Here is a 57,671-nt window from a genome sequence, read left to right as displayed (position 1 = left end):
AACCTTTTATCAGTTTCGACTTTATACCCGTTTTTATCCCAAATACCGAATTGGCCTTGTCTCACTTCAATCAAGGCCAAATCGGCAATTGCTCCTTCTGATAGGTGACCGAGTTCTTCTCTTTTGATGGTTTGGGCAGGATTCCAAGTACTTGCCTTGATGATGTGGGGGATTTCCATTCCAATAGCCATAAATGTACTCATGACATTGAGCATGTCTTTCATGGCAGCATTCATGCTGCCTTTATGAAGGTCCGTACTGATCGTATTGGGAAAAAATCCTGCTTCCAACGATGGTATCGCCTGCCTGAAGTCAAAACTGGCACCACCATATCCCACATCGAAAATAATTCCTCTTTCCTGTGCTTCCCTGACAAATGGTTTGAATTTCCTGGTTTCATAGTCAACAACAGGCTCTCTGGCTCCGCCCAATTCAGCAAAAACGTGCGTATAGATATCTCCGGGACGCAGGTGGTCAAAAAACAATTCCCTCAATCTCAAAGGGGCAAAGGCCATAGATCCGCCAAAATCAATAATGACAGGCATATTGGCAATATTCCCCGCTTCTACTGCCCTATCCACCGGAATCCAATCCCTTTTGGCATAGTGGGCCACCTTAAATCCGACAACGTGTTCTTTGTATTTCAGAGCAGCCTGCCCGGTGAGTTGGGCATTCATATCAGAAGTATCCTGTTCGTAAGCCCCACCGCGCATGCCTTCTCCAACAATGTTCAGGAATGCCAAAACCCTTGTTTTTGAATGGTCGATGATGTTTTCTTTGAATACATGGAAGTTTTTCCAGCCCGGTCCACCACAATCCACAATAGTAGTTACTCCAACCCTAAAGGTAAAACTGTCCGGGTCGACTGCCACGAGTCCATCACTGAGGTAACTGTTGGGTCGAGTACCATAAAAAACATGGCCATGCATATCAATCAAACCCGGAACAACCAATAAACCCTTCGCATCCACTATTTGGCTGGCACCTGTTGTGTCTATATTTTTTGCGATTTTGGCTATCCTTCCATCCTGAATAGCGACATCCATCAATTCATCAATGCTGTTTTTTGGATCAATGACATGACCCCCTTTGATCACCATATGGTAATTTTGAGCAGAAAGACTTATTGGACTTATGAATAAAAAACAGAGTAATATGAATCCTATTTTCTTCATTTCTTTGGAATGATTAGGTTAAACTTTGGCGTTACTCAATTCTTCCTGAATTCTTTTGGCTACAATCTTTTCTTCGTTCGGCCTTAGCATCCAAACAGTACAACTGATTTCATGATCTCCAAATCCAATAACCTCAATGGATGGATTTCCCTTCCTGAGTTTTTCCTGCATTTGGGTGCGGTTGAGATTTATAACAGCAGGGTCCCAAGCAATTTTTAGAAAAGGTGTATGGTTTGCAATTGGCGGAACCGAAACAGAAGTAGTCACACCATTGACTTTCTTAGCCATGCCTTCAATGTAGCCTATTTTTTCTTCCCAAGATTTCCACTCTTTTTCATGGTCTTTTTTTACATACAGTTCCAAAGCCACATACATCCCAAGGATTTCTTCTTTATTGACCTTCATCCCTCTGCCGATTGTATTGCCACGGGGTGGTGCACTCAGTCTTGCTGCTTCAATGATGTGTTTTCTACCCATCAGGATACCAGCACTCTGCGGCCCTTTCATGGCTTTTCCCCCTGATATACATACCAGATCAAATCCCATATCATTAAATTTCCATAGGTTTTCAACGGGCGGCACATCAGCTGCTATGTCAATCATGGTAGGTATGTTGTGTTTTTTTCCCAATGCAACCCACTCTTCATGTTGGATTTTACCATCAGGAGCCTGATAATTCAAAAACCATAACATGGCAGTTTGGTCGTTGATCGCTTTTTCCAGATCAGCAACTGTTTCCACTTCTACCAATTTCACCCCTGTATTGGTCAGCGAATGGACATAAGCCACGTTGTGGCTTTTTTGGACAATCACCTCAGATTTCATTCCTTTGAGATTTGGAATCTGTGCAATCTTTTCCTTGTCTGTTCCAGTCAGTACTCCGGCAAGCCCTAGCACCATAGCTGACCAGCAACCTGCGGTAACCGTTGCTGCTTCTGCATGGCAGATTTCAGCAATTTTTTCTCCCACTTTGTCCTGAACTTCATCCAACATGATAAATTCCTTGGAAGAAGCTTCAATTGTTTCCATCACTTCTTCAGGCATCAGGGAGGCTGTCATGGCTGTATAGGTTCCGGCCGCATTGATAAATGTTCTCAAGCCCAATTCCTTGATCAGGTCCCTTTTTGGAACTGATGGGGAATCGGCAAATACTGATTGGACAGGAATGATGCTTCCCACAATTGTTCCCACCAACGGAAGTGCAGAAAGTCTTTTCAGTAATGTTCTTCTGTTGATCATATCTTTTGTTGTTCGATTTTCAAAATCAATTAAAGAGGTAATTGGGAGCTGAATTATATTATCTAAATCTAAATTTTTAAAAAACATACCGCAAACCTTTGCTATTATTATCCATCCACCTGTACAATAATTGATAATTCCACCCATCATTTTACATAAAAACCAAAGTCCCAAAAAACTGCGGAAGGTGAAAGTCCGGAATTGAATTATGCACTTTTGACCAAGTCAGATAATGTGGATTACTCGTAGTACTAGCTGTCTTATAAAAATTTGCAGTCCATTTTACCCCTGATTTGGGCTTTGTGATGGCGGTATATTTTTCAAGAATTTTTAGAGGCAATTTGAATTCAATGGTCCAAACAGTATCCTTTTCTATTTCAGGAAATACCTTTTTTGGCAAAGAATGGGCAATTTCAACTTTGCTTATTTCTCTTTCCTTGAGGAAAAGGTATTCCTTCCTCGGAACAGTGACAAATTGAAGTAGAGGCACTCCACCGCAATTGATCTCTAGGTTGAAGTAAAAAAGTGGGTTGGAATTGTCGGGAGAAAAAAAGAATTCGACACAGGAATCACCGGAAACATGTCCATTGGTCTCCTGAACCAAACACTTTACATACCGATCTTGTACCTGAAAAATCCCATAGATATTTTCGTCATCATACAAAAGCTTAGCAAATGTGGTTGGAAGAAATTGGGGCTTGTCTCCCATATAATTTGTGATTTCTAGCGCAGGTAAGTTTTTCCAAACTGGCTTGTCCCATATTCCGTCAATCTCAATTTCGTCTTCAAGTCGGTTGACATGATAAACCGATTCTCCCATATTTCGATTCATGTTATTTGTTTCCTTTAAATGTTGGGCGTTCGTCCTGATGGCAATTAAGCTCACGCAAATCACAAAAATCAGATCAATCCTTGTTTTACCCGTCATTTCATTGGTTTTCTAGCTGTTTCCTCACATTGCCAACTTCAATGGCGGAAATACTCGGTGAATCATTTCCGAAGTTTCTCCTGATATAGGTCAATACCGAGGAAATTTCGGCATCAGAAAGAAATGAATGCGAAGGCATGACGCCATAGTAGGCCACACCATTGACAGTGATGGCACCTTTAAGACCCTTTAAAATCAATTCAATCAAAGGCCGGTTTTTACCATTTACCACTCGGGAATTATTTATTGGTGGAAACCTGCTACCGTCACCTTTTCCGTCTCTTTGGTGGCAGGTTCCGCAATGCAGGTTATAGACCTGTGATCCGGTTTCTATCATTTCCGTTTCCAGATTGTCCAATTCCCTATCAGGATCTTTGATATTGGTTCTTTGGTTTTTCCGCTGTTCAAGCTTGGCTAAAGAACCTTCACCAAAGTCAGATTTTTTCCCTTTGTACATAATCCGCCAGATTTTGCCTTTTACGCTTTCCGAAATATAAAGTGACCCATCCGGCCCCATGGCGATTCCCATTGGACGGGCCAAAGCATCACCGGTATTCACGATGGTGTCCAATCCGGAAAATCCATCTGCGAAAACTTCCCAAGGACCTGCCGGAATTCCTTTTTCAAATGGGACAAATGCCACAAAATAACCTCCCTGAGGATAAGGTCCCCGGATAGTAGATCCATGAAATGCGACAAAAGCGCCATTTTTATACCTTTCAGGAAATTGATTGCCTTTATAAAAGTGAAGGTCATTTGGTGCAAAATGCCCCGGAAAGCCCATCAAAGGTTGGGAGACCAAATGGGAATCACCCTGTAATTTTCCGTCTCCTCCATATTCAGGATTCAGTTTCTTTTTTCCTTCGATATGATCAAAGTAATAATATGGCCAACCTCCATCTGCCCCTTCTTCAACCCTAAAAAATTCTTCGGAAGGTAAAACAGCACTTTCCCAGGGACTGAAAAGATCAGGCCATGATTTTGTAAAATCATCCCTTCCATGTTGGACTACGTACAATTCATTCTCCTCCTGATTCCAATCCATGGCTACGACAGACCGGATACCTGTGGCATACCTTTTTCCATCTTTTTGGGTTTGGTTTAATTTGTTAGCATCAAATTGCCAGATGCCGCCATGCCATTCAAGCTGCGGACATGGATACATTCCGGGACTGCCCGGTTTCCTGTTGAACTCTTGACAAACGTCCCCCGGCGAACCAAATGCCACGTACATGTGTCCGTCATTGTCAAAAGCAATCGGTTTGGCGATATGTTCATAGCCATATTTTGCATTTTTGTAATCATCAACCAAAATCAGTTCAGGTTCACCTATAGGCAATAAACCATCCGGATCCATTTTGTATCTATACACCTCACCTGCCGTGCTGAAATACAAGTAACCGTTATGGATGCGCATTCCCGTACCATAGTTTCCCTTATCAGGATAGTCTCCAAAGTATTCCACAATATCAGCTTTGCCATCCTGATTGGTATCCCTTATTCCTACTATGCCTCTTCCGGCTTTATCAGGTGAGCGAAGTTTGATATAAATATCCCCCGATTCACTGACGGCCAAATGTCTGGCCCGTCCAATACTGTCAACCACCACCACAGCTTCAAAACCATCTGGCAAAAAAAGCCCTCCATTATCATCGTCTCCTGCCGGAAGTATAATTTTTGGTTCACATGAGATAAACATCCATAACCCTACACAAAAAAAGAATGTCTTGACGGCAGAAGTCATTGGGTGCATCTCAATTCTCATAAAATCGCTCCAGTGTTTGGAATTATTTAAATTTTGGTAAACAAAACTATCTTTTGCTAAAGGGTGCTTTCCTGAAATATAATATATTTATAAAAATACATTGTGCCATTTATCAAAAACTAAGAACCAGCAACAGATTTTCAATATTGACTTCTCCTAACCCTCCGAAAAGTATGAAGGATGATAGCCTTTGATCTTGAGGAAGGGATTAAGAAATCAAACAGTTCAAAGGCAAATTGAAATGGGAAGGTAATTTGGATAGCGTGAGGCAGGATCAGTAAATGACAAAAAAAATCCGGAAACCATTTATTGATTCCCGGATTTTCTGATTTCAATAGTTTACTTTTTTGAAAGTTCGCTTTCTAATTGCTAACCAAAAATAACTCGGAATGAAGTTCAAATGCAGCGGTAATGGACTGTGGACTGTTGTCTGATTATCCGCAACTTTAATCCTTAATTTGAGCTAAAGGCAAAATAGCGGATAATCACTACTTTTTCTCCTCCCAAACCAACTTTGGCGACTTGTAATAATTCAATCCCATGGCATCCCAACGGGCTGTATGTTTTTTCAATCTTTCTGAAAATGAATCCCAGTTTCTCAAGTCTTTTTTGGTCCAGGCAACTTCAGCGATTGCGGCCAATCTTGGAAACAACATGAATTCAATCTCTTCTCTGTTGGTGATGGTTTCCGACCACAGTGGGGCTTCCACACCTAGAATGTTCTCCTTCTTAACAGCTGCATCCAATTCTGTCGGATCCCAATTATAAGCATCATCCAACTCAATATAAGCCGCCCAATGCAAGCCCAAATAGGTGGTAGAATCATATTGCATATCAAGATAGGTTTTGGTCGCAGGTGAAATCAAAACCTGATTTCCTTGATTGATGGCCAAAACAGCATTTTCAGCTTTGGCCCAATATTGAGCTACAGTTCCGGGTTCAAGTTTGGCATGGGCTATTTCATCCCAACCCAATGATTTTTTGCCGTATTTGGTTACGCTGGCCTGGGCTTTTTCCATAAACGGAATATAATCCTCCAATTCCGTGACATGCGATTCATCGCCGCCGATATGGATGTATGGGCCGGGGGTCATTTCAACCAATTCACGGATGACATCGTCCACAAACTGATATGTGATGTCTTTGTCCGTATCCAAAGTACTGAAGCCAACTTCGATCCCGGTATAGAGTGGTGTAGCCATTCCATCTACTCCCAACTCGGTACGGTCAAAAGGAACCGCTCCTTTTTCAGGTACTGTAATTCCTGGATTCAATTGTCCATAAGCAGCCAAAGCTGAATTGGTGTGGCCCGGCATGTCTATTTCAGGTACAACGGTGATGAATTTTGATTGGGCATAAGCGACGATGTCTTTGTATTGCTCTTGGGTGTAAAAACCTCCTTCTCCCCCACCGACTTCGGTTTTGCCGCCGATCTCGGTCAGCAATGGCCAGGATTTGATTTCGATTCTCCAACCTTGATCATCCGAAAGATGGAGGTGTAAATAGTTGATCTTATACTTTGCGATCAGGTCAATGACGTGCTTTACATCTTCAACAGGAAAAAAATGTCTCGCTACATCCAACATAAATCCTCTGTAGGCATACTCCGGTTTGTCTTCGATTTTGCCTGCGCCGATTTTTATCTTGCCACCTAACTTGGAAGACGATTCTATTCCGGCAGGCATGAGTTGTCTCAAAGTCTGAACACCATTGAAAAGCCCTTCTCCATTGGAAGCGGTGATTTTGATACTATTTTCATCGATAGAGATGGCATATTCTCCGGTTGATTTTTGGGAAGCTGATTCAATCTCAAAAACAATCACGTTAGACTCCCCTGATTCGGCAGTTTGGAGATCAAAACCTGTGGAAGGTTTGATTAAGCTTTGGAAAATTGAAATTACAGGATTGATTTCTGAAGCATTTCCTAAGGTAACCAATTTGGTTTCATTTGTTAATGTAAATGAACCTTCTGCTTCAGTTACTGAAAGTGGCTTTGGAATAATGTTGTTTTCACTCAGCGGAGTGGCTTTGTCTGCACAGGAGATGATTCCCAATCCAAAAATGGTGAGGAGGATCAGGTTAGAGATGATTTTAGTGATTTTCATAGAATAAGGTAGCTTTTTGGGTTTTCAACCAAACAAACTTAATTAAAATTTTTATTTAAGATTTTACCATTTAGCAAATTCTTTCTTATCTCCATTTATCAACTCATTTATCCTTTTTTCCAAAATCAAAAAAATATTCGCCTATCAAACCTCATTTTTAATAAATTGAAGAAGTAAAACTTGTATCTGACCATTTTAACCATAAACCGAATGAAAAAGGAAGAATTACCAAAAGAGAACAATTCCAGAAGAAATTTTGTCAAAGCCTCGGCCACAGCTTTGGCAGGTTTTTATTTTGTACCAAGACATGTATTGGGTGGTTCCGGGTTTGTTGCGCCTTCTGATAGGTTAAGGGTGGCAGGTATCGGTGTTGGCGGAATGGGAACCGGCGATGTAAGGGGAGTTTTCAACAGCGGCAAGGCTGATTTTATCTCCTTATGTGATGTGGATGATACTAGAGCAAAAGGCAGCGTTCAAGCACATCCCAAAGCAAAATACTATAAGGACTATAGGGTTATGCTTGACAAAGAGCATAAAAATATTGATGCCGTTACCGTTTCAACTCCTGACCATATGCATGCGGTACAGGCGATGGCGGCTATGCAATTGGGAAAGCATGTTTATGTCCAGAAGCCACTATCCCATGATATCTATGAAGCAAGGATGCTGACTGAAGCAGCGGAAAAATATAAGGTCGTAACCCAAATGGGCAATCAGGGTTCCTCGGGAGAAGGCGTTCGAAAAATGGTAGAATGGTATAATGCAGGGCTTATCGGTGAGGCTACAAGGGTGTATTGCTGGACTGACAGACCTGTATGGCCTCAGGGAATTCCTTGGTCAGCTAATCCTGCAACCCCACCTGCTGACCTTGATTGGGATTTATGGTTAGGTACAGCTCCTAAAAAAGATTACGTGGCCAACCTGATTCCGTTTAATTGGCGTGGATGGTGGGATTATGGAACAGGTGCCTTGGGTGATATGGCATGCCATATCATGGAGCCACCATTCCGGGTATTGGGATTGGGATATCCTGAGTCCGCAGAATGCAGCGTAGGTTCTGTATACGTCGGTGAATTTAGCAGAGGATATTTCCCGGAGAGCTGTCCTCCTTCCTCACACATTACACTTAGGTTCAAAAGAGAAGGGAAAAGTGACCTTCAGTTCCATTGGATGGATGGAGGAATCCAACCAGCCAGACCTGAAGAGCTTGGTCCAAATGAGGTCATGGGAGATGGCGGAAATGGGGTCATCATTGAAGGTACCAAAGGGAAAATGATGTGTGGAACATATGGCGTCAACCCCCAACTTTTGCCGACATCCAAGACCGCAGAAATCAATGTTCCCCAAACAATATACAGAGTTCCTCTTGGTGACAGGGGGCATTACAACAATTGGGTGGAAGCCTGCATCGGTGGCCATGGGAGTAAAGAATTTAATCAATTGAGTTCACCGTTTTCTGTGGCAGGTCCATTGACAGAATCTGTATTAATGGGAAATCTTGCCATCCGAAGCTATGATTACAGGGTTCCGAGGGAAAGCGGAAATGGATTCAATTATCCGGGAAGAGGTATCAAGCTTGTTTGGGATGGCCCGAATATGAAAGTCACAAATTTTGAACCAGCTAATCAATTTGTGAAAAGAGAATACAGAGAAGGCTGGAAGCTGGGGTGAAAACAGTAAACAGTCTCAGTTGGCAGCAAACAGTTGCAGTAGGCAGTAAACAGTTGCAGTAGGCAGTTTTCAGTCTCAGTATTCAAGGATCAAAGAAAATCCAGCAAATCTTCCGATTTGCTGGATTTTCTTTCTTCTAACAAAATTTATTTCTCCAGATTCTTGTGGATAATTGATTGAAGTTCAAAATAACGAGCTGTGGATAGCAACATGTTGACTATCAAACAATATAAATCAATTATCAAATCCCAAACCGGCAGCATTGAGCATTTTGGCGTATGCTGATTTTCTTTTGGCAGCTAGGTCATTTAGTGTGGTCTGTGCACTGATAAGGCTTACTTCCCGTGCATTGACAAGGAACAGAGAACTTTCTCCTATTTCAAATCTTGTCATTTCACCTTTCAGAAGTTTTTGAAGTCCGTTCACATTGTTGGTATAGACGCCCAATTGTTGTTCGACAGTCTCAAAATTATAGATTTCACTTTCCAGTTTTGTCGTCAATTTGAGAAGTTTCAAATCCCTTTCGTAGGTTTTGAAGTTTATTTTGGCCTTGGCAAGACCCAGATCTCCTCTTTCACCTCTCAAGAACAAAGGCATAGAAAAAGTCGCTCCAAGTTTGTAGTTGTTTTCAAGGAAAGGTGACACCTGAAAATCGTTGATGTTTTCAACCAAGAAATTATAATTGACCTTGAGGACTGGCAACAACATATTTGCCTTATACCTCCTGTCAATCTGAAGGGATTCGATGGCAAAATCAGTCATTTGCAATTCAGGATGCTGGAAAATATACTCCCGCATAGACTCTTTGTTATAATCAAATACTGTCAGGTCGAGGACATTTTCAGGAAAAACTGACTCTAATAGATCAACAGGCTCATTGTTTTCATCCCAAAGGAAAGTGTTCAAAAACTGTGTGGATTTAAAGAATTGGATTTTGGCAGTCTGGAGCCTATATGTCCTATCCATCAACTGTGTATAAGCTTCTACTGTGTCAATGGCAGGAAAATCTCCTTGGATGTAGCTTTCCTTGACCATTTGAAAACGCTCTTCCGCAAGCTTAACCCCACCTTCTAAAACTTTCACATTTTGATAATCCGCTGCCCAAGCCCAATACGTTTCTGTGGATTCCAAAAAAAGGTCATTGAGGATTTGAACCCTTTCTGCCTTGGTAGATTCCACATACACTTGGGCCTGCCTTAAAGCAGCCCTCCTCTTATCAATTAGAAGTCCTTGTCCGAGATTGAAAGAAGCGCCAAAAGCCGCCAATCCATCCTCAGGAACTTCCAGTTCGGGATTCAATAAAGTACCGGTATTATATTCCACCAAGCCTTTTAACTCTACGCCAGCCATTGTTGGAATTACAATTCCACCTTCCCTTTTGTCAAAATAGTTTGTGTTTTTAAACCTCTTAGCTTCATAATCACCATACAACCTAGGATCAAAGCCTCCCCGCGAGGCGCGGAGTTCCAATTCCCCAAATTCTACAGTAATATCAGCTTGTTTGGCAACAGGATGGAAAGCCCTCACCCATGTCAAATAATTGTCATAGGAGAGCATTTCCTGACCATGGGCCAAATGTGAAAGTCCAAATGCCAACAAAAGAATAATTCTGCGCATGTTTATTTCTTATTTTGGTTTTCGGCCTTTTCTCTTGCTGTATAATAATCAGCAGGGAAACCATTTAGCTGTCGCCATATTTCATACCAAAGAGGAACATCGTTAAGTAATGCGATTCCATCAGCTCCTGATCCAATTCTCAATTGGGTTGGCCAACGTTTTTCTTCCAAATCCTCCACTACCAAAACCCTGTATTTACCATCTGGACCTGCAAAGTTATCGATAGCTGTGACTACACCGCCAAAAGTACCGTTGGTAATCTGAGGCCATCCGGAGAATACAATTGCCGGCCATCCATCGAAAATAAACCTCACCTTATTTCCGATTCGGATGAGAGGAAAATCTACTGGTTCTATAAACATCTCTACGGCAAGCTGTGCATTACCCGGAAGAATACTCATGATTTCTGCTCCCTCTTTGATAGTCTCACCGATACCTACCTGAATGGCTTCAGTAATGTAGCCTTCCTGTGGTGCCAAAATAAACCTATAACCAGTCCTGACTTCATAATTGGTATATTGATTTTCAAGTTTGGTGGCTGTACCTTCTGCGTCAAATTGGGCAGACAGGGCTTCAAATTTGTCCGCTGAAGCTTTGGCCATTTTGTCCCTAAAATCGTTGTCTATCGCATTCAATTCTATCTGAGCGGCTATAAGGGCATTTTTACTTTTCAAAAGATTGTTCTCTGCTGCCACAATACCTGCCTGTACTTCTTGAAAACGTAGCTCTCTTTGTTCAAAATCCGTCAGAGACCTCAACCCTTCTTGGTACAATTTGTCGGTACGCTTTAGCTGTTCAGTCCCTACTTTAAAATTCACCTTGGACTGTTCAAAGCGGATACTGTCAGAAATAACATTGAGTTCTGCCATCCTAAGCCTGTTTTCAGCCTGTTCCTTTCTAAGCACATTATTTTCCTTCAAGGCTTGGATCTGGATCTCAAGTGACTTTACTTTTTCAGAATAGGATTTTGCCGAAAGTGTCTTGGCTTCGACCTGGAGTTGGGTTCTTTCCAAAAGTTGTGGATCAAAATAGTCATCTTTTATCTCAGAAATCCTTAAGATAGTATCGCCCTTCTGTACGTAATCACCTTCTGCCACATACCACTTTTCTATTCTTCCCGCGATGATGGAATGAACTGTCTGCGGTCTTTGATCGGGTCTTAGTGCGGTTACAAATCCTTTAGACCTGATATTCTGGGTCCATGGCAAAAACAGGAAAAGAAACATACCGATCATCGTCCAAAGAAGAATCTGGATTCTTTTCTTACTTTCATCTTTTGGAATGGTCATTGAAATGCTCTTGAAACCATCAAAAGACACACTATCTGAAATTTTATTTTTAGAAATCCCTAACATCGCTCTTTAAATTAAATTCCATTTGCTTTTGCATAAACTTCACTGCTTCCATCAAATACCAGCTTACCATGATCCAATTGGATCACCCTTGGAAACTTTTTAATGGTATCTGCATTTTCAGATATCATCATGACTGTCCATGGGCCGTTCAGGATGTAATCGACAATCCTTTGTTTTTCCTCAGGTTCAAAAAACGCAATCATATCCTCCAATAGCAAAGCTTTTGGATTGTTTACGAGACACCTTGCCAACACAATCCTACTGATGATTGATTTGCTCAAACCCTGACCTTCAGGCATCAATTGGGTATCCCAATCCTCCGGCAGTTTATAGATGTATTCCTTCAACCCCACCATCTTCATGATTTCCCTGACATGGCTTTCTGCTACGTCCTTTTTAAGTGTTATATTTTCAAAAATTGTCCCATGGAAAATAGACTGATGGGAAAGACTATCTCCAATATAACTCCTTAAACGGTCTAGGTTCATCGTATCGATCGGCAATCCGTTGATGATAATCCGCCCCCTATAATCAGTAAACAATCCTGAAATCAGGTACATCAAGGTACTCTTTCCACTTCCACTCTTTCCTGTAAGAATTACTTTCTCGCCGGCATTCAAATCAAATGTCAGGTCGTCAATAATCTCAAAAGAAGAATCCTTTGACTTATAGCTAAGATTTCTGACTTGGAACTGAAGGCTTTCGCTATTTGTGGTCAAAGATTTCTCTGTGCCTTCTTGCCTTTCGATAGGCATGTCCATGATCTGTCCGATTTTTTCAGTAGCTGTCAAAGTATCATATACCACATCAAGTGAAAGGATAAGCTTTTCTACTGAGCTTACAATCAAGATAATAATCACTTCTGCCGCAACGAATTGCCCGATACTGATCTGATTGTCAATCAGCAACAAACTCCCCACAATTAACAGGGTAGTAACTATCAAGGCTTTGAAAGCAATCATGACTTTATATTGAAATACCAAAACCGCAAAATGCTTGTTCCGGAATTCAACATAAGTAGTCAGCAGTTTATCAATAGTATAGAAGGGTAAATTAGAATTTCCTGCCAATTTGAACGTCCCCAAAGTCCTACCTATTTCTTCCAGCCAATAAGCTGTTTTATATTTTAAGGTAGATACTTTCAGGTTGGTTTCCATTCCTTTTGGGCTGGTGAAATAGAAAATCAAAACGACCAAGCCAATCAAAATCAAACTGAAAATGAGGAAGAACACATTGTACAATGCAAGAAGAATCATCCCAAAGAAGATCTGAACCATCGAAAATGAAAAGTCAATCAAAATCTTTGACATTCCCTTTTGGAGATTTACCGCGTCAAAAAATCTATTGACGAGCTCAGGCGGATATTGACCGTGCAACTCATCCAATTTGAGCCTTGGCAACCTGTAAGCAAATCCAAAACCTGTTTTGGTAAAGATCCTCTGCTCCAGTTTTTCTGTCAGATATAATTGGGAAATCTGAAGAAACCCTCCAAAAGCGATTCCCAGTGCTACCACCAAAACCATAATTAGCCATGCTGTACTGACCCTTCCACCCAAAACAAAATTGACGATCGCCTGTATCCCCAAGGGATAAATCAAAGAAACAGCACCGTTCAATATTGAATAAAAGTAGATGGAATAAACCTCTTTCTTCTCTTCGTTAAGAAGTTTAAAGAACCTTTTTAAAGGAGTTATTGCGTAATCAATTTTCATTTTGGATGGTTTTGAAAACTAGGTTATTGAAAAAATCAATCCTCCTTTCGTCTCCCGGAACCTGTTCGGTGAATCCCGGCAGGTGCTTGGCATAATAAGACTGAATCAGGCTTGATTCCATTACGGTAGACACTAAAGTTTTTGGAAATTCAAATTCAGGATTGATTTCCAAAATAATATCGGCAATTCTTTCACTCAATTTGTTGAAATGGTTGAAAAAACCTTTTTGGTATTCTTCATCCACTTCTTTTGTCATGATCGCCTTGTTTGCTTCATCTGTAATCAATTTTCTCAAAGAAACAGGATCAATGAAATCATTTTGGGTAAAAATCGGACCATTCACCAATATTTTGATGGCTATTTCAAGTTTTTGAAATGGGTCTGTAAGGTTTGCTGTACCAAAAACAAAGTTTTGCTCTAAGTACCCCCAATACCAGGAATTCAAAAACAAAAGCAGTTTATGCTTGTTTTCAAAATACCGGTATATCGCCGATTCTGTACAATCTATTTTTGAAGACAGTTTCTTAAACGTGAATTGCTCAAATCCCAATTCCTGCATCATAGAAACACTTTTCAAAATGATGTCTTTTCCAAGTTCCGAACTGAAAGGATCCTTCAAATAAATATCAGGATTGATTTCAACTCGTATTTTTTTGAGAATGTTTTCCATTTTTCATTTCACAACAATCAGGAAACGTGCAGTTCTCACAAATAGTTTAAAATACTCAATAAAAGTTTGTATTACTAACAAAATGTGAACCCATCAAATTAATAAACAGGTTTTTGAATTATCTCTTCATGTAGGAATCCCTGACTGCTTTGAATTCTGAACCTTCTTTCCAGCCGGGCCAAGCGGTACTGTTTGACAACTTTTTACCGACTTCATAAAGGAGCTGCACGTCTCCCAACATGGCTTCATAGTCCCAATTGGCAGGATCATAATTGTCACCGGGTTTGTGGTAAACTTCAGAATTGTACTTTGATTCCAATTCCTTCCCATATGCCTTCCCTTTTTCCACATGATCGACACCTATTCCGATGTAGAGTGCAGGAATTCCTATTTTTGCAAAATTGAAATGATCAGACCGGTAATACCATCCTGCTGAAGGAATAGATTCAGGAGTACTGTACCTTCCTTTTTTTTCCAATTCTACATTAAGTATGTCTTCAAGTTCTGACTGACCCATTCCAATGAGTGCCACATCTTTCATTTTACCATAAGGATTCATTCCATCTAGATTAATATTGGCCACTGTTTTTTCTTTTGGAAAAACAGGATTTTGGGAATAATAGGCAGACCCAAGCAAGCCTTGTTCTTCGGCTGTCACTGTCAAAAACACAACCGACCTTTCCGGCTTGGCATCTTCTATAAAGGCTTTGGCCATTCCCAATAGTGCCGCGGTTCCACTTGCATTGTCCCAAGCGCCATTGTAAATACTGTCTCCCGAAGCATCGGGAGCACCTATTCCCAAATGATCCCAATGGGCTGTATAGATGATATATTCGTCAGGATACTTACTTCCTGTAATTTTGGCGATTACGTTTTTGGATAAATCATATTTTGCTTTTACTTCTAGGGAAGTACTTGCAGTCAAGTTCATAGGAATAGCCTGAAAATCAGGTTTTTTAGCTTTTTCAAAAAGCTCTTTTTCATCAAGACCTGCCAAGGAAAACAATTGGCCTGCAATAGGTAAAGCAATCCATCCTTCAAACATGGCCTGATAAGTTGGGGTATTTCTGAGATCCAAAGAAAGTCTTGACGTATTCCAGTTGTTTTGGATGACATTGAATCCATATCCTGCAGGACCTGTTTCGTGAATGATCAATGTTCCTAAGGCTCCATGTTTGGCAGCTTCTTCCATTTTGTAGGTCCATCGACCGTAGTAGGTCATGGTATTGCCCCTGAATAATGAAACATCTTCAGTACCATAACCAGGGTCGTTGACCAAAAGGACTACAATTTTCCCTTTGACATCTATGTTTTTGTAATCATTCCAACCATACTCAGGAGCTACGATTCCATAGCCTGCAAAAACCAACTCTGCTCCGTCCACAGTAAGTAAGGAGTCTGTACGCTGCGTCCAGATGACATAATCCTCTAATCCCTTCAATTCAATGGATTGACTTTTGGATTGAATAGTCATTGTGGGTGCAGGTTGTGTCAAAATAGAAACCATAGGCACTTCCTGAAAGTAGCTTTCCCCATTTCCGGGCTCTACACCAAGGTCTTTGTAGGCCTGCTCAAGGTATTGTACGGTTTTGGTTTCCCCTTCGGTAAATGGTTTTCTTCCCATAAATTCATCGGAGGCCAATTCCATAATATGAGGCTCTACACTGTCTTTCGAAATTTGGTAAGGATTATCTTCAGGAGATTGGCATGAACTTGCCAGAAGAATCAATGAGGCGATTGTAAGCAAATAAGTTTTTTTCATCTTGAATTGGTCTTAGCCAAAAATAACAAAAATACCCCAATCTAAAATCAGGCATTATTTGGATGGAATATTGCTATCGGGATTCAAGATTTGGATTGGTTAAATGCCAGTAAGGTTTTAGCTTTACTGAATACTCATAAAAGTTGCAACATGAAAAAATCATTGCAGTTTCTACTTGGATTCTTGATCATCTTAGCCATAGTTTATATGCTAGGTCCAAAATCCCAAATCGAAGATTTATCAGGAGAATACCCTGCGGTTCCAACCCGGATGGGAGAACTTCAGGCCTTCATCCAAGCAAAAAGGGATACAGTGAAGGGATTGAAACCGGGCAATGAAGCAAAAATTGTTTGGGCAGATAGTATCAATAAGAGTAAAACCCCCTATTCTATCGTCTACATCCATGGATTTGGTGCTAGTAATATGGAAGGAGATCCTGTGCACCGAGAACTTGCGGATTATTTTGACGCCAATTTATATCTAGTCAGACTACCCGAACATGGCATCAGCAGACCGGATGGATTCAGACATCTGACTGCCCAAAAGTTGGTAGATGAAGCCAGAGAGGCATTTATGGTGGGAAAAAGCCTTGGAGACTCCGTCATCATCGTGGGGACCTCCATGGGTGGTGCATTGTCTTTGGTTCTAGCTTCTGAAAGACCTGATATGAAGGCTTTGGTTCTTTATTCTCCCTGTGTCAGAGAATATGGAGATGCTTTGGAAATCTTTTTTAAACCTTGGTTATCTTTTTTGGCTGAGAAATTTCAATATGAAAACGGGACTATCGTCAACGAAAGAGAAGGTGATAAAGCAAAATATTGGTCTAGGGAATATCACTTGAACAGTTACCGGAGCTTGGGAGTTTTGATCAGGAGTAAAATGAACGCCGAGACGTTTAAAGAAATCCATCAGCCAATGTTCTTGGGATATTTTTACAAAAATGAAGAAGAACAGGACAAGGTTGTCTCCGTTCCTAAGATGTTTGAAATGTTTGACCAAGTCCAGACCCCGGAAAATAAAAAAATCAAGGTAGCGTTTCCAGAATCCGGTGACCATGTCATCGCTTCCAGCATTACCTCGAAAGATTGGGAAGGAGTTCTAAGAGAAACAAAAAGATTTTTGGAAGAGGTTGCAGGTATTCCTGTTCCGGCAAAAGAATTGATTCTCGAAGAGGATTAAGCAGATTCCTGCACAAAGCAAAAAACCTGTGAAATCACAGGTTTTTTTTGCTTGGTAGATTCCTTTTTCATTTGACCAAATCAACAATCTGTGTAGGTCATGTTGTGAATTTTATCAATTTCTCTTAGGCAATACTCCTGAGAATGTGATACCAATTGAATTGGCATTATAAGTTTCTCCAAGCACACCTTCATAGTTCATTATGGTGTAAGTGAGACCAACCCATTTGTACGCAAATTCAATGAAAGGGCCTGAGGCATTTCCAAGAGTGAAATTATCACCGATCCCACCCGCATTGAATTTTATATTGGTATGAAAGGACATTCCCAAACCAAGTCTCCAGGTATCATTGAAAACATAATTTCCACTCACATTAATCGGAATTCTGGTAAGTCTGATATGGGCATTGTCTGCTGCGGTGGTCACATATTTGATCCCCACAGAAGATCTCAGTCTGATACTCTCAAGGCTTGGAATTGCATATTCCGCCCCAACTCCTAGTGAGATACCCTGACCTGCATTTACCCTCTGAGAATTCCCGTTGGTAAAATTGACAGTAGCAACGTCATCGCCTCCCAATGCCAATCCTCCTTCAATTAAAAACCTTAAAGGCGTGGTATTTTGGGCAGCAACATAATTGTATAAACCGCCCGTCAATAAGAATAAAACTAAAATTGTTCTTTTCATAAATCACTGTTGTTTTTGAGGAATTGAGTTTAATTTAAATTTGGTTTTGAGAGTTAATTGTCAGGACACAGGTTATTGCTAAATAAACCTTTGATATAAAATGTAGGTGCATTGCCCAATAGATTAGAGCAAAGAATGATGTTGGATTGAGTGATTTTGAATGGGTGGAAATTGCCTCAAAGGCATTCTTTATTTTCTTCTAATAAACCAAGTATTTTTTTTCCGCTAGTTTCACTTAGCTCCACACAAATGTGGCCTCCTCCTGAAAAGTTATTCGTAAAAACTACGATCATAACATAATAAGTTTTACCAGCCTCAAGATTTAGCGGAAGCCTGACTTCGGGAGATGAAGATATCTTACCTCGATACTGGGCATGGATTTGATGGCCTCCTACATTTATCTGATGGACTGAAAATCTACCATTGCCAACCTTACACAATAATTCATCATCCAAGTAAGTAAAATAAGGTACCATAGCATCGGGTCCTGGTGGCCTTAATAAATAAACAGTTGCTGTTTCATTTTGGGCATTTATTTGAAACTGAGCTGCGAAGAATACAACGAATAAACTATAAATAATCTTCATATAACATTATAAATTTGTACCAAACTTAAATTGAAGTAACCTCAAAAAAAACGGTGTTCCTGATTAATTTTTTTCCATTTTTTTTAGAAAAAATCCTTTTGAAATTTTGTATTCTAAAGGTCTAAATTGAGGAGGTATTAATAGTTTATATGCAGTTGGAAAAATTTTTGTATTTAATTGATTATCAATTTTTTAATTATTTTAAAAAGGAATTTTTATTTCATTTTCAAAATGATGTCGGTTTATCTTTTCAAAAGAAAAATATTAAAATTTTACTTCTTTCAAAAAATTAACTTTAACTGATCTTCAAAGGAAATTTAAAGCCTAAAAAATTGAATCATTTGTTGAAAAAGTATTTGAATAAAAAAAGCCTGTGGAACTCCATGATTTCAAGCACGGATTCTCACAGGCCTAAGATTTTTAAGGTTCTATTACAGTTTCAAAGGAACCCTTTTTCCACTTTTGGCTGCCTCAAAAATTGCATCAATGATCTTCATGTCCTTGACGCCTTCTTCTCCATCCACAGGGATAATTGGTTTCTTTCCATCCAAAATTATCATAGCCATCTGATCCATCTGCGTAGTCTGATGCGTGACATGTGGTAAATCAAGTCTGCCTTTGTTGGTCCAGCTTTTGATTGGACCATATCCTGTCGAGGGCTGCATTTCGGCAAATCCCTTTTCTCCGACTAAGAAAAATTTATCAAGGTAGCTTATTGCATATGTAGAAAGGCAGGAACCAATAACACCACTTGGAAAACCCAACTGAAAAGTAATGGTTTCGTCTACGCCTTCCTTAAATTTAACCGGATCTGTTTTCTCTTCCTGTGCAGTGACCCAAACAGGCTCCTCTCCTACCATATACCTAGCGCCATTGATTGAATAGATCCCGATATCCATCATGGCACCACCTCCTGCCAATGCTTTGTTTAATCTCCATTGAGTGGGGTCTCCGATTTTGAATCCACTCAATCCCTGGAAAAACTTAATGGTCCCAAATTCCCCTTCTTTCCGCAATCTGACGACTTCTAAGGTATTTGCTTCAAAGTGCATCCTATATCCGATCAATAGTTTTACTCCGGCTTTCTTGCAGGCATCTACCATTTCCTGACCTTCTTTGGCATTGATAGCCATTGGTTTTTCACAGATGACATGTTTACCGGCAGCAGCCACTCTCAGACATTGTCCATGATGGAGGGCATTCGGAGTAATGATATAGACCGCATCAATGTCTGGGTTGTTTTTGATCGCATCAAAGTTTTCATAATTGTAGCAGTTTTTATCAGGTATGGCATATTTGCTTTGCCATTCTTTGATTTTTGAAGGCGTTCCGCTGATCACACCGGTGATTTTAGCCCGTTTGCAATCCATCATTGCTTCTGCTACTCGGTTGCCGTAGCTCCCCAATCCCATGATGGCGACTCGGAGGATAGGTCCATCCTGCACATCATCGAATATATTCATAGGATTTTCATTTGGTGTAAAACTGAAAGCAAACGGGAGAATACCTGCACCGACAGTCAGTTTTTGTAAAAAGTCTCTTCGGGATTTCATGGTTATTTAAAGGTTTTGGTTTGTGAGTTAATTACTTTTTTGATTGAATTTGATTGAAAAGGAGAACTTAAGCCGAAACATCAGGGAACGCTCTTTTCAAGCAATTTCAATTTAGAGTAAAAAACAGTAATTTGAAAATCAAATGGGCTAATAAGCTGAATAGATTAAATCCATCAAATTTGAGCAAAGATGATATCAGGCAATAAGCAATTATTCCAATATTTGCAGAATTCGATTGGTCCTTAATAAAATTTGAAAAAAATCCGGTTGATATTTGTAAAATTAAACACTGTTCAATTATATTTGCTTGTACAATAAATCATCATGGGCGTAGCCGAAAGAAAGATACGGGAAAAAGAAGAACTGAAGGACCAAATCCTAAAAGCAGCAAAGAGACTCTTTATTGAAAGAGGCTTTGAAAAAACTTCTATCCGGAATATAGCGGATGAGATCGAATACAGCCCAGGAATCATTTACCATTATTTCCAGGATAAGAATGAGATTTTTTATGCACTGCATCAGGAAGGATTTCAGGAATTAAGGAAAAGAATGGAAATCTTGGGTGCTGTAGAAGACCCAATGAGCCGCTTGAAGGCTATGGGAAGGATTTATATCCAATATGCTTTGGAAAATGCTGACATGTACGACCTGATGTTTATCATAGAAGCACCCATAGATTTTGTAGTAAAAAGGGATGACTTATGTTGGATCGAAGGCGATTCCACTTTTAACTTATTGAGATCTACAGTCAATCAATGCATGAAAAAGGGGCACTTTCAGGGACATCATCTCGAAGCAATCTCTTTCCTTATTTGGTCTACTGTTCACGGTATGGTTTCTCTGAAAATCAGAAAAAGGGTAAATGTGCTTGATGTTGCTGAAGTGGATCAAATAATTGAAAACAGCTACAACTCCTTTCTATTGATTTTGGATCGTTGCTGATATTTTTTTAGCCTAATATTAAACAGTGTTCATTAAATTAACATTAAAATATAAAATGGAAAACAGCCACAAAAAATTCCTTATCGTCTTCCTACTTTTCTTTGGAATGTTGGAGGAAGTCCAATCCCAATCGGTACTTAACAATTACCTAGATGAGGGCCTGCAAAACAATCTAGTCCTGAAAGAAAAGAATATATCCTTGGATCAGAGCATATTGGCTTTGAAAGATGCCAAGAGTTTTTTCCTTCCCTCAATTGATTTTGGAGCCACATATACGGTGGCAGATGGAGGTAGGGCTATTGTCCTACCGATCGGCGATCTGTTGAATGGTGTTTATTCCTCTTTAAACACACTGTTGGATAGGCAAGCATTTCCCCAGATACAAAACGTGGAAGAGCAATTCCTGGCAAATAACTTTTACGATGCAAGAGTACGCATCTCCTACCCTGTCATCAACCCAGACCTTCACTTCAACAAACAGATCCGTGACCAATCGGTGAGGCTTGAGGAATTTGAAATTGAGATCTATAAAGCCGAACTGACCAAAAATATCAAACAAGCTTATTACAAATATTGCCTAGCCTATACTGCCAAGCAGATTTTGGAGGAATCAAAAATCCTTGTCCAACAGAATCTCAAAGACAATAAATCCCTATTAGCCAACGGAAAAGGCCTTCCAGCGCAGGTTTTAAGGGCTGAAAGTGAAGTTGAAAACATCAATTCACAACTCATTGAAGCGGAAAACAGGATGAAAAATGCTGCCTACTATGTCAACTTCCTGATCAATCGGCCTATTGAAAGTGAAGTCATTTTTGAGACACAGTCCATCAATGAAATGGAAATTGACAATCTGATGCAGGAAGAAGACTTCTCAGACAGGGCTGAAATCCACAAAATCAATACAGCCAAAGGAATTCAGGAAACAGCCTTGAGAATGAATCAGAATTTTGCCATACCTAGACTCAACACCTTTGCGGATATTGGAATGCAAGGCTTTGAATTCGATGTCAGCGACCAAAGCCGGTATTTCATGCTTGGCGTAAACATGTCCTTTCCGATATTCCAAGGCGGCAGGAACAGGAATGCCATTACGAGAGCCAAAAATGAAATTAGGAATTTATCTTACCAGACAGAACTTTTGGATGATTCTATTGAAATGGCTATCCGGGCCGCAAAAAACAACATCAAAGCAGCAGAAGCAGCAAAATACTCTGCCGAACAAAACCTAAGATCAGCCACCGCATACTTGAGGTTGATTGATCGGGGATATAAAGAAGGCACCAATTCTTTGATAGAATTCATCGATGCCCGAAACCAATTCACACTGTCAGAATTGAAACTCACCATTGCTAACTACAGCCTGCTATCCGCTGTGGCCGAACTAGAAAGAGAACTACAAACTTTGAACTGATACTACCATGAAATCCACATTCCTCTACCTCCTATTTCCTATCATAGGAATTACTTTCCTCCAAGGCTGCGGCAAAAAAGGAAATTCGATGAATACTGAAATCCCAACTGGAGAGATTCCTGTCAAAATCAAGCAAATATCTGTCTCAGAAGGGAACCTTGAAATTGATGCCACAGGCCAATTCACTACCGATGACGAGACCATGCTTTCTTTCAAAACCGGCGGCATCATATCACAGGTTTTGGTGTCGGAAGGCGATGTTATCCGAAAAGGCCAACTCTTGGCAACTTTGGACCTAACCGAAATCAACACTGCTGTGAATCAAGCCCGGTTAGGCTATGAAAAAGCTAAAAGAGACTATGAAAGGGTACAAAGACTTTTGGCTGACTCTGTTGCAACAGTCGAACAGGCTCAAAACAGCAAAACAGCATTGGACATTGCTGCGCAAAGTCTTGAGGCTGCCAGATTCAACCAAGACTACTCTCAGATCAGAGCAATAAGTGACGGAAATGTGCTGAAAAAATTTGTCAATCCAGGACAGCAGATAGCGCCAGGTTCACCGGTTTTTCAGACCAACGGATCCGGGAAAGGAAGCTGGAAGCTGAAGGTCTCTTTAAGTGACAAAGAATGGGCCATGGTCAAAGAAGGGGATAAGGTCAATATAGCAACTCCTGTCGAACCAGAAAAATTATATACAGGTAGGGTAAAAAGAAAATCAAAATTCTCCGATCCGACGACAGGCACCTATCAGGTGGAAATTGAATTCACAGAAAAAGCTCCTGATTATCTTGCTTCCGGTATGTTTGGAACTGCAAAGGTCCTATCAGAAACAAGTCAACAAACATGGTTTGTCCCCTATGAATCCATCTTGGATGCCAATTCAGGTAAGGGATTTGTCTTTGTAACAAATGATGGGAAAACTGCCCAAAAAGTAAGTATCAAAATCGGTAAAATCTATCCCGATAAAGTACAGATTACCGAAGGGTTGGAAGGATATTCCAAGCTGATCGTTTCAGGAAGTGCCTATTTGACAGACCTATCTCCTATTTCAATCCAAGACTGATATGCGTATTTCTAATTTTGCAGTAAAAAACTACCAGTTTACCCTGGTTATTTTCCTGATGACGATCGCATTGGGGTTGACGACATTTTTGAACATGCCAAGAAGTGAGGATCCTGCTACTGACGGACCGCAATTTCCTGTAATTGTAGTATATCCGGGAACTAGCCCTGCAGATATGGAAGAGTTGGTAGTTGACCCTTTAGAAAAAAGAATCTATGCCCTTGAGGATATTAAGAAAATCAAAACCACCATTTCTGACGGTGTTGCAGTGCTCAATGTGGATTACAAATATGAGTCAAATGTGAATGACAAGTATCAAGAACTCGTCCGTGAAATCAACAGTATGAGGGATGAATTGCCTCAGGACATATATAGCATAGATGTCAATAAGGTTTCACCTTCCAATGTCAACATCCTTCAGATTGGACTGATAAGTGAAAACAGTTCCAGAGAAAACCTGAAGAAATATGCCGAAAGGTTACAGGAAGAACTTGAAAAAGTCAATGCCCTTAAAGAAGTGGAAATCTTTGGGCTTCCCAACGAAATAGTCAGGATAGACCTTCACTTAGACCAAATGGCCCGAATGAACATTCCTGTCCAGGCAGTACTCGGGAGCATCCAAAGTGAAATTGGTAATATTCCCGGGGGAACTATTGAGGCAGGAAACAAGGCTTTCAATGTAAAAACCTCTGGAGATTATAAAGACCTCGATGAAATCGCCAATACGCAAGTCATTGCTTTCCAAGGAAAAAATGTGGCACTCAAGGATATTGCTGACGTCCATTTTGATTATGAGGAAAACAAACACATCACAAGGTTAAATGGATACAGGACAGTTTTTGTTAATGCTGCCTTAAAAGAAGGAAGTAATATTTCTCAGGTTCAGGAGCAATACCTTCCAGTATTGGAAAAATTCAAGACCAGCCTTCCTTCCAATATAGACATGGTTTTGGCTTTTGATCAAGCTGAATTTGTAAACAAAAGATTGGGCGGACTAGGTTTTGACTTTGTCATTGCGATCCTTCTGGTTTCTATTACTTTGATGCCACTCGGTGGTCGTGCAGCTGCCATTGTCATGATATCCATACCGCTATCATTGGCGATAGGTTTGGTTTTGCTCAATGCCTTAGGGTATAGCCTCAATCAGTTGAGCATAGTCGGACTCGTGGTGGCCCTTGGCTTATTGGTAGATGACAGCATCGTTGTGGTTGAAAATATAGAGCGTTGGATCCGGGAAGGGCATTCAAGGATGGAGGCTACGCTGTTGGGGACCAAGCAGATCGGTTTATCTGTAGTGGGATGTACCGTCACATTGATCATTGCATTTATGCCTTTGGTTTTCCTTCCGGAAGGTTCAGGAGATTTCATCAGAAGTCTTCCAATAGCTGTCATTACCAGTGTATTGGCATCGATGTTGGTTTCCCTGACGATTATTCCCTTCCTTTCCAGTAGACTTTTGAAAGAACATGTTGAAGGCCATCAGGGAAATCTATTCTTGCGGTCACTACAAAAAGCGATTTCTGTAAGTTATGCTCCTCTGTTAGAAAGATCTTTAAGAAAACCAGTTCAAACCTTAGTCATTGCTCTTGTTGTATTCGCTTCATCAATGGCTTTGTTTCCTGTTATTGGCTTCAGCCTTTTTCCTGCTTCAGAAAAGCCACAATTCCTGGTCAACATCATCACTCCGATCCAAACCAAAATCGGAGAAACTGATGCGGTAACCAAAAAAGTGGAAGCAGTCCTTAAAGAAATTCCTGAAATCCAATTTTTCTCTACCAATGTGGGAAAAGGAAATCCAAGGATTTATTACAACGTAATTCCAGAAAATGAAAGAACCGACTTTGCGCAGATTTTTGTACAGTTGGATCCAAATTCTTCCGTAAAAGAAAAAGTCAGGATTACGGAAACCCTCCGAAGCCAGTTCAACAATTTTGCAGGTGCAAAAATTGAGGTCAAAAACTTTGAACAGGGACCTCCGGTTACAGCACCTGTTGAAGTTCGTCTCTCCGGCGAAAACCTCGATAGCCTGAGGGTCCTTGCCGCCAAAGTTGAAAAACTGATTCAGGAAACTCAAGGAACCATCTATATCAACAATCCTGTCAGCAATCTTAAAACTGACATCAAAGTCGCAATCCAAAAAGAAAAAGCAAGGTCTTTGGGAATCAACATCATGGAAGTAGACCGCACAGTAAGGTTAGCTGTAGCAGGACTGAAATTGGGTTCCTATTCTGATGCCAACGGTGACCAAAAAGAGATCATTGTCACCAGTCCAAAGGAAGAAAGGGCCTCTTTAATAAGTTTTAACAAACTTTTTATAAACAACAATCAAGGTGCCGCCATTCCCATTGAGCAGATTGCAGATCTGGAATTTGAAAGTTCCCCGCTTCTCATCAGCCACTACAACAAAACCCGTACAGTTTCCGTCACGGCTTTTGTGCAAGAGGGTTTTTTGGCAGATAGGGTTATCAATGAAGTAAGTGCCAAAGTAGAAAAAGTTACCATGCCGGAAGGTTATAATTTCAAAATGGCAGGCGAAGCCGAGACAAGAGAAGAGTCTTTTGGCGGTTTTCAGACGGTGATTATCGTTACGGTTTTCCTCTTCATCGCAGTTTTGATATTGTTATTTAAAACCTTTAAGAGTACAATCATCGTATTATCCGTGATTCCGTTGGGAATGGTCGGTGCGTTGGCGGCCTTATGGATTACCGGAAACTCGCTATCATTCGTTGCGATCATCGGTTTGATCGCTTTGGCAGGAATTGAGGTGAAGAATTCTATTTTGCTTGTAGACTTTACCAACCAACTCCGGGCAGAAGGAAAGTCACTCGACGCAGCCATACGGGAAGCGGGAGAAATTAGGTTTTTACCGATAGTATTGACCACCCTTACTGCTATTGGCGGCCTGATGCCAATCGCTTGGTCAACTAACCCGTTGATATCACCTCTTGCAATAGTGCTCATAGGGGGATTGATCAGTTCGACTGTCTTATCTAGGATCGTGACCCCGGTTGTCTATAAGTTATTACCACCTAGAATTCAGTAAGCAGTATTTCAGGGATCAGTTTTCAGAAAAACAGTGACCGCAATTCAGTGAAAATTGTTGATTAAAAAGTAAAAAATTTCATAGAGAGAACAAGTTATCGGAATTCCAGCTTAGAATGTGTGTAAGACTTTGAATTGAAAAAATATAAACAAACCAATTATTATTTAAAACCTCTACCCATCATGAACAAAATTTCAAACATGAAAAAGGCGATCGGTGTATTCCGAAGCTATGGCATCCCATTGTCAGGAAAACAAAAGTCGGCTAATTTTTACAAAGAACTCCACATGGACAAAGTCTATGTGGATGGCTTGATCTTCGAGTTGGAACTTGAACTCAACAAAATCCTGGAAGAAGAAAAAATAGCACTTTTAGAAACCCCATCTGAATTGCTTCAGGAATTATTGGCAGCATAAACTTTCCTTCAGTTAAGCTGTTGGGTCAATGAGGCAATGAAAAAGAAATCCTACCTTCTGGTTTTACTGATTCCATTGATTTTCATTTTCCTAAAAAATGAAGATGATGCACCTATGAAACCTAAATTCACCTCAAATCCACAACTTACTACCATCAAACCCAATGATGACTGGAAAGGAAATCCATTGGATGACAATGGAAGATTTGTAAATCTGTACCAGCCATTTGAATCAAGTTTTGGAGATGTATTGAAATGGCAAACTAGCAAAAATCCACAGAAAGCAGAGAAGAAAGCAGAAACCAGGTTTTTGACAGTGGAATTCGATTCCACTGTCTTTATTGGTCAAGAAGACTACCTTATTTGGTTGGGACATGCTTCGTACCTGATGAGAATCCAAGGAAAAGTTTTCCTAACAGATCCGCTTCTCATCGATAATACTTTTCTGAAGAGAGAGAGCCCTTTGCCGTTTCCTTTGGAAAAAATGCCCAAACTCGATTATATCCTTTTGTCGCATAATCATCGGGACCATTGTGATGAAAACTCGATTAAATACCTGACCAACGCCAATCCTTCCCTGAAAATCCTGACAGGTTTGGGTCTTGAAAGTGTGATTAAAGGTTGGACCAACGGTCATGAAATCGAAGAAGCAGGATGGTATCAACAGTATTCGCTTTTGGATAGTGGTCTGACGATCACGTATGTTCCGAGTAGGCATTGGTCCAGGCGATGGCTGACTGATGAAAACAAGAGTCTTTGGGGAGGTTTTTACATCCAAAACGGAGATCAGTCCATTTTCTTTATGGGAGATAGCGGTAAAGGTGAGCATTTTGAAGACATCAAAAATACCCTTGGAACACCTGATTTTTGCCTGATGGGAGTTGGCGCTTACAAACCCGAATGGTTTATGCACCAAGCTCACATCAGCCCCAAAGATGCCATTGATGCATTTAACACTTTGGAGGGAAAATTCTTTATCCCTATGCATTTTGGGACTTTTAACCTTTCCGACGAACCGAGGATGGAACCTTGGGATGTGTTGGTATCCAATAAAGAATCTATCAAAGGAAAATTGGTTGAGCCTGTGGTTGGGAAAAATCTTCTTCTCAATTGATTTTATTTTTTATAAATAAGAAAGCATTTATTTTTTTGTAGTTCACAAATTAAGCCTTGAGCTTAATTGAATATGATTTTTTGAGAATTTCGAATGGTATATCCTATCTTAATTAGAAAATTTAAAACCCATCTTATGAAATCCTTCCTATTGTTAATCCTATTCGCATTTGTGATGCACATTTCCTTTGCTCAAACCTCTTCTGAAATTGACCGAAGCAAATACTTCAAACTAGAAAATGCTTCGGAAAATTCTTCAAATTATCGGTCAGAACTTTATTCTGACATTGATACTACTTGGGTAAATTGGCAATTGCGGGGCTATAATTTTGGTTTAGATCCCAAGCTAACGCCAATGTACACCACGGTAAATGGTATCCTCAGCACACCCTACATGATACAGGTCCGCGGGAATGAGATAGAAAAAAATAAGAAAAGATGGGGATTTCATGTATTTGAAGGTTATGCCAAAGATGACAAATCCCGCATTACCCTTTTGCTCAACAAGCATGTCGAAAATGAAAAACCGGTAGCAGAACTGTATTATTACGGTACAGAATATAATCATTCAGAACTTGCTTATAATTGGTTTAGGATTGGTTCGGATGTCAGGCAACATTCCTTTCTATTTAGTAGGGACAAGGCGATATTCTATGGTTCTTTGAAACTGTCCAACACACTTACTTTGGGAAACATCGGCAAAGAGGACTTGCGAAAAGAGGAACCTCAAGGCGATGCAGAAGTGAATTTTGAGGAAAGCGCCAAGCATGTCAATTACAATGCACTTAAAGAAAGTGAAAACGGTACCATGTTTTATGACAAAGACAATAATATTGTAGTAATAAAAGTAAATGGGGAATGGATGAAGCTGATCGTGGAAAAGCTTCCGGAAGGCATCAAGTATGATTTTTGAAACTTATTAGAACTGCAAAAATCTTAATTTAAGTCCTAATTCCATTTTTTAAAACTTGGGTCAAAATAAAAAACATGCTTAAAAATGATTTAATTTTAAAAAATAAAGGATTTTTAAAATCAAAACTAAAATGGAAAAGGAAGGCACAAAAAACAACCCGTGGAAACTTAAAACTCCCCCACTGACATCTGAATATGAAATGTATTTGGATGTAAAAGACGATAGAGAAGTCATCGTATGTGTTGTGGGAAAAACAACCCTTTTATATGATTTCCGATGCTTAAATGACCTACACCAAATGCTTAAATCGCATGGTGATTGGATAGAATTGGGAAGCGCAGACGAACAAAAACCTGCCAAAGAAGGTACAGTTGAAGCTTGGGGCCGATCTGAATCCAATCCTATTGGCGGTTGGTATGGGTTAAAAAAAGGCTTGCGTGGACGATTCGGAATGTATATACCACCCTTGATGGAAAAACTTGGCTTAGCCGAAGTCACACATGATTCCAAAGGAAACAAAATGAAAGCCAAATAATTTTAAACAATTAAGTAGTTTTTGCTAAAATTATCCTATCAATTTTTTTTTATACAAAATTAAATTTTTTAAATTTTCATTGTACATGTCCTGATTTTGGACACTTTCCTCATCATTCAAACCCCGGCTTTATGAAAAACATCAAAATTGAAATCAAATGGGCAATCATCTTTGCCATCATGACCCTCCTTTGGATGGTCTTGGAAAAAGCCGTTGGATTGCATGACGCCCACATTGACAAACACGTCATATACACAAATTTTATTGCAGTCCCGGCAATTGCTGTTTATGTTTTTGGATTATTGGATAAAAGAAAAAACTTTTATCATGGCAAAATGACCTATTTGCAAGGTTTTATTAGCGGTATGATCATTACTGCATTTGTCACAGTCCTCAGTCCGTTGACCCAATATATTACCTCGACATTCATAACTCCGGATTATTTCCAAAATGCCATAGCTTATGGAGTTTCTTCCGGAAAAACAACCCAAGAGGCTGCTGAAGCATATTTTAATCTCGAAAATTACATTATTCAAGGATTGATCGGAGCGCCAATAATGGGATTACTTACAACAGCAATTGTTTCAATTTTTACCCAGAAAAAATAATCAAAACCCACCACACCATGGACAAAGCTGAACAGACAATGTTGGAAAACCTCCACAAAAACACCGGAAAAACGCTGCCGCAGTGGGTAGATGAAGTCAAAAAGCTCAATTTCGAAAAACATGGTCAGATCATGAAGCACCTCAAAGAGGGATTGGGTTTGACCCATGGTTTTGCCAACCTGATCGCTTTGAAAACCTTGGCTACAGATGCCGGTTCTTTCGAGAATAAAGATGACCTGATAAACAGCCAATACACGGGAAAAGAGCACTTTAGACTTGTTTATACAAGGTTGATTGAGGAAATCTCCAAATTTGGAGATGACATTGAAATTTCACCAAAAATGGCAAATGTCAGCGTGCGGAGAAAAAAACAATTTGCTTTGCTTCACCCTGTCACAAAGACGAGGTTTGAAATTGGGATCAATCTCAAAGGTCAGGAACCGAACGAAAAACTCCTCCCAAGCGGCAATGCCATGTGTACGCACAAAATCAACCTGACCGGAATTGATGACATTGACCAAGAAGTTTTTGATTGGTTAAGGAAAGCCTATGAAAACGCTGGTTAAAATCCAGTATAACATTCCTTTTTTATGCAAGCATTGATCATTACTCCAACACCACATTTAAGCTCAAGCATTGATTTTTATTTAAAACTAGGATTCAAGCAGATTTCTGAAAAACCAATCTGTATGACTGATGGAAAATCCTTTGTAGAAATCAATCCAGAAAGGTATTCAAGGTCAGGATTTAAATTTTTTAAGGAAACTTGGAAAGAAGAAATCAAAAAACTAGAATCCATCACAAAAGTCATCCAAATCAAAGAAGGGTATCTGATTTCAGATGGTAATGGGGTTTGGATATATTTGATCGAAAGAATTCCTGAATTAGTATGCAGCGATAAAGAAGCTTCTTACAGTGTTTTGGGAAATTATATGGGAATCAGCCTAGAGTCAATCGATCCAAAAAAATCATTTGAAATCTATCAGGCCATCGGATTTGAGTTGGTTTTTGGTACGTTGGAAGGTGGTTTTTTCTCATTAGCCAACCATGGATTTACAATTACTTTGATGAAACCGAATTCCTGTCCCCATCTGTTTTTCAATCCTTCACTGACTTATTTCAACGGGAAAAACAATCCAGAAATCATATCCAAAATCAGGACTTTAAAAATACCGATCACAGAGGAAATTACCTATTTTAACAAAGAAGGCATCGTTGACAATATCATAATCCGCGATCCCGGAGGTTTGGGATTTTTTATTTTTAATGATTAAAAGGGCAAAATCAAAGGAATCAGAAAAACGGCAATAATCATAACGATGATGGTAAATGGCACTCCTATCTTCACAAAATCACCAAACTTGTAATTCCCGGGTGCTACGACCAAGGTATTTACAGGGGAAGATACAGGCGTCATAAATGCTGAAGAGGCTGCCAATATCACAGACATTGCAAAAGGATAGGGTGAAAGGCCCAAATCAAAAGCCATTGCTATTGCGATCGGAGCCATCAAAACGGCAGTAGCAGTGTTCGAAATAAACAACCCCAAAACCGCTGTAATAAAAAATAATGCCGCAATGGCTACCCAAGGTGCACTTTCACCTACAAGATTGATCAAACCATCCGCAGCCAATTCCACACCACCGGTCCTTTGAAGCGCAATTGAAAAAGGCATCATACCTACAATCAGAACCAGACTTTTCCATGAAATGGAATTGTAAGCACTGTTCATATCTATGATCCTAAAAAATCCCATTGCAAGACAGCCTAAAATTACGGCATGGACATTGGGTAAAATACCCGTCACCATGGCCATGACCACCAAAAACAAAATTACAATGGCATGACGGGCTTTATCAGCAGCAGGAAGGACTTCTTCAAATTCCACAGGCAGATTGAGAAGGACAAGTTCATCGGACTCAAGTCCCATCCTTTTGATATCTTCCCAAAAACCGGCTATCAAAATTGTATCCCCTACCTTGAGCTGCTTCTCCAAAAAATCTTCCAAAATCACCTGATTGCCCCTCCAAAGTCCAATTACTGTTAATCCTGATTCAGATCTCAACCTTGCTTCTTTAACAGTTTTCCCAATCAAATCCGATTCGGCAGGAATTATCGCTTCGATCATTCCTAATTCCTGAGACAGGGAGATGAGATAACCCTTTCCTCCCGACAGATTGATTTTTTCGATACCATATTTTTCTGCAAGGCTTTTTAAGTCAACATCAACGGCTCTTACATCTAAAAACAAGATATCATCCACTAGGAAATCCATTATCTTGGTTGGTCTGATAAAAACATTCTTGCTTCCCTCTTTTCTTTCTACAGCCAATAATTTTAAACCATCGATTTTAAGGTCCAATTCATTGATTTTAAGCCCTAAAAGAATGGATTCAGGCAATATTTTGACCCTATATTCTCTATCAATCAGTTCATATTTTTTTATCCAGTCCTTGAATGTTGGCTTCCTTTTCTTCCTGTTGGATTTGTTTGCATTATTAGGGAGCCATTTTCTTGCAAACAACATGTAAACTACGCCCAAAGCCAAAATCGCCAAACCAAATGGAGTTATGGTAAAAAAACCAAGTCCCTTTTCACCCTGTCGGATAAGTTCCGAATTCACCACCAAATTGGGAGCGGTGGAAATCAAGGTTAGCATCCCGCTGATCAGTGCTGCAAAACTCATAGGCATCATGAGGTGACTCGGAGAAATTCCAGTATTGCTGCAGATTCTAAAAACTACCGGTATAAATATGGCAACAATCGCTGTGGAACTCATCACGGAACCCAATCCCGCCACAGCAAGCATCAATAAAACAAGAAGTTTTGTTTCATTTCCCCCTGCCTTTTCATTGATCCAATCACCAACATTCCTTGCCACCCCTGTTCTGACCAATCCTTCCCCCATTACAAACAAAACAGCAATTAAGATAATATTGGGATCACTAAAACCAATGAGCGCTTCCTCTACAGTGATAATCCCAGTGATTGGAAGGGCCGCAATCATAATTACCCCCACAGCATCCATTCTCGGTTTATTTTTGACAAACATGAAAATAGCAGCAATCAGCAAGGCCAAAACCATAATCAATTTGACATTTGGATTCGAAACCGTTGTAGTATTTAAAAAACTTGTAACACTCGTAAAAAAAACGAAACCAATCTTATTAATTAAAGGAAACTGAAAAAATTGATGTAAATATGCTATTTCCATTATTTGGTAAAAATCAATTTGTGAATAACTGCAATAGCGCAAAGGTAAACCATTATAAAAAAAACACCTCAGTTTTTCCTTTTTTTGGACGGGGAAGATTTTTTGAAACTGACCGTCAGGAAATGGAAGTATCCGATTCGTAAGGCAAATCCTGAGATAAATATTAAATAGCCAAGTATTTTGGCATGAATTCGATATCCTAAATAAAGAAGTGAAAAATACCTACAAAAAACACATATGATGAAAATCCAATGACTTTTTCCATAAATGGTTGTATTTTTAAAGGAGATTTAAGATCATAAAGACCCGCTTGGAATTAATCCAAAAACTGAAAATTTTCTGTTTGAGTATTACTTTGATCAGTTTTTAGTAGAGTACAAAATTGAAAAAGAGCTAATTGTACTTCTATTTTATTTTGTTTTTCTTTAAAATTCTTGTTTTTACTTGAAAATTTTCAATTATTCTTGAAAAAATCGAATAATTGAATGGGGCGTTTGGTTCAAAAAGGGTTGAGATGCGTTTTTGTTGGGATAAAAAGCATATTAATTTCTTAATATGAGTTTAATGGCATTATTTTATTGACCTATTAATCAGATACTTATATATGAATTGTACTTTTTTCATATAAATGTCAAACCAAAATTTCTTTTTTTAAAAAGTAATTTACTAGATTTAAAAATCAAATTCATAAATACCAAATACCTCACCCGGAATTATATAGTTCACCCCACTATGAATTACACAAATAAATGGAACAGAATCATTTTGGTCGATGATGATGTTGTCACAAATCATGTTCACAAAAAACTTATCAGCCACTTAGGTTTTGATGGAGAAGTGATTTCCCTTCCGGATGGCAGTCAAGCCATGAACTACATCAGTTCAAATATTGAAAAGCCACAACCAAGAAAACGGGGAGAAAAGCAACTTGTGCTTTTGGACCTGCACATGCCAAAGACAAATGGATGGAATTTTTTACAACAATTCATGAAGTTTGATAAAAGGACCAAGAATAAATTTAAAATCGTAATGATCAGCAGTTCTATCCATCCTGATGACATTGATCCGATCACAAAAATACCTGAAATACAAGAATACATCATTAAACCGATCTCAGTAGACCACATGAAAAAACTGATATACGGTTAAAAAATCAAATCAATGCCATTTTTTTATAAATCTAGCCTCAATCCAATTTAAAAGTCCTTGACCAAGCCAATCCGGCAAATAGTCAAGGACTTTTTTCAATAGAAGGCTATTTTCTGTTTATAATTTATAGGCTTGCCTTGCCAAAAGCTTCCACCCTGATTTTTCTTTTTCCCAAACCATCATATTTCCAATCCTGATATTAACTGGATCTCCTGCAGGGTTTTTGCCCTTTATTGTCAATATATGGCTTACTGTGGCTGTCTTTTTTGATAAATGGATAACCTCTTTTTCACGATCAATAGATATGTATGAAAGCGGTGATTTGCTGACCACCTCATCTACAAATCCTGATTTATCCTGAACCAATCCGCTCGAATGTCCATAGTGGAGCGCATCAGAAAGAAGTGGATTGAGCATCTCTCTATCTGCGGCTATCATGGCTACCACCAACCTGTCAATTGATTTTGATACATTTTGTTCTTCAGCCGATTGGGCTGATGATTCGTTTCTTAAACCCAAGAAAAGAATAAGGAAGTAGAGGAAGATTTGCTTTTTCATATAATTAAAGGTAATTGTTTATCCTCTCGGAATCAATCATTTGACCTGATGCATTTCAAAGGATTTATTTGATCGGTTAATTATAAATTTTGATCAATACATTCAGCTTATTTTTGGGGTAGCCATGTTTTAAAATAAAAGAAATTCATCGAAGTTTGATAAAATCCGATAGGCTTAAATAATTTCATTGAAATAATTTTCAATCAAAAAATAAAAAAGGAAGCCGAATATGAAATTCAGCTTCCTTTGGCATATAAACCAATCAAATCTCTTATATCCTTGCCTGATACGTATATAATTGATAATACCTGCCTTGCTTGGCTATCAACTCCTCGTGCTGACCCCTTTCTACGATTTTTCCCTGCTCAATGACCAAAATCTGATCCGCTTGGCGAATTGTGCTTAGCCTGTGGGCGATAACAAAAGTCGTCCTGCCATGCATCAATTCCTTCAAACTAGCCTGAATCAATGATTCACTTTCGGTATCCAGGTTGGAAGTGGCTTCATCCAAAATCAATACCCTTGGATCCGCCAATATCGCCCTTGCTATGGCGATTCTCTGCCTTTGTCCGCCGGAAAGTTTGACTCCCCGCTCTCCTATCAAAGTGTCCAAACCATCTTCAAACCTGTCAGTAAACTCGTGCACGTGGGCAGCCTTGACTGCCTGCATTAATTTTTCTATTGTTGCATCAGGTCTTGGGAAAAGAATATTTTCCTTGATGGTTCCTTCAAAAAGAAAATCATCCTGTAAAACAACACCCAACTGAGACCTGAAACTTTCCAAGGTAATTTTTTGCATATCAACTCCATCCACTGTAATCAATCCTGATTCGGGATTGAGGAATGAGGCCGCCAAACCCGCTATGGTCGTTTTTCCAGAACCTGAAGTTCCTACCAAGGCAGTTACAGATCCGGCAGGTGCATTGAATGAAATTCTCTTCAAAACCTCTTTCCCCTCATCGTAAGCAAATGAAACATCCTCAAACCTGATATCTCCCTTGATATGTGGAATCGCAATGATTCTTTGGCCGCCGGAACTTTCCAAAGGCCTGTTCATGATCTCTTCCGTTCTATCCAATCCAGCAAAGGCCTCAGTAAACTGACTGCCAATATTGCTCATCTGCACAATCGGGGCTATCATAAAACCGAGATACAAGGTGAAGGCCAAGAAATCACCAAAGGTCATCTGTCCATCCATGATCATATAACCTCCTATCCCCATTATACCTGCAGAGGCCAAACCCAGCAAAAAAGTAGCAGCAGAAGTTACGAAACTCGTTGCTGTTAAACTTGCCTTCACATTCAAAAACAAGCGCTCCACTCCTGCTTCAAAACTTCTAATTTCTTGGGCTTCTGCATTGAAACCTTTGATTACTCGGATTCCTCCCAAGGTTTCGGTCAACCTTCCTGTGACTTCAGCGTTGATCTTTCCCCGTTCTCTGAAAATCGGTCTGATTTTACTGAAGGCTTTCAGTGAAATAAACCCGAAAATAATCACCGGAACCAAGACATATAAAGTCATCAGAGGGCTGATATAAATCAACAATCCTAAAGAAATCGCAGCGGTTAAAACCCCACCGATCATCTGTGCAAACCCTGTTCCCACAAGGTTTCGTACCCCTTCAACATCTGTCATGATCCTCGACACCAACTCTCCTGTTTTGGTATTGTCAAAAAAACGGATCGGCAATTGGATGATGTGTCTTTGGACCTTGGATCTCAGTTGGGAAATCAAGTGCTGAGCTTCCACGCTCAGAATTTGTGTAAGGGCATATGAGGTAACTGCCTGAATTGTTATTGCTCCGACGACAATCAAAACCAGCCATTTCAGCATATCAAGGTCATTGGAAGGGATCACATCATCAATCAGGTATTTGCTTGCGCCAGGCAAAATCAAACCTGAAAGTCTACTGATTATAATAAGAAAAAGCCCTAGGAAAAGTTGGTTTTTGCGGGGCCAAATGATGGTTTTGAACACATGGGCCATGGTGACCCTATTTTCTTTTGGTTTGGTTTTAGTCATGGTAAAGGGTTAAAAACAGATTGTAACAATTTTTATCTCAAGATAAGTTCTTTAAGTAGGTGAATCATTTTATCTAAAACACCAACAAATTAATCTGTATGTTTTTATGTGCCAACCACATTCAGTTTTCAAACCTTGGCTATTCAGATTCCAAAGATGTGTCATAATTTTTTTTATATGGTTAGATAAAAAAGTAAGATTCCATCCTAAATTACTCAATAATTGATGTTTAAATTTCAATAATCCTTTAAATGAAAAACCTAGGCATCTTTCTGATTCTAATTTGTCTCAACTTTGGTTGTTCCATAAAGAAAACAAAAACCTTGTCTGAGATTCAGATAGGAGTGTCCAAGGCAGTCATCAACCCTCCTATTGGTTCATTCATCGCCGGAGACAAACAAAATAGAACCTTTACCGGCGTTTTGGATAGCCTTTATGCCAAGGCCATTGTGCTTTATGACGGGGAAAAATCAATGGCATTGGTCACCTTGGATTGCATCGGATTGCTGTATCAGGACTTACAAAAAATCAGAGAACGAACTGCCCAAATGGAATTCGACATTTCTTTTTCTCCTGAAAATATTGTCATCAGTTCCACACATACCCATTCAGGACCTGACATAGTCGGGCTTTGGGGAAAAGATTTCTCAGAAAGTGGTGTAAACAAGCAATACATGGACTTTTTGGTACAGACAGTTGCCGAACAGATTCAAAAAGCTTCCAAAAACCTACAGGAAAGCACCATCAGGTATGGCCAAAATGAATCAGGAGAAGATTGGGTTGCCAATATCTGTCAGGAGGAAATCGACAGGTCCGTCACGGTGTTACAGTTTCTGGACAAGAACCAAAAAAATATAGTCACCCTTACCAATTTTGCCTGTCACCCAACTTATATGGATGCTGTTTATTCAGAGGTTTCGGCTGATTACCTCGCAGGGTTTTATAAAGAAATGGAAAAAGAATGGGGTGGAGAACATCTTTTTCTCCAAGGTGCGATCGGAGGATGGATACAGCCTTCCGACAAAGAGGGTGGATATCAAAAAGCCTTGCAAAGAGGGCAAGAATTGGCTTTATCAGCGACTGCTTCTCTATTGGAACCAAAAACTTTGTCCAAATCCAAACTCAATTTCCAAAGAAAAACCGTGTTTTTTCCTGTTATGAATGAAGCTTGGCAGCAACTTTCTGAAGCAGGAATCATCGTCGATAGAAAAGTCACTGATGTGATCGAATCCGAAGTTGTATGGTTTTCCATTGGGGAAGCTACATTTGCAAGCCATCCTGGAGAAACCGCTCCGATCTATGGGATGAAAACCAAAGAACTTATGCCTGAAGGCCCAAAATTTATCCTTGGATTAAGTCAGGATGCTTTGGGATATATCGTCAAACCAAGCTATTTTGAAAATCCAAACCTTCCGCATGCCCCCTATTTGACAAGAATGTCTTTAGGAAAGGAAACAGGAAATGTATTGATGGAAGAACTTACCAAGCTTTCTAAGCAAAATTACACCCAACTACCCAATTGATATGACAACGCAGATTAAGAATTGGATTGATTCCATTGATAATATAACCAAAGAGGCAATTGAAGGATTCATTGCACTTTCGGTAGAGAAAATGCACCTCAAACCCAATGCAGAAACCTGGAGCATAGCCGAGAACTTTGAACACCTCATTACCATTAATCGAACCTATTTTCCAATTTTTGAAAAATTGAAAAACGGGAGTTTTCAAGGGGCTTTCATTTCAAGATTCCCTTATTTTTCTAATCTCTTTGGCAACTTGATTTTAAAATCAGTTTCTGATGGTGGAAAGAAAAAAGCCAGGACTTTCCCTCTTTGGGAACCAAAAGTGACAGAGGGCGATGCCACCGTATTGGAAAGGTTTCAAAACCACCAAGAAGAACTCAAAAAATGGATAATTGAATTGGTACCGTTTTTTGAAAAAAAGACCGTCATCCATTCTCCTGCCAACAAATTGATAGTCTATTCCCTAGAAAAGGCAATTGACATCATCGTGGCCCATGAGCAAAGACATCTCGATCAGGCAAAAAAATTATTATAGGGACGGATTTATGGGGGATATAGGCTTGGCGAAATACGCTTTCAGCGAAATATTAATTTATGATATAAGCGCACAATTCGAAATCCTACTCGTATTCAATATCCACTAATATCAAATATCAATAAATATCCTTTTCTACTCTATTTCCGCCGTATTTCAATTTATTTCTACCATATTTCAATCTATTTCCACTCTATTTCATCTCATTTCTCTTGTCTCAAATCTCAAGTCTAATTTATGAAATCCGAAAAAGAAAAAATGCTTGCCGGCCAATTGTATTTTGCTTCAGATCCGGAATTGGTTGCAGAAAGACTACATGCAAGGCAACTGACCAAGCAACTCAATGATTCGAATCCTGACGAAACGGAATTGCGGGAAAGTATTCTTGCCAAACTTATCGGGAAGAAAGGCAAGAATTTTTGGATTGAACCGCCTTTCTTTTGTGACTACGGCTATAATATCACGGCAGGAGATGACGTGTTTTTCAACTTCAACTGTGTGGTGCTTGATGTTACCCCAGTAACTTTGGGAAGCAGAGTGCTGATCGCTCCCAATGTCCAATTCTATGCTGCCACACATCCGACTGATTTTAGAGAAAGGGGAAGTCTGGCAGAATTTGGAAAACCCATCACAATCGGAGATGATGTTTGGATCGGAGGTTCTACTATAATTTGTCCGGGAGTCAGCATCGGATCGAGGTCAATCATAGGCGCAGGATCTGTAGTCACTAAAGATATCCCCGATGATGTCATCGCCGCAGGAAATCCATGTAGGGTGATTAAAAAGTTGTAATTGTTCTATGCTTCGCGTTGTCATGGTTGGCCGCTAAAGCTGTTTTCGGGTTGGAAAAAATAGTTGTAATTGTTGTAACATGCGTGTTGTAATTGTTGGGAGGAATTAGGATTGTCAGGTTGTCCGCTAAAGCTGTTGTCCACAAGCTTTTGTTAAGTCCCTCTCTAAAGCTGATGTCGAGATGTAAAGGGATTTTCAAAAACTTGAAAACCTGACAAACTGGATCGTCACACCTCTCCGCCGCGGAGGAGAAGTGTCTCAGGAAAGAAAGATTCTTCACCTTTGCAGGCTGCGGTTCAGAATGACGGGGAAGCCGACAACAATTACAACTCGATAACAATGAAAACCAGAAAGCAAATACAACCACTACAACCAGATAACTTGACAACGCGAAGCAGACAACAATGACAACCCGAAAACATTTTAAACCACTATAACAATTACAACCATTACAACCCAAACAACCATGCCCTTCTACTCCAAACGTGACCTTCAATTCCAGCTTTTCGAAAACCAAAAGGTACTTGAACTGACCTGTTTCAAATATTTCGAAGACCACAGTCAAGAAACTTTCCAAATGGTTTTGGAGGCAGCAGATCAGATTGCAGTGACTTCACTTTTTCCGTTGTTGACTGACATGGACAGGAATGAACCTCAGCTTATCGGAGGGAAAATCAAGGTGCATGAAGGCATGAAAAAGATTGTCCGGCAGTTTGGGCAGGACGGTTGGATCAATGCCACTTTTAGCTATGAAGAAGGTGGACAACAACTGCCGAATACCATCCACCTTGCTGCAGGGTTTATATTTCAGGCAGCCAATTATTCCAGTTCCGTTTATCCTTTTTTGACTACAGGTGCAGCCAACCTGATCAGGACTTTTGGCAGTCAGCAACTGATCGACACCTTCACCCCAAACATGTACAACGGTAAATGGCAGGGAACCATGGCACTAACCGAACCAGATGCAGGTTCTTCGCTCACTGACCTCAGTACAATGGCAATTCCAACTGAAAAGGAAGGGGTTTTTAAAATCCAAGGCCAAAAAATATACATTTCCTGTGGGGACCATGATGCCTGTGAGAATGTCATACACCTCATGCTCGCCCGAATCAAAGGCGCCCCGGCAGGAGTGAAAGGAATTTCTTTGTTTGTTGTTCCCCAAAAACGAGTTCCGGACAATGAACCTAATGATGTGCTTACCGAAGGAATTTACCACAAGATGGGCTACAAAGGAGCACCGATAGCGCACCTGATGATCGGATCAAATGACAGTGCGGAAGGCTACCTTGTTGGCGAGGCCAATAAGGGATTGTCCTACATGTTTCAGATGATGAATGAAGCTCGAGTGGGAGTTGGGATGAATGCTGCTGCCATAGGGACTGCTGCTTTCCAATCTTCCCTTGCTTATGCCAAGGAGAGGCCTCAGGGACGTAAAATCACCGAAAAAGACCCCTTAAAACCCCAAATTCCGATCATTGAACATGCAGATGTGAAACGCATGCTACTGTTCCAAAAATCAGTGACGGAAGGTGCACTTTCTCTTTTATTTTTTTGTGCCAGATTGGGTGACCTGGTCCATGTCGCTGAGGGAAAAGAAAAAGAAGAAGCATCACTCTTACTTGACTTGCTGACTCCTATTGCAAAATCCTACCCTTCTGAAATGTGCTGTTTGACGACATCTGCCGCAGTACAGATTTTGGGAGGAGCAGGTTATACTACTGACTTTCCGGTAGAGCAATATTACCGCGAGGCACGCATCCATCCCATCCACGAAGGGACGACGGGGATTCATGGATTGGATCTTTTGGGAAGAAAAGTATTGATGCAGGAAGGAAAAGCCCTTCAGTTGTTTGCTACTGAAATCAAGAAGACCATAGCCTCGGCCAAAGAAATGAGCTCCCTTGTTCCTTTTGCTGAGAAACTAGAAAAATACCTCCAGCGAGCCCAACAGACAAGTTTCCATTTATTTGGCAAAGCTTCCCAAAATCCGGAAGAATTTCTCTCAGATGCCTCGCTTTACCTTGAATACATCGGCATCCTGACCATCTCTTGGCAATGGCTAAGTCAAGGAATTACCGCTCACGAAGCTTTGGATAAAGGAAGTCCTGAAACTGATTTCTACAAGGGAAAACTGATGGCCATGCGCTATTTCTTCGAATACGAACTTGTCAAAATGGATGGACTTGGAAAAAGACTGGTTTCAGATGATATGCTGACCGTGGAGATGAAAGGAGAATGGTTTTGAAAAATTTTATTATTTAACCAACGTGACATAGATGATGTTTTATCCAAAAAAATCGTAGGATAAAACCTCTTTTTCCAAGTTCTCTTTGGCTTTTTCATTAAAATCTTTTTTTGAAAAATCAAGGTCAGGCAATTGGATCACTTCGTCAAAACCTGAATCTTTTCCACCGTTTCCTGAGGTGATCAGGACTGTTTTTTTACCATGTTTTCTTGCCAACTGTAACAGTTCGAAACTTCCTTTTCCTGAAGCGGATTGGCTGTCATAGCGGCCTTCTCCTGTGATGACGATATCCGCGGTTTTGATTTTGGATTCGATTCCGACTTTTTCGAAAAACCATTTTGCCCCTTTCTCTATTTCCACCGGAAAAAAGAAGGAAAGCCCAAAGGCAATTCCTCCCGCAGCGCCAAAACTTTCTCTGTCTGCTAACTGCTTTCCTGATTTTTTGGCCATTAATTCCAATGCCTTGGAACACTCATTTTCAAACTTTTCCAGATCCTCCTTTTCCAATCCTTTTTGGGGACCAAAAACAGGAATAGCTCCTAAGGGACCAAAAAAATGGTTATTCACATCGCAGAGGCATGTAAATTTTAAGGTTGGTTTCGGTATCGGGCTTTGGATAAATCGGATTTTGAAAATAAAACCTTCTGAAAAAACCGGGATTTCCCTTCCTTTTTCATCCAAAAATAAAAATCCCAATCCTCTCAAAATCCCGATCCCAAGATCCACTGTCGCACTTCCTCCCAATCCCAATATGATATGTTCCACTCCTGAATCAAGCGCTTTTCTGATCAAATCCCCAGTTCCGAATGTACTTGTAATCCAAGGATTTCGCTCGTGAGGTTTTAATGATTTGATTCCTGAAACAGTAGAAACATCCAGATAAGCTGTCTTTTGCCCAGGATCCAAAAAATAAAATCCCTGCACCGGCCTTCCCAAAGGATCTAAGGCAATTTCAAAAACCTGCTCTAAATTCAAAGCTTTTCCAAGCAAAAAGCATGTTCCATCCCCACCATCCGCTATTGGGCAGACCGTCAGATTCGCATCCGGCATTTTTACCAATATCGCATTCCCAATAATTTCCGCCGCTTCGTCAGCTTCAATCGTTCCTTTGAAAGCATTTGGGGCGATGAGGAGGTTCATTGGTTTGGCAGGGTTAATTTGGTTGTAATTGTTGTGATTGTTGTCGGGTTGTCAAGTTGTCGGGTTGTCGGGTTGCGTCACCCTAAGGCACGAAGGGTCTCTTTGACTATTTTGTTTGTCTTTTTGATCAAGTTATCGAGTTCTCTTTGACTCCTTTCCAACCTCATAACAGCTTTAGCGGACAACTTGACAATCCTTATTCCCCCTTCATCCTTGCAAAATAATCCTTGGTAGCAGCTTTGACTTTTGGCGCCAAATAAATGGTTGAAATCATCGTCGGAATTGCCATGATGGCGTACATTCCATCAATAAAACTCACTACCACTTCAAGTGATACCACTGCCCCGGCGACGATTGTCACCAGATAAAAATAATTGTAATAATTAGCTTTTTCTGCTCCAAAGAGATAATTGAAGCATTTATGACCATAGTATGAATAGGTGAACATGGTGGAAAGTGCAAAAACAAGTACAGCCAACATCAGCAGGTACTTTCCAACTCCCGGAAGTCCCATTTCAAATGCCTGAAGCGTCAATTGCACCCCGTTATTTTCACTTGTTTCCCACACCCCTGTCAACAAAATCACAAAGGCAGTCAATGTGCAAACCACAACCGTATCAATGAATGGCCCCAACATAGCAATCAATCCTTCTCTGACAGGTTCATTGTTTTTGGAAGCTCCATGTACCATAGGGGCAGTGCCGATTCCGGCTTCATTGGAAAAAGCAGCCCTTCTTGCCCCAATCACCATCACCGCACCAACAGCCCCACCCATCACCGCATTTCCTGTAAAGGCATCTTCGATAATCAATAAAAACATTTCAGGAACCCGTTCGATATATTGAAACATGATCAAAAGAACCGTACCAAAATATAGGATCACCATAAAAGGCACCAACTTAGAAGCGACTGCGGCAATTCTTTGAATTCCTCCCAATATCACAGCAGCAACTGCCACCATCATCAAAATCCCCAAAATCCATTTTGTACTTTCTCCATTATCCAATCCATAGGGTTCCAACATCACCGTTCTGGTAACTTCGGTTAATTGGTTTGCTTGGAAAATAGACAACAATCCCAACACACCTGCCACAGAAAACAGAATTGCCAATGGTTTCCATTTTGGACCCATGCCATGCTCGATCACATACATTGGACCTCCTTGAATTTCCCCGGAAGTGTCTTTTCCCCTAAACATGATGGCTAGACTACAGGTAAAATATTTGGTAGCCATGCCTACAAAAGCAGACATCCACATCCAAAAAATCGCTCCGGGACCTCCCATATTGATGGCTATCGCAACACCACTGATATTCCCAAGGCCGACAGTCGCAGCAATCGCCGCCGAAAGCGCCTGTTGGGAAGAAATCTGTCCGGGCATGTTCTGATTGTCATATTTCCCACGGACAACTTTAAGGGCATGACCAAAATACCTGAAAGGCAAAAAACCTGAATAAATAAACAAAATCAAGCCTCCTCCCATCAGCAACACAAGCATTGGCATGTCCCAAATCCAGTTACTGAAGTCAATTATAAAATCTCCCATGTGTTGTGGTATAAATGAATGAGCATATTAAAAGCATTTTTTGGGAAATACAAATTGAAAAAAGGTTGATGGTAAACTATATCCAAGTGAATACTTGAAAACTTAAAATGTTGATACAATCAAAAAAGCTTAAAGATAGGAATCGGATCATTTCCATTTCCGGCAGAAAAGCATTGATTTTAAAAGCTTATTCTAACCTCCTTATAATTTCAAAAAACGTATAGCCGAGATTTCTTAAATTATTATCTCATGTTGAAAAAATCAAAGACTTCTCTATCTCTAAATGACACAGTGAAGTCTTTGACAAAATTGAATTTATTTTTGTGGGAAACCCTATCCCAAATTATTCCTTCTCTAAATCAACTTGCGAGAACCTCCAAAACTTTCTCAGGGGTAAAAGGCATATGCCGCAAGCGTTTTCCTGTCAAGGCCGCGAATGCATTGGAAATGATTGCTCCCATAAACGGCAAACCTGCTTCTCCGATTCCGGTTGGTTTTTCTGTTGAAGGAATGATTTCCAACATGATTTCTTCAGGAGCATCTTCCATCCTTAAGATCGGATAATCATAGAAATTGGATTGCTCCACCTGTCCTTCTTTGAAAGTAATGCTTTCAAAAAGCACACTGCTAAGCCCCATCACCAATGAACCTTCCATTTGGTATTTGGCATTTGCAGGATGGACTACTACCCCACCATCCAAAGAGCCCCAAATATTATGGACTTTGATTTTTCCAGTGGATCTGTCCACAGAGATTTCGCAGATTCCGGCAGCCAATGAACCGCTTCTTTCTGCAAAAGCAATTCCCCTGGCCCGGCCTTCAGGTACCGAAGAACCCCATTTAGCCATGTCAGCCACTTTATCCAAAACCGCAAGTTCACGTGGATGGTTTTTCATCAGTTCCCTTCGCAATTGGTAGGGGTCTTTCTTTTGTTCCAAAGCTATTTCATCTACAAAAGTCTCAATCGCAAACTTATTCGGTCCATGTCCCACTGCCCGCCAATGCTTGGTCCGGACTCCGTGGTCAATGTTTCTGACTTCGATCAATTTGTTTGGGATGTCATAAAAAGGAATGTCTGCACCCGAACCCAACAGTCCGCCTCCTGTTCCGACGACCACATGTTTCCACGAATTGATGTTACCGTTTTGGTCAATTCCTGCCTCTAATTTTTGTAAAGAAATCGGTCTGAAAGCGCCGTATTGGAGGTCATCTTCCCGTGTCCACTGCAATTTGACAGGGAGGTTTACTGCCTTGGAAATATCCACCGCCTCGATCACAAAATCTGTCATGGACCTTCGGCCAAATCCTCCACCCAAATAGCAGGTGTGCAGGTTAACGGCTTTGAAATCCAAACCAAGATGGTTTGCCACATCATTTCTGGTACCATCAGCAGCTTGGGTACCGACCCAAAGTTCAGCCGAATCGGCTTTCACGTGGGCTACCGCATTGAGGGGTTCCATCTGGGCATGGTAGATATAATCATTTTTGTAATCTGCCCGAATTGTCTTTTGTGCCTTCGGAAGTTCTCTGTTCAAATCACCCGATTGGGCTACAATGCTTCCTGTTTGGGATGATTTGGAAAGTGCCTCATACTCTTCATAAGCATCTTGGCTGTTATGGGATTTGGCTTTTGGGTCACCATTCCAAGTGATTTCCATCATGGCTTTGGCTTTCAAGGCGGTTTCCATATTGCTGGCAACTACCCCAATACCATGCTCCAAACTGACTAAATTCAAAACTCCTTTTATACCTCTGATCGCGGTTTCATTTTTGAGTTCAGGTTGGGTTCCGTTCACCGGCGATCGGACGATGGCCGCGTAAACCATTCCCGGTACATGGATATCTCCGGAGTAAATGGCCGAACCATCCACTTTAAATGGCACATCATACCGTTGATAATCCCTGCCGATCAATTTGAAATCTTTCGGGTTTTTCAGATCAGAATCCGGAATTTCAGGAACTGATTCAGGGATTTTGACAAACTCAACTATTTCTCCATAGGTGATTTTTTTATTGCTTTTTGGATGAAAAACCAAACCTGAGTAGGTTTTCAATTCCTTTCTGTCCACTCCCCATTTTTCTGCAACTGCAGAGAGCAGGGCATATCTTGCCTGGGCACCGGATTGACGGAGATTATTGAAGTGCCCACTTACCGAGCGGCTTCCCACCGTCAGCATGCTGCCGCCTCTTTCTCCACCCCAACCAATCCCGTAGATCTCGGGCTCCACCGGCGCATCTTCGATTTTCACTTTGGACCAATCTGCGTCCATTTCTTCTGCAAAAATGGCTGCCAATGCAGTCATTGTCCCTTGACCCATTTCTGAAGCAGGATTATAAATAGTCACTGTTCCATCCGAAGCCAAATGAACCCAAGCGGAAATCTGCTTGCTTTCAGCTAATCCTCCCTTCTTAAAAACCAATGCAGGCAATCCGACTGCAGTTACCAAAAATGTAATGCCACCTCCTACTTTCAGGAATTTCCTCCTGCTTAATCCCTGTGATTCCAATTGCTTTTCCATAGTTAGACTTTTTGGGCGGTTTTTTCGATTGCTTTCAGGATTCTCAGATAAGTGCCGCAGCGGCAAAGCACACCGTTCATGTGCTTGATGATCTCTTCCCGATTTGGATTGGGATTTTCTGCAAGCAAAGCAGCTGCCTGCATGATCTGTCCCGACTGACAATACCCACATTGGGGAACCTGTTCCTCAATCCAAGCGACTTGGAGCGGATGGCTCTTGTCATCTGAAAGCCCTTCGATGGTCGTGACTTTTTTACCCACAGCTTGGGAAAGCGGGGTGATGCAGGATTTGACAGGTTTGCCATCTATATGAACCGTGCAGGATCCGCAGAGGGAAACTCCACAACCGAACTTCGTTCCGGTCAGTTTCAACCTTTCCCTTAAAGTCCAAAGCAGGTTGGCATCCTCCTCGGCGGTGACTTGAACGGGTTTTCCATTGAGTATAAATGAGTATTGCATATTTTAGGTTGGTTATTGGTTTTAGGTCCCTGAGCTTGTCGAAGGGTTGGTTATTTGGTTGTCGGTTAATGGAGGGAGGTAAAAGGTGATCAGAAAATTGGTATTTTAATTTATACTTTTGCCCTATTCACTCTCAAAACCGATTGGAAATCATTAAGTTAAAAAAAATACTTTAATAAATAAATGAATTTTAGAGGGATGGTGAGAAGCAATGGATCTCTCATTTCATTCAATCATTCAAATTGGAGGTATATTTTGAATTTCTGTTTTGTCTAACTATTGATTCATTCAAAACCAATTTCTCAAATTATGTCTAAATTAAAGTCTCCAAAAAACATCCTTTACTTTGCTAAATCATTTATCGGCTTCTGACAAAGAACTTCTTTACTCGAGGTTAAAGCCTGTTTTCATCAAAAAAGGAGAATACATAACGCTTCCAGGTCAGGTGCAGGAAAACCTTTATTTGGTGCATTCAGGTGTTCAGATGTCATTTTTTGAAAATGAAAAGAAAATGCATGTTGTTGCTTTTACCTATTCCGGTGACATGTGTGCAGTTCCGGAGTCTTTCTTTTTTCAAAAACCTTCCAGATATGCCATCAAATGTCTTTCAGATTCAGAGATGAATTCAATTTCTTTTTCCGAGTTGAATGCACTTTTTGACGAATCAAGGTCTTTGGAAAGGTTTTTCCGAAAAGCAACTGAATCCGTGCTTTCAGGGGTTATCAACCGGCACCTTGAATTACATACTTTGTCTATCGAAGAGAGGTTTCGTTCTTTTGCAGCAAGAAGCCCCCAGCTTTTCCAGCTAGTTCCCCACAAGTACATTGCTTCATACCTTGGCATCGATCCTACCAACTTCTCAAAGCTTTATAATTCAATAAAAATCTGATCCGTCTGATCGATCTTGGTTTAGACCAAGATTCATTACCCTTCTATTGCGGAAATTTGGAACATACCTAACCTCAATTTCCATTTCAGATGATCACAAATACTCTTACATCATTATCTCCCAATGTCAAAAAGCAGCCGGACTGGCTTGACAAAAATGAATACCCTTTTCCATCCCAATTCTTTGAGATAGGTAATCAAAAACTTCATTTTATCGATGAAGGCAATGGAGAACTTTTGCTTTTTGTCCACGGAACACCCTCATGGAGTTTTGATTTCAGGAATGTCATTAAGGTCATGAGCAAAACCCACCGTTGTATCGCCATCGACCATATCGGTTTTGGTTTGTCGGATAAGCCTAAAGTTTATGATTACAGCACCCAAAACCACAGTAAAACATTGGAGAAATTTATCCTCGAAAAGGATCTTAAAAACATTACCATGATCGCCCATGATTTTGGAGGCCCGATTGGATTAGATGTCGGGATCCGGCATCCCGAAAGGTTCACCGGATTTGTAATTCTCAACTCATGGCTATGGAGCAGTGAAACAAACCCTGATTACATCAAATTGAGGAAAATCCTAAAAAGCCCATTGCTGCCATTTTTATACAGGCAATTAAATTTCTCTCCACGATTAATATTGCCAGGTTCATTTGGAGAGAAAAAACTGAACCGTAAACTAAAGTCACAATACACCAAACCTTTTGCCAACAGTAGCGAAAGATACGGTGCATTGGCTTTTGCACATTCTCTGAGAGATGACCAAGATTGGTTTGAGGAACTTTGGCAAAAGCGGTCCATTATTCAAGATAAACCGGTTTTGTTTATTTGGGGAATGAAAGATCCGGTGATAAAACCCCACAATTTAGAAAAATTTGAAAGTGGATTTCCAAATCATCGGACTCTCAAGATCGCCTCTGCCGGTCATTTTCCACAGGAAGAAGAACCGGAACAAGTTATCCATGGAATAAATGATTGGCTGAAAGGGAATAAATAAAGCCCAAGCTTTAAAACGAGGGCTTTTATTCTCCACAGAACTATTAATGGTATGAATATTTATTCATTTACCTCTGTCAACAACTTTTCGGTAGCCTTCAATTTTCTATTGTAATATTTGAGAACCCAATAAGAAAAGCCCAAAAAGAACATTATTCCCAAGGGAAAATACAGCATCCAGAACAGCGAAGAAAACTCAATGCTTTTATCCTGAATTGCCATTAAAACCGGAACCCCAATTACCATCAGAAACATCCCCAAAGAAACATTAAGCTTCTGAAGTTTTTGAAATCTGATTTTTTGCTTTCCAAAGACTTGTAAGGCTTCAAGATAACTATGGGATGATAAATTGATTTTTCTCATCGCTCTGACGGATTGAAGGGAAATGATGGGAAGAATCAAGAGCAAAGCAATCGAAATCACCCCAAAAAACTGAATCAGGGGTTCGTCAAGTTTGGGGACATTTACTGATAAGTATGCTGCACCCAAATAGCAGATGATGGTTCCAATGTATTCAGGAAGTGCTATTTTTTTTATGTTGCTCTGGTATTGGTCTTTTGTCATTTTTTCTATGATTTGTTGGTTAAGTATTTCTTGTTTTTCTACCTTTTTGCTCAAGTCATTCCATGCTAGCTTCATTTCTTCAAGTTCCATAATCGTTGTTTTTTTTGATTTGAGATTTAAGTTTTTCTTTGATTCGGGATATTTTCGTTCCCACATTACTGGTCGATATTCCGACAATTTCTGCAATTTCCTCGTGGGATTTTCCTTCGAGGAAAAGGAGGATAATGCCTTTATCAAGAAGATTCAATTGTTGGATCTGCTCATACAGAAGCTTAATTCTTTCCTCCTCAACTTTGTCATCTTCCGCTATTAAACTCTCCATTTCGAATTCAAAAGGAATGGTATCCGGCCTTTTTTTGGTTTTCTTCAGATGGAAAATGGCAGTATTGAGGGCTACCCTGTACATCCATGTACTGAGTTTTGATTGTTCTTGGAAGCTGCCGAAGGATTTCCAAACCTGATAGACTATTTCCTGATACAGGTCTTTTCTGTCCTGTTTTTCATCTGTATAAAGCGTCGTGATTTTGTATATCAGACCTTCATTGGCTTTAATGACTTTGGTAAAATGCTCTTTTATATCCATCAAGAATCAATCTTCACTGCATTAGTATGTCAAGTTTCAAAAAAATCACAAATGAGAAGGAATATTTTTTGTCATATGCCAACATATGATTGATATTGGTCATTATCGGCTATCTCAGCTATTTTCCAATCTTTTATTTTTGGTTGTAGGAAAAACCCAAAACCTGCTAACTTTAAAACTTTGTAACCTTATCAACCTAATAACCTCAAATACATGAAACTTATTCGCTTTGGAGAAACAGGAAAAGAAAAACCGGGAATCGTTGCATCTAATGGAAAATGGCTGGACTGCAGCGGTTTTGGTGAAGATTGGTCAGAAGAATTTTTAGAAAACAATGGTCTAGAAAGATTGCAATCATGGCTTGAATCAAATATTCATAACCTTCAGGAAATCAGTGATAAAACACGTTTTGGTTCACCAATCAAAAGACCATCGAAAATCATTTGCGTGGGATTAAATTATTCCCTCCATGCCAAAGAAAGCGGCATGCCTGTTCCCGAGGTTCCTATACTTTTTATGAAAGCAACCTCGTCACTTTGTGGTCCTTTTGATCCGATTTTGATTCCGAGAAATTCCACCAAAACAGATTGGGAGGTTGAGTTGGCAGTGGTAATCGGCAAGAAAGCAACCTATGTATCCAAAGAAGATGCGATGGATTATGTGGCCGGTTATGTCCTTCACAACGATGTCAGCGAAAGGGATTTTCAATTGCATCATGGTGGTCAGTGGGTCAAAGGGAAAAGTGCTGACCACTTTGCTCCTCTCGGCCCTTATTTGGTCACCAAAGATGAAATCTCCGATCCACACAACCTGCGACTTTGGCTCAAAGTCAATGGCGAAACCATGCAGGACAGCAATACCTCAGACTTAGTTTTTGACATTCCAACATTGGTTTCATACATCAGCCAATACATGACATTGTTACCTGGAGATGTGATTTCGACGGGAACACCTTCCGGCGTAGGATTGGGACTAAAACCTCCACGCTATCTTAATGCCGGAGATGTGGTCGAATTGGGAATTGATGGATTGGGAACGGCGAGGCAGGTTGCAGAGCAAGCTTAAATAATTCAGAATTAAAAATTCAGAATTATGAATTAGCTAATGCTATAATCTCAAATCCTCATTAACTAGACTATGAATCTCAACATCAACCAAAAAGTATATCTCGTTTCCGGTGGGGCAAAAGGGATTGGCGGTGCCATCAGCAAAGTTTTGGCTGAGGAAGGTGCCTATCCCGTCATCATCGATCCGTCTGTGAAAGAAGGCCAAAACCTTGTTTTTGAATTTGAGTCAAATGGAGGAAAGGCGCTTCATATACCAAGAAGGCTGACAGATTCCAATGCGGCAAAAGAAGCCGTGGAAATGGCTTTTCAGAAGTTTGGAAGGATAGATGGCGTGATCAATAATGCCGGTGTCAATGATGGAATCGGCTTGGAAAAAGGCTCTCCCGAAGCTTTCAGGGCATCTGTTGAAAAAAACCTGGGCCATTATTACGATCTGGTGCACTATGCACTTCCGCACCTCAAAGCTTCAAAAGGAAGCATTGTCAATATCAGCAGCAAAACCGCAGTCACCGGACAGGGAAATACAAGTGGCTATACTGCGGCAAAAGGCGGCCAATTGTCCCTGACAAGAGAATGGGCCGTAGAACTCCTCAAATACGGCATCCGGGTCAATGCGGTAATTCCTGCTGAAGTCATGACACCATTATATGAAAGTTGGCTGAAGACATTTGACAATCCGGAAGATAAATTGAACGAGATTCAAAAAAGGATTCCTTTAGAAAAAAGAATGACCACACCCCGTGAAATCGCTGATATGGTGGTTTTCTTATTATCAGACCGCTCTTCCCACACCACCGGACAACTGGTATATGTAGATGGTGGGTATACGCATTTGGATAGGGCATTGTAAGTAGGAAGTAGGAAGTAGGAAGTATCGAGTAATAAAGTAACAATGATCAAGAATTCATTTCAAGAAAAAGGCCTAAATTCCTATCCAAGCAATGTATTGAAAATCAGTTAACCAATTAATCTTTAACCAATTAATCAATAACCCAATAACAAATAACCTCTAACCAATTAACCTTTAACCACAAAATGCCCAAAGCCACACTTCTCCCAAAAGCCCTCCTCCTCCCCTTTATCTTGATTACTTCTTTGTTTGCGTTGTGGGGATTTGCCAACGACATTACCAATCCTATGGTGGCAGCATTCAAACGGGTTTTGGAATTGAACAACGTTCAAGCATCCTTGGTGCAGATGGCTTTTTATGGAGGCTACTTTACTATGGCACTTCCTGCGGCGCTTTTTATCAAGAAATACAGTTACAAAACAGGGGTTTTGATCGGAATGGGATTGTACGCATTTGGTGCTTTGCTTTTCTACCCTGCGGCTGCTTGGGAAAGCTATTTCTTCTTTTTACTTGCTCTTTATATACTGACGTTCGGATTGGCTTTTTTGGAAACTACCGCCAATCCTTATGTGCTGTCCATGGGTTCAGAGGAAACTGCAACCCAAAGACTGAACCTTGCACAGGCTTTTAACCCAATGGGCGCTTTGGCAGGTCTTTTTGTGGCCAAGGAATTTATCCTCAATGCACTCCAATCCAACAATACAGATGCTGCAGGAAACATTATCTATGATACTTTGGATGAATCTGCCAAAGCCATCGTCCGTACCAATGACCTGATGGTAATCCGAAACCCTTATGTGATGTTGGGATTGGTGGTCATCGTTTTGGGATTGGTCATTGCCTTTGCCAAAATGCCTGAAAGCAAAACCAATAATGGCAAACTTGACTTTTGGCCTTCCATGAAACGGCTTTCCAAGCAAAAGCAATTCGTGGAAGGGGTCTTGGCACAGATGTTTTATGTCGGGGCGCAGATTATGGTTTGGACCTATATCTACCAATATGCCGAAGCCATGGGAATTGACAATGCATCAGCTGTCAATTATGCTTACGCGGCTTTGATCCTGTTTTTGGTGGGAAGGTGGATCTGTACATTTTTGTTCAGGTACTTCCCTCCTGCCAAATTGCTGTTCTATTTCTCAGTTTTGGCGGGAGCTTTCACACTTGGTGCTATGTTTATTGAGGGGATTTATGGGCTTTATTCTTTGGTGGGAATCTCCTTTGCCATGTCGCTGATGTTTCCAACTATTTATGGAATTGCATTGGAAGGGTTGGGGGAAGATGGGAAATATGGCGCGGCCTTTTTGGTAATGGCCATTGTGGGCGGCGCAATCATGCCGACACTTCAGGGAGTAATCTTGGATTTTGGAGGCCCTGCCTATGATGACATCCTGATCATGGGGGTAACGGAAGTCAATTTCTCTTTCGTACTGCCTTTGGTTTGTTTTGTGGTGGTTGGGGTTTTTGGGTTTAGGAGAAAATAAAAATTTTATCACGCAAAGACGCGAAGGCGCAAAGGAAGAGAAAAGGGAATATCCCACTAAGGCACGAAAACACGAAGAAAATTTACAATATTTTAGCTTCGGTGGTTGTTGAAGAGCAATATTCCCTGATTAACTATTTTTTAGTCATTCGGTCATTTTTTTTCAATTCAATAATTTGGGCTGAAATCTTTCATATTTTCATTCCTTCTGTTTTTTCAATATTTTGAGCAATTAATCTCATGCTCATGCAAGAAACAACCACAAATTGGTCACTATATGGAAGAATATCCTTCCGTTTCGCTTTCATTTATTACCTGATCTATTTCAATCCACTCGGATTAATAAGTGGAATTCCGGGAATGTATTATTTGACCGAAGCAATCAATTACCCCTTAGATATTTTTATCCATTGGTTTAATGACAATTTCCTCCATATCAGAAAAGAATTGGTTCCAATGGGTGGAAGCGGTGATACTAGCTATGGTTGGGCGCAACTTTATTCCTTCCTATTCATAGCATGTATCGGCGCTTTGATTTGGTCAATTTTGGATTATAAAAAAACAGGCTACCCCAAGCTCCACTATTGGCTTTGCATATTGCTTCGTTACAGTCTTGCGGGAATTGCATTTACTTATGGGATTTTGAAAGTCTTTGCCATGCAGATGTATTTTCCAAACATGAGTCAATTGGCAACACCGCTAGGAGATTACCTGCCGATGCGGTTTTCATGGCTGTTTATTGGTTATAGTACGCCATATCAAATGTTTTCGGGTGTAGCGGAAGTTTTGGTGGCAGTGCTTTTGGTATGGCGGAGGACGGCACTCTTGGGATCATTATTGGCAGTCGGGGTATTTACCAATGTCGCCATGCTCAACCTCACTTATGACATTCCGGTCAAAATATATTCCTTAAACCTATTAGTTGCTTCAATATTTTTGGTTTGGCAAGAAAGGTCCAGGCTGTTGGGATTTTTTCTCCAAAACCAAACGGTGGCACCCTCCACGCTTTTTGAAATGCATTGGCCCAAAAAATGGCAACGCATTGGCCGGATTGTTTTAAAATCAGTCTTTATTATTTTGAGTTTTGGTTTAGGCACCTACAATTATTATCAATATTATGTCCAATTCCACGAAGAAAACACCAAAATCTTTGAACCTATTCAGCCCGGTATGTACCATGTTGAGTTGTTTGTAAAAAACGGCGATACCATTCCCGAAAGTCTCGCTGATTCATTGAGATGGCGGGATATAATCTTTGATTACAATGGTTCAGGCAGTCTTTCTGCTCAGGACTCCAGTCTGAGGATGAGATATGGAAGGGCCTATTTCAGTTATTTGCCGGACAGTTTAGGAACTCAATTGGAATGGAGGTTGTCAAGCTGGGACAGTTTGCCAATGGTAACTTTCAAAATGCAAATGCCTCAAGAGGACAAAATAATTTTGACAGGAAAAAAAGAAGAGGATTCGCTTTATGTGGTTTTAAAAAAACTCAAGCGCCATTTTCCACTGACAGAGAGGCAATTCCATTGGATCAGCGAAGCAAACAGATAATCAAGCGAAATATATTTTTATTCTGTATAGGGGTAAACAGGTTTTCAGGTTTCTTTTTATATAAAGACCCAATATCTTAACTTGCACGAAAGCATTGGATTTTTCATGCAGGCGACAGACCAACAGGTTTTTTCTAACATTCAATCCGGAGATACTGCCTCATTTGAGATGCTGTTCAAAACCCATTATAATCCCCTTTGCCGCTTTGCATTGTCCTTTCTCAAGGATCCGGATGATGCTGAAGAAACAGTTCAGGCTGTTTTTATTGGCTTTTGGGAAAAGAAAAAAACCATTCAGGTAGACACTTCTCTGAAATCTTACTTATACAGAAGTGTCCGAAATGCCTGTCTCAATGAGATCAAAAGGCAGAAAGTCCGAAAGTTGCACGCTGATTCCCTTCAAGCAGAAGGCGAACCTCAAAGCCAGCCTTCTGACCATCTGGCAATCCGAAAAGAGTTGGAGACCAAAATCCAGGACGCCTTGGAAACCCTACCTGAGCAATGCAGGTTGATCTTCAAAATGAGCAGGTTTGAAGAACTCAAATACCATGAAATCGCCGCCCAGTTGCAATTGTCAGTCAAAACAGTTGAAAATCAAATGGGCAAAGCATTGAAACTGATGCGCGCACAATTGAAAGACTATATTCCATTGATCACCATCTTGATAGGAAGGCTGTTGGAACCATGAACGAAAATATAGAACATATCGAAGACCTGATCGGCAAATTCATTGTCGGTGAAGCTTCCGAGACTGAAATCCTGGAGCTTGGGGAATGGTGTGCGCTTTCGGCTGAAAACCAAAAATACCTGGATGATGCCAAGCTGATTTATGAAAAAGCCCAGTTGCCGGGCAAGGAGGAATTTGATGCAGATGCTGCTTGGGAAAAGGTTCAAAATCAGATTCATGGGAAAGATAAGAAACCATGGTTCATTTTTCCGACATGGGGAATTGCAGCTGGACTGATTCTGGTCTTTGGTTTGACTTTCATTTTTTATTCCATCATCCAGTCTTCTCAAAGCCAAGAATTCGAATTCACAGCCGATTTGACTGTAGTAACCCAAAAGATGCCTGATCTGACTGAAATATCTTTGAACAAGAACTCGGATGTCAGGGTCGATTACAACGAAAGAAAAAAAACCGGAACCATTCATTTGTCCGGTGAAGCTTTGATCAATATCCCGGATTCCAAAAAAGTCAATTGGACTGTTCAGGCAGGTGAACTGCATGTTGATGATATCGGTACAGTATTTCATGTCAAAGCTTTCCCGGACAGTGCCATTGTGGAAGTTACAGTTCAGGAAGGAATGGTCCGGTTTTACAAGGATGACGTAGAAGGTATTACGCTCTCAGCCGGGGAAAAAGGAATCTATGACAAAGACCTGAATACTTTTTCCAAGTTGGAGGCAGATCCGAATGTAGCAGCATTTGTCACCAAATCTTTTGATTTTCAGGAAGAAGAACTCGGTAAGGTTTTGGCCAGTCTTTCTTCAGTATACGGAAGGAAAATTGTAATGGAGGGCGATATTTCCGGTTGTAGGTTGACAGTTAATTTTGAAAATGAAGAACTGAATACCATTCTTGAAATAATCGGAGAGACACTTGGTCTTGAAGTCATAGATGAAGGTTCCCAAATCAAAATCTCCGGGGATGGCTGCTTTTAAATTTCCTCTTTTCACCAAAGAAAAGGACTTCCGTTTTGTACTTTTCTTGCCTTTCCTTCTTTTCATTTCCTCCACATCTTTTGGACAGCAGATTCCTGTTTTGGAAAAAAAGGTTTCCATTTCGGCCAAAAACGAACCCCTGGAAACTTTCCTCCGTCGCTTATCCCATGAGTCAGGAACGGTCTTTTCCTACAGTTCTTCTGCAATCAATGTAAACAGAAATGTGACTGCAGAGTTTTCAAACATCCCTTTGCGGGAAGCTTTGGAAACTGTGTT

At 40.3% G+C, this 57,671-nt stretch carries 49 protein-coding genes (2 of these 49 cut by a window edge); 27 read left to right on the top strand and 22 right to left on the bottom strand.

The genetic code is table 11. The features are described from left to right. From NK987_RS10380 to NK987_RS10360, 5 genes are all read right to left on the bottom strand, one after another. Positions 1-1,175: the 5' portion of an amidohydrolase/deacetylase family metallohydrolase gene (locus NK987_RS10380; protein WP_259263783.1), read on the bottom strand. Its footprint begins 79 nt before the window's first position; 1,175 of the gene's 1,254 nt are visible here — the first part of the coding sequence; its start codon is at positions 1,173-1,175; its stop codon lies off the left edge, out of view. Between the two features lie 18 nt (positions 1,176-1,193). Beyond that, entirely contained in the window at positions 1,194-2,414 is a 1,221-nt protein-coding gene (locus NK987_RS10375; RefSeq protein ID WP_259263782.1) for an aminotransferase class V-fold PLP-dependent enzyme, read from the bottom strand. Between the two features lie 151 nt (positions 2,415-2,565). Next, positions 2,566-3,246 carry a carbohydrate-binding family 9-like protein gene (locus NK987_RS10370; protein ID WP_259263781.1) on the bottom strand — a complete coding sequence of 227 codons (681 nt, stop codon included), beginning with the start codon at positions 3,244-3,246 and terminating at the stop codon, positions 2,566-2,568. 97 nt (positions 3,247-3,343) lie between these two features. Then, positions 3,344-5,107: a PQQ-dependent sugar dehydrogenase gene (locus NK987_RS10365; RefSeq protein WP_259263780.1), complete on the bottom strand. Its 1,764-nt coding sequence runs from the start codon at positions 5,105-5,107 to the stop codon at positions 3,344-3,346. Between the two features lie 488 nt (positions 5,108-5,595). After that, a complete protein-coding gene (locus NK987_RS10360; RefSeq protein WP_259263779.1) occupies positions 5,596-7,212 on the bottom strand; it encodes a beta-N-acetylhexosaminidase in 1,617 nt (538 codons plus the stop codon). A 210-nt stretch (positions 7,213-7,422) separates the two neighbouring features. On the opposite strand from NK987_RS10360, the gene NK987_RS10355 reads away from it, so the two are divergent. Continuing rightward, positions 7,423-8,883 (top strand): Gfo/Idh/MocA family protein, encoded by a 1,461-nt coding sequence (locus NK987_RS10355; protein ID WP_259263778.1) that lies wholly within the window; start codon positions 7,423-7,425, stop codon positions 8,881-8,883. A 234-nt stretch (positions 8,884-9,117) separates the two neighbouring features. Here NK987_RS10355 and NK987_RS10350 read toward each other — a convergent pair whose 3' ends face one another. The 5 genes from NK987_RS10350 to NK987_RS10330 form a co-directional block, all read right to left on the bottom strand. Further along, positions 9,118-10,500, bottom strand: coding sequence for a TolC family protein (locus NK987_RS10350; protein WP_259263777.1), 1,383 nt, complete (start codon positions 10,498-10,500; stop codon positions 9,118-9,120). Positions 10,501-10,502: 2 nt separating this feature from the next. Beyond that, the gene (locus NK987_RS10345) at positions 10,503-11,855 is read right to left on the bottom strand and encodes an HlyD family secretion protein (RefSeq protein ID WP_259263776.1); all 1,353 of its coding nucleotides are present in this window, start codon (positions 11,853-11,855) and stop codon (positions 10,503-10,505) included. An 11-nt stretch (positions 11,856-11,866) separates the two neighbouring features. After that, the gene (locus NK987_RS10340) at positions 11,867-13,567 is read right to left on the bottom strand and encodes a peptidase domain-containing ABC transporter (protein WP_259263775.1); all 1,701 of its coding nucleotides are present in this window, start codon (positions 13,565-13,567) and stop codon (positions 11,867-11,869) included. After that, positions 13,557-14,237, bottom strand: coding sequence for a TetR/AcrR family transcriptional regulator (locus NK987_RS10335; protein WP_259263774.1), 681 nt, complete (start codon positions 14,235-14,237; stop codon positions 13,557-13,559). Before NK987_RS10335 ends, NK987_RS10340 begins: the two co-directional genes overlap by 11 nt. A 118-nt stretch (positions 14,238-14,355) precedes the next feature. Further along, positions 14,356-15,999, bottom strand: coding sequence for a M28 family metallopeptidase (locus NK987_RS10330; protein WP_259263773.1), 1,644 nt, complete (start codon positions 15,997-15,999; stop codon positions 14,356-14,358). Between the two features lie 150 nt (positions 16,000-16,149). On the opposite strand from NK987_RS10330, the gene NK987_RS10325 reads away from it, so the two are divergent. Continuing rightward, positions 16,150-17,178, top strand: coding sequence for an alpha/beta hydrolase (locus NK987_RS10325; RefSeq protein WP_259263772.1), 1,029 nt, complete (start codon positions 16,150-16,152; stop codon positions 17,176-17,178). Positions 17,179-17,292: 114 nt separating this feature from the next. On the opposite strand, the gene NK987_RS10320 is transcribed toward NK987_RS10325, so the two are convergent. From NK987_RS10320 to NK987_RS10310, 3 genes are all read right to left on the bottom strand, one after another. After that, positions 17,293-17,865, bottom strand: a complete 573-nt coding sequence (locus NK987_RS10320) for a hypothetical protein (protein WP_259263771.1) — start codon at positions 17,863-17,865, stop codon at positions 17,293-17,295. A gap of 176 nt (positions 17,866-18,041) precedes the next feature. Beyond that, positions 18,042-18,452: a hypothetical protein gene (locus NK987_RS10315; RefSeq protein WP_259263770.1), complete on the bottom strand. Its 411-nt coding sequence runs from the start codon at positions 18,450-18,452 to the stop codon at positions 18,042-18,044. Positions 18,453-18,883: 431 nt separating this feature from the next. Further along, positions 18,884-20,005: a Gfo/Idh/MocA family protein gene (locus NK987_RS10310; RefSeq protein WP_259263769.1), complete on the bottom strand. Its 1,122-nt coding sequence runs from the start codon at positions 20,003-20,005 to the stop codon at positions 18,884-18,886. 324 nt (positions 20,006-20,329) lie between these two features. Here NK987_RS10310 and NK987_RS10305 point away from each other — a divergent pair, with 324 nt between their 5' ends. The 11 genes from NK987_RS10305 to NK987_RS10255 all read left to right on the top strand — a co-directional run bounded on the left by NK987_RS10305 (position 20,330) and on the right by NK987_RS10255 (position 31,322). Then, on the top strand, positions 20,330-20,947 hold the full coding sequence (locus NK987_RS10305; RefSeq protein ID WP_259263768.1) for a TetR/AcrR family transcriptional regulator: 618 nt from the start codon (positions 20,330-20,332) through the stop codon (positions 20,945-20,947). A gap of 55 nt (positions 20,948-21,002) precedes the next feature. Then, a complete protein-coding gene (locus NK987_RS10300) occupies positions 21,003-22,358 on the top strand; it encodes a TolC family protein (RefSeq protein ID WP_259263767.1) in 1,356 nt (451 codons plus the stop codon). Between the two features lie 7 nt (positions 22,359-22,365). Then, entirely contained in the window at positions 22,366-23,421 is a 1,056-nt protein-coding gene (locus NK987_RS10295; protein ID WP_259263766.1) for an efflux RND transporter periplasmic adaptor subunit, read from the top strand. 1 nt (position 23,422) lies between these two features. Then, complete coding sequence (locus tag NK987_RS10290; protein WP_259263765.1) at positions 23,423-26,464, top strand: efflux RND transporter permease subunit; 3,042 nt, start codon at positions 23,423-23,425, stop codon at positions 26,462-26,464. A 182-nt stretch (positions 26,465-26,646) separates the two neighbouring features. Next, entirely contained in the window at positions 26,647-26,880 is a 234-nt protein-coding gene (locus NK987_RS10285; RefSeq protein WP_258424872.1) for an acyl carrier protein, read from the top strand. Positions 26,881-26,994: 114 nt separating this feature from the next. Beyond that, the gene (locus NK987_RS10280) at positions 26,995-27,993 is read left to right on the top strand and encodes an MBL fold metallo-hydrolase (protein ID WP_259263764.1); all 999 of its coding nucleotides are present in this window, start codon (positions 26,995-26,997) and stop codon (positions 27,991-27,993) included. Positions 27,994-28,128: 135 nt separating this feature from the next. Beyond that, positions 28,129-28,905 carry a hypothetical protein gene (locus NK987_RS10275; RefSeq protein ID WP_259263763.1) on the top strand — a complete coding sequence of 259 codons (777 nt, stop codon included), beginning with the start codon at positions 28,129-28,131 and terminating at the stop codon, positions 28,903-28,905. A gap of 130 nt (positions 28,906-29,035) precedes the next feature. Next, a complete protein-coding gene (locus NK987_RS10270) occupies positions 29,036-29,440 on the top strand; it encodes a DUF6855 family protein (protein ID WP_259263762.1) in 405 nt (134 codons plus the stop codon). A 131-nt stretch (positions 29,441-29,571) separates the two neighbouring features. Next, on the top strand, positions 29,572-30,048 hold the full coding sequence (locus tag NK987_RS10265; RefSeq protein WP_259263761.1) for a DUF4199 domain-containing protein: 477 nt from the start codon (positions 29,572-29,574) through the stop codon (positions 30,046-30,048). Between the two features lie 17 nt (positions 30,049-30,065). Further along, positions 30,066-30,614, top strand: a complete 549-nt coding sequence (locus NK987_RS10260; protein ID WP_259263760.1) for a DUF4287 domain-containing protein — start codon at positions 30,066-30,068, stop codon at positions 30,612-30,614. 24 nt (positions 30,615-30,638) lie between these two features. Continuing rightward, a complete protein-coding gene (locus NK987_RS10255; protein ID WP_259263759.1) occupies positions 30,639-31,322 on the top strand; it encodes a hypothetical protein in 684 nt (227 codons plus the stop codon). Here NK987_RS10255 and NK987_RS10250 read toward each other — a convergent pair. Continuing rightward, entirely contained in the window at positions 31,319-33,133 is a 1,815-nt protein-coding gene (locus tag NK987_RS10250) for an SLC13 family permease (RefSeq protein WP_259263758.1), read from the bottom strand. The genes NK987_RS10255 and NK987_RS10250 overlap by 4 nt on opposite strands. An 861-nt stretch (positions 33,134-33,994) precedes the next feature. On the opposite strand from NK987_RS10250, the gene NK987_RS10245 reads away from it, so the two are divergent. Further along, positions 33,995-34,411: a response regulator gene (locus NK987_RS10245; RefSeq protein ID WP_258424864.1), complete on the top strand. Its 417-nt coding sequence runs from the start codon at positions 33,995-33,997 to the stop codon at positions 34,409-34,411. A 117-nt stretch (positions 34,412-34,528) separates the two neighbouring features. On the opposite strand, the gene NK987_RS10240 is transcribed toward NK987_RS10245, so the two are convergent. Then, on the bottom strand, positions 34,529-34,969 hold the full coding sequence (locus NK987_RS10240; protein ID WP_258424863.1) for a nuclear transport factor 2 family protein: 441 nt from the start codon (positions 34,967-34,969) through the stop codon (positions 34,529-34,531). Between the two features lie 271 nt (positions 34,970-35,240). Further along, positions 35,241-36,992, bottom strand: a complete 1,752-nt coding sequence (locus tag NK987_RS10235; RefSeq protein ID WP_258424862.1) for an ABC transporter ATP-binding protein — start codon at positions 36,990-36,992, stop codon at positions 35,241-35,243. Positions 36,993-37,315: 323 nt separating this feature from the next. Here NK987_RS10235 and NK987_RS10230 point away from each other — a divergent pair, with 323 nt between their 5' ends. From NK987_RS10230 to NK987_RS10215, 4 genes are all read left to right on the top strand, one after another. Further along, positions 37,316-38,515, top strand: a complete 1,200-nt coding sequence (locus NK987_RS10230; protein WP_258424861.1) for a neutral/alkaline non-lysosomal ceramidase N-terminal domain-containing protein — start codon at positions 37,316-37,318, stop codon at positions 38,513-38,515. Between the two features lies 1 nt (position 38,516). After that, positions 38,517-39,053 (top strand): DinB family protein, encoded by a 537-nt coding sequence (locus tag NK987_RS10225; protein WP_258424860.1) that lies wholly within the window; start codon positions 38,517-38,519, stop codon positions 39,051-39,053. A gap of 237 nt (positions 39,054-39,290) precedes the next feature. Next, positions 39,291-39,845: a sugar O-acetyltransferase gene (locus tag NK987_RS10220; protein ID WP_259263757.1), complete on the top strand. Its 555-nt coding sequence runs from the start codon at positions 39,291-39,293 to the stop codon at positions 39,843-39,845. A 466-nt stretch (positions 39,846-40,311) separates the two neighbouring features. Beyond that, complete coding sequence (locus NK987_RS10215; protein WP_259263756.1) at positions 40,312-42,090, top strand: acyl-CoA dehydrogenase family protein; 1,779 nt, start codon at positions 40,312-40,314, stop codon at positions 42,088-42,090. Positions 42,091-42,129: 39 nt separating this feature from the next. On the opposite strand, the gene NK987_RS10210 is transcribed toward NK987_RS10215, so the two are convergent. The 4 genes from NK987_RS10210 to NK987_RS10195 form a co-directional block, all read right to left on the bottom strand. Then, positions 42,130-43,230, bottom strand: a complete 1,101-nt coding sequence (locus tag NK987_RS10210; RefSeq protein ID WP_259263755.1) for a glycerate kinase family protein — start codon at positions 43,228-43,230, stop codon at positions 42,130-42,132. A 196-nt stretch (positions 43,231-43,426) separates the two neighbouring features. Next, on the bottom strand, positions 43,427-44,776 hold the full coding sequence (locus tag NK987_RS10205) for an alanine/glycine:cation symporter family protein (protein ID WP_259263754.1): 1,350 nt from the start codon (positions 44,774-44,776) through the stop codon (positions 43,427-43,429). A 359-nt stretch (positions 44,777-45,135) separates the two neighbouring features. Then, positions 45,136-47,295, bottom strand: coding sequence for a xanthine dehydrogenase family protein molybdopterin-binding subunit (locus tag NK987_RS10200; protein ID WP_259263753.1), 2,160 nt, complete (start codon positions 47,293-47,295; stop codon positions 45,136-45,138). A gap of 2 nt (positions 47,296-47,297) precedes the next feature. Next, positions 47,298-47,753 carry a (2Fe-2S)-binding protein gene (locus NK987_RS10195; RefSeq protein ID WP_259263752.1) on the bottom strand — a complete coding sequence of 152 codons (456 nt, stop codon included), beginning with the start codon at positions 47,751-47,753 and terminating at the stop codon, positions 47,298-47,300. Positions 47,754-48,099: 346 nt separating this feature from the next. Between NK987_RS10195 and NK987_RS10190 the strand changes: the two genes are divergently transcribed. Continuing rightward, positions 48,100-48,642: a Crp/Fnr family transcriptional regulator gene (locus tag NK987_RS10190; RefSeq protein ID WP_259263751.1), complete on the top strand. Its 543-nt coding sequence runs from the start codon at positions 48,100-48,102 to the stop codon at positions 48,640-48,642. Positions 48,643-48,731: 89 nt separating this feature from the next. Beyond that, the gene (locus NK987_RS10185; protein WP_259263750.1) at positions 48,732-49,640 is read left to right on the top strand and encodes an alpha/beta fold hydrolase; all 909 of its coding nucleotides are present in this window, start codon (positions 48,732-48,734) and stop codon (positions 49,638-49,640) included. Positions 49,641-49,699: 59 nt separating this feature from the next. Here the strand turns inward: NK987_RS10185 and NK987_RS10180 are convergent, their stop codons facing one another. Then, positions 49,700-50,293 (bottom strand): hypothetical protein, encoded by a 594-nt coding sequence (locus NK987_RS10180; RefSeq protein WP_259263749.1) that lies wholly within the window; start codon positions 50,291-50,293, stop codon positions 49,700-49,702. After that, positions 50,283-50,786, bottom strand: coding sequence for an RNA polymerase sigma factor (locus tag NK987_RS10175; protein ID WP_259263748.1), 504 nt, complete (start codon positions 50,784-50,786; stop codon positions 50,283-50,285). Before NK987_RS10175 ends, NK987_RS10180 begins: the two co-directional genes overlap by 11 nt. Before the next feature lie 213 nt (positions 50,787-50,999). Here NK987_RS10175 and NK987_RS10170 point away from each other — a divergent pair, with 213 nt between their 5' ends. From NK987_RS10170 to NK987_RS10140, 7 genes are all read left to right on the top strand, one after another. After that, on the top strand, positions 51,000-51,851 hold the full coding sequence (locus NK987_RS10170) for a fumarylacetoacetate hydrolase family protein (RefSeq protein ID WP_258424849.1): 852 nt from the start codon (positions 51,000-51,002) through the stop codon (positions 51,849-51,851). 72 nt (positions 51,852-51,923) lie between these two features. Beyond that, complete coding sequence (locus NK987_RS10165; protein WP_259263747.1) at positions 51,924-52,703, top strand: L-fucose dehydrogenase; 780 nt, start codon at positions 51,924-51,926, stop codon at positions 52,701-52,703. 185 nt (positions 52,704-52,888) lie between these two features. Beyond that, positions 52,889-54,184: an L-fucose:H+ symporter permease gene (fucP, locus tag NK987_RS10160; protein WP_259263746.1), complete on the top strand. Its 1,296-nt coding sequence runs from the start codon at positions 52,889-52,891 to the stop codon at positions 54,182-54,184. Positions 54,185-54,429: 245 nt separating this feature from the next. Beyond that, positions 54,430-55,734, top strand: a complete 1,305-nt coding sequence (locus NK987_RS10155) for a hypothetical protein (protein ID WP_259263745.1) — start codon at positions 54,430-54,432, stop codon at positions 55,732-55,734. Between the two features lie 81 nt (positions 55,735-55,815). Beyond that, positions 55,816-56,421, top strand: coding sequence for an RNA polymerase sigma-70 factor (locus tag NK987_RS10150; protein WP_338021200.1), 606 nt, complete (start codon positions 55,816-55,818; stop codon positions 56,419-56,421). Next, entirely contained in the window at positions 56,418-57,395 is a 978-nt protein-coding gene (locus NK987_RS10145; RefSeq protein WP_259263744.1) for a FecR family protein, read from the top strand. The genes NK987_RS10150 and NK987_RS10145 overlap by 4 nt, the downstream gene beginning before the upstream one ends. Continuing rightward, a protein-coding gene (locus NK987_RS10140) for a carboxypeptidase-like regulatory domain-containing protein (protein ID WP_259263743.1) crosses the window boundary here: on the top strand, positions 57,382-57,671 show its 5' end (the start). It continues 1,417 nt past the right edge of the window; the window shows 290 of its 1,707 coding nt (coding positions 1-290); it begins with the start codon at positions 57,382-57,384; its stop codon lies beyond the right edge, outside the window. Before NK987_RS10145 ends, NK987_RS10140 begins: the two co-directional genes overlap by 14 nt.

It is taken from the genome of Aquiflexum gelatinilyticum (genome assembly GCF_024813435.1).
Lineage (GTDB): Bacteria > Bacteroidota > Bacteroidia > Cytophagales > Cyclobacteriaceae > Cognataquiflexum > Cognataquiflexum gelatinilyticum.
This window is presented reverse-complemented; position numbering and strand designations above follow the sequence as displayed.

Excerpts from the sequence above, each read along its gene's own strand:
- NK987_RS10170 (WP_258424849.1), top strand. The coding sequence starts at position 51,000 with ATGAAACTTATTCGCTTTGGAGAAACAGGAAAAGAAAAACCGGGAATC.
- NK987_RS10205 (WP_259263754.1), bottom strand. The coding sequence starts at position 44,776 with ATGGGAGATTTTATAATTGACTTCAGTAACTGGATTTGGGACATGCCA.
- NK987_RS10240 (WP_258424863.1), bottom strand. The coding sequence starts at position 34,969 with ATGAAAAAGCAAATCTTCCTCTACTTCCTTATTCTTTTCTTGGGTTTA.
- NK987_RS10210 (WP_259263755.1), bottom strand. The coding sequence starts at position 43,230 with ATGAACCTCCTCATCGCCCCAAATGCTTTCAAAGGAACGATTGAAGCT.
- NK987_RS10320 (WP_259263771.1), bottom strand. The coding sequence starts at position 17,865 with ATGAAAAGAACAATTTTAGTTTTATTCTTATTGACGGGCGGTTTATAC.
- NK987_RS10175 (WP_259263748.1), bottom strand. The coding sequence starts at position 50,786 with ATGGATATAAAAGAGCATTTTACCAAAGTCATTAAAGCCAATGAAGGT.
- NK987_RS10245 (WP_258424864.1), top strand. The coding sequence starts at position 33,995 with ATGAATTACACAAATAAATGGAACAGAATCATTTTGGTCGATGATGAT.
- NK987_RS10180 (WP_259263749.1), bottom strand. The coding sequence starts at position 50,293 with ATGGAACTTGAAGAAATGAAGCTAGCATGGAATGACTTGAGCAAAAAG.
- NK987_RS10340 (WP_259263775.1), bottom strand. The coding sequence starts at position 13,567 with ATGAAAATTGATTACGCAATAACTCCTTTAAAAAGGTTCTTTAAACTT.
- NK987_RS10295 (WP_259263766.1), top strand. The coding sequence starts at position 22,366 with ATGAAATCCACATTCCTCTACCTCCTATTTCCTATCATAGGAATTACT.
- NK987_RS10165 (WP_259263747.1), top strand. The coding sequence starts at position 51,924 with ATGAATCTCAACATCAACCAAAAAGTATATCTCGTTTCCGGTGGGGCA.
- NK987_RS10285 (WP_258424872.1), top strand. The coding sequence starts at position 26,647 with ATGAACAAAATTTCAAACATGAAAAAGGCGATCGGTGTATTCCGAAGC.
- NK987_RS10155 (WP_259263745.1), top strand. The coding sequence starts at position 54,430 with ATGCAAGAAACAACCACAAATTGGTCACTATATGGAAGAATATCCTTC.
- NK987_RS10355 (WP_259263778.1), top strand. The coding sequence starts at position 7,423 with ATGAAAAAGGAAGAATTACCAAAAGAGAACAATTCCAGAAGAAATTTT.
- NK987_RS10370 (WP_259263781.1), bottom strand. The coding sequence starts at position 3,246 with ATGAATCGAAATATGGGAGAATCGGTTTATCATGTCAACCGACTTGAA.
- NK987_RS10220 (WP_259263757.1), top strand. The coding sequence starts at position 39,291 with ATGAAATCCGAAAAAGAAAAAATGCTTGCCGGCCAATTGTATTTTGCT.
- NK987_RS10235 (WP_258424862.1), bottom strand. The coding sequence starts at position 36,992 with ATGACTAAAACCAAACCAAAAGAAAATAGGGTCACCATGGCCCATGTG.
- NK987_RS10350 (WP_259263777.1), bottom strand. The coding sequence starts at position 10,500 with ATGCGCAGAATTATTCTTTTGTTGGCATTTGGACTTTCACATTTGGCC.
- NK987_RS10185 (WP_259263750.1), top strand. The coding sequence starts at position 48,732 with ATGATCACAAATACTCTTACATCATTATCTCCCAATGTCAAAAAGCAG.
- NK987_RS10280 (WP_259263764.1), top strand. The coding sequence starts at position 26,995 with ATGAAACCTAAATTCACCTCAAATCCACAACTTACTACCATCAAACCC.
- NK987_RS10325 (WP_259263772.1), top strand. The coding sequence starts at position 16,150 with ATGAAAAAATCATTGCAGTTTCTACTTGGATTCTTGATCATCTTAGCC.
- NK987_RS10195 (WP_259263752.1), bottom strand. The coding sequence starts at position 47,753 with ATGCAATACTCATTTATACTCAATGGAAAACCCGTTCAAGTCACCGCC.
- NK987_RS10275 (WP_259263763.1), top strand. The coding sequence starts at position 28,129 with ATGAAATCCTTCCTATTGTTAATCCTATTCGCATTTGTGATGCACATT.
- NK987_RS10260 (WP_259263760.1), top strand. The coding sequence starts at position 30,066 with ATGGACAAAGCTGAACAGACAATGTTGGAAAACCTCCACAAAAACACC.
- NK987_RS10345 (WP_259263776.1), bottom strand. The coding sequence starts at position 11,855 with ATGTTAGGGATTTCTAAAAATAAAATTTCAGATAGTGTGTCTTTTGAT.
- NK987_RS10305 (WP_259263768.1), top strand. The coding sequence starts at position 20,330 with ATGGGCGTAGCCGAAAGAAAGATACGGGAAAAAGAAGAACTGAAGGAC.
- NK987_RS10265 (WP_259263761.1), top strand. The coding sequence starts at position 29,572 with ATGAAAAACATCAAAATTGAAATCAAATGGGCAATCATCTTTGCCATC.
- NK987_RS10290 (WP_259263765.1), top strand. The coding sequence starts at position 23,423 with ATGCGTATTTCTAATTTTGCAGTAAAAAACTACCAGTTTACCCTGGTT.
- NK987_RS10270 (WP_259263762.1), top strand. The coding sequence starts at position 29,036 with ATGGAAAAGGAAGGCACAAAAAACAACCCGTGGAAACTTAAAACTCCC.
- NK987_RS10215 (WP_259263756.1), top strand. The coding sequence starts at position 40,312 with ATGCCCTTCTACTCCAAACGTGACCTTCAATTCCAGCTTTTCGAAAAC.
- NK987_RS10250 (WP_259263758.1), bottom strand. The coding sequence starts at position 33,133 with ATGGTTTTGGCCTTGCTGATTGCTGCTATTTTCATGTTTGTCAAAAAT.
- NK987_RS10315 (WP_259263770.1), bottom strand. The coding sequence starts at position 18,452 with ATGAAGATTATTTATAGTTTATTCGTTGTATTCTTCGCAGCTCAGTTT.
- NK987_RS10360 (WP_259263779.1), bottom strand. The coding sequence starts at position 7,212 with ATGAAAATCACTAAAATCATCTCTAACCTGATCCTCCTCACCATTTTT.
- fucP (WP_259263746.1), top strand. The coding sequence starts at position 52,889 with ATGCCCAAAGCCACACTTCTCCCAAAAGCCCTCCTCCTCCCCTTTATC.
- NK987_RS10145 (WP_259263744.1), top strand. The coding sequence starts at position 56,418 with ATGAACGAAAATATAGAACATATCGAAGACCTGATCGGCAAATTCATT.
- NK987_RS10330 (WP_259263773.1), bottom strand. The coding sequence starts at position 15,999 with ATGAAAAAAACTTATTTGCTTACAATCGCCTCATTGATTCTTCTGGCA.
- NK987_RS10255 (WP_259263759.1), top strand. The coding sequence starts at position 30,639 with ATGCAAGCATTGATCATTACTCCAACACCACATTTAAGCTCAAGCATT.
- NK987_RS10300 (WP_259263767.1), top strand. The coding sequence starts at position 21,003 with ATGGAAAACAGCCACAAAAAATTCCTTATCGTCTTCCTACTTTTCTTT.
- NK987_RS10375 (WP_259263782.1), bottom strand. The coding sequence starts at position 2,414 with ATGATCAACAGAAGAACATTACTGAAAAGACTTTCTGCACTTCCGTTG.
- NK987_RS10310 (WP_259263769.1), bottom strand. The coding sequence starts at position 20,005 with ATGAAATCCCGAAGAGACTTTTTACAAAAACTGACTGTCGGTGCAGGT.
- NK987_RS10200 (WP_259263753.1), bottom strand. The coding sequence starts at position 47,295 with ATGGAAAAGCAATTGGAATCACAGGGATTAAGCAGGAGGAAATTCCTG.
- NK987_RS10365 (WP_259263780.1), bottom strand. The coding sequence starts at position 5,107 with ATGAGAATTGAGATGCACCCAATGACTTCTGCCGTCAAGACATTCTTT.
- NK987_RS10225 (WP_258424860.1), top strand. The coding sequence starts at position 38,517 with ATGACAACGCAGATTAAGAATTGGATTGATTCCATTGATAATATAACC.
- NK987_RS10335 (WP_259263774.1), bottom strand. The coding sequence starts at position 14,237 with ATGGAAAACATTCTCAAAAAAATACGAGTTGAAATCAATCCTGATATT.